The 57,671-nt window shown below is 59.2% G+C and carries 54 protein-coding genes (1 of these 54 running past the window's edge); 13 read left to right on the top strand and 41 right to left on the bottom strand.

Annotated elements, in window-relative coordinates; genetic code table 11:
* On the bottom strand, positions 1-605 hold the 5' portion of the coding sequence (gene erdR / locus CGA21_RS17105; protein WP_020796006.1) for a response regulator transcription factor ErdR. It extends 46 nt beyond the left edge of the window; 605 of the gene's 651 nt are visible here — the first part of the coding sequence; the start codon lies at positions 603-605; its stop codon lies beyond the left edge, outside the window.
* 218 nt (positions 606-823) lie between these two features.
* Entirely contained in the window at positions 824-1,567 is a 744-nt protein-coding gene (locus CGA21_RS17100) for a tRNA-uridine aminocarboxypropyltransferase (protein ID WP_110748737.1), read from the bottom strand.
* 187 nt (positions 1,568-1,754) lie between these two features.
* Between CGA21_RS17100 and CGA21_RS17095 the strand changes: the two genes are divergently transcribed.
* Positions 1,755-2,177: a PA3611 family quorum-sensing-regulated virulence factor gene (locus CGA21_RS17095; protein WP_110748735.1), complete on the top strand. Its 423-nt coding sequence runs from the start codon at positions 1,755-1,757 to the stop codon at positions 2,175-2,177.
* Between the two features lies 1 nt (position 2,178).
* Here CGA21_RS17095 and CGA21_RS17090 read toward each other — a convergent pair whose 3' ends face one another.
* Complete coding sequence (locus CGA21_RS17090; RefSeq protein WP_110748733.1) at positions 2,179-2,373, bottom strand: hypothetical protein; 195 nt, start codon at positions 2,371-2,373, stop codon at positions 2,179-2,181.
* A gap of 474 nt (positions 2,374-2,847) precedes the next feature.
* Here CGA21_RS17090 and CGA21_RS17085 point away from each other — a divergent pair, with 474 nt between their 5' ends.
* Positions 2,848-3,966, top strand: a complete 1,119-nt coding sequence (locus CGA21_RS17085) for a TIGR00730 family Rossman fold protein (RefSeq protein WP_110748731.1) — start codon at positions 2,848-2,850, stop codon at positions 3,964-3,966.
* Between the two features lie 43 nt (positions 3,967-4,009).
* Here CGA21_RS17085 and recX read toward each other — a convergent pair whose 3' ends face one another.
* From recX to CGA21_RS17055, 6 genes are all read right to left on the bottom strand, one after another.
* Positions 4,010-4,477: a recombination regulator RecX gene (gene recX, locus CGA21_RS17080; protein WP_110748729.1), complete on the bottom strand. Its 468-nt coding sequence runs from the start codon at positions 4,475-4,477 to the stop codon at positions 4,010-4,012.
* A gap of 8 nt (positions 4,478-4,485) precedes the next feature.
* A complete protein-coding gene (gene recA / locus CGA21_RS17075) occupies positions 4,486-5,544 on the bottom strand; it encodes a recombinase RecA (protein WP_008060630.1) in 1,059 nt (352 codons plus the stop codon).
* Positions 5,545-5,627: 83 nt separating this feature from the next.
* The gene (locus CGA21_RS17070) at positions 5,628-6,128 is read right to left on the bottom strand and encodes a CinA family protein (RefSeq protein WP_188264667.1); all 501 of its coding nucleotides are present in this window, start codon (positions 6,126-6,128) and stop codon (positions 5,628-5,630) included.
* Positions 6,129-6,218: 90 nt separating this feature from the next.
* On the bottom strand, positions 6,219-6,785 hold the full coding sequence (locus CGA21_RS17065) for a glycoside hydrolase family 19 protein (protein WP_188264666.1): 567 nt from the start codon (positions 6,783-6,785) through the stop codon (positions 6,219-6,221).
* 178 nt (positions 6,786-6,963) lie between these two features.
* A complete protein-coding gene (locus tag CGA21_RS17060) occupies positions 6,964-7,311 on the bottom strand; it encodes a phage holin family protein (RefSeq protein WP_110748726.1) in 348 nt (115 codons plus the stop codon).
* Between the two features lie 209 nt (positions 7,312-7,520).
* A complete protein-coding gene (locus CGA21_RS17055) occupies positions 7,521-8,255 on the bottom strand; it encodes a helix-turn-helix transcriptional regulator (RefSeq protein ID WP_110749052.1) in 735 nt (244 codons plus the stop codon).
* A 202-nt stretch (positions 8,256-8,457) separates the two neighbouring features.
* On the opposite strand from CGA21_RS17055, the gene mutS reads away from it, so the two are divergent.
* The gene (mutS, locus tag CGA21_RS17050) at positions 8,458-11,037 is read left to right on the top strand and encodes a DNA mismatch repair protein MutS (RefSeq protein ID WP_110748724.1); all 2,580 of its coding nucleotides are present in this window, start codon (positions 8,458-8,460) and stop codon (positions 11,035-11,037) included.
* 142 nt (positions 11,038-11,179) lie between these two features.
* Positions 11,180-11,503 carry a ferredoxin FdxA gene (gene fdxA, locus CGA21_RS17045; RefSeq protein ID WP_110748722.1) on the top strand — a complete coding sequence of 108 codons (324 nt, stop codon included), beginning with the start codon at positions 11,180-11,182 and terminating at the stop codon, positions 11,501-11,503.
* 517 nt (positions 11,504-12,020) lie between these two features.
* Here the strand turns inward: fdxA and rpoS are convergent.
* The 8 genes from rpoS to CGA21_RS17005 form a co-directional block, all read right to left on the bottom strand.
* Positions 12,021-13,028 (bottom strand): RNA polymerase sigma factor RpoS, encoded by a 1,008-nt coding sequence (rpoS, locus tag CGA21_RS17040; RefSeq protein ID WP_020795994.1) that lies wholly within the window; start codon positions 13,026-13,028, stop codon positions 12,021-12,023.
* Between the two features lie 105 nt (positions 13,029-13,133).
* Positions 13,134-13,991: a peptidoglycan DD-metalloendopeptidase family protein gene (locus tag CGA21_RS17035; RefSeq protein WP_110748721.1), complete on the bottom strand. Its 858-nt coding sequence runs from the start codon at positions 13,989-13,991 to the stop codon at positions 13,134-13,136.
* 211 nt (positions 13,992-14,202) lie between these two features.
* Positions 14,203-14,838: a protein-L-isoaspartate(D-aspartate) O-methyltransferase gene (locus CGA21_RS17030; RefSeq protein ID WP_188264698.1), complete on the bottom strand. Its 636-nt coding sequence runs from the start codon at positions 14,836-14,838 to the stop codon at positions 14,203-14,205.
* Between the two features lie 38 nt (positions 14,839-14,876).
* Positions 14,877-15,629 (bottom strand): 5'/3'-nucleotidase SurE, encoded by a 753-nt coding sequence (gene surE, locus CGA21_RS17025; protein WP_110748719.1) that lies wholly within the window; start codon positions 15,627-15,629, stop codon positions 14,877-14,879.
* Complete coding sequence (gene truD, locus CGA21_RS17020; protein WP_110748717.1) at positions 15,617-16,675, bottom strand: tRNA pseudouridine(13) synthase TruD; 1,059 nt, start codon at positions 16,673-16,675, stop codon at positions 15,617-15,619. The genes surE and truD overlap by 13 nt, the downstream gene beginning before the upstream one ends.
* Positions 16,672-17,145, bottom strand: coding sequence for a 2-C-methyl-D-erythritol 2,4-cyclodiphosphate synthase (ispF, locus tag CGA21_RS17015; protein ID WP_020795989.1), 474 nt, complete (start codon positions 17,143-17,145; stop codon positions 16,672-16,674). Before ispF ends, truD begins: the two co-directional genes overlap by 4 nt.
* A gap of 43 nt (positions 17,146-17,188) precedes the next feature.
* Positions 17,189-18,034 (bottom strand): S-formylglutathione hydrolase, encoded by an 846-nt coding sequence (gene fghA / locus CGA21_RS17010; protein WP_020795988.1) that lies wholly within the window; start codon positions 18,032-18,034, stop codon positions 17,189-17,191.
* 8 nt (positions 18,035-18,042) lie between these two features.
* A complete protein-coding gene (locus CGA21_RS17005; protein WP_110748715.1) occupies positions 18,043-19,155 on the bottom strand; it encodes an S-(hydroxymethyl)glutathione dehydrogenase/class III alcohol dehydrogenase in 1,113 nt (370 codons plus the stop codon).
* A gap of 107 nt (positions 19,156-19,262) precedes the next feature.
* Here CGA21_RS17005 and CGA21_RS17000 point away from each other — a divergent pair, with 107 nt between their 5' ends.
* Positions 19,263-20,159 carry a LysR substrate-binding domain-containing protein gene (locus tag CGA21_RS17000; RefSeq protein WP_188264665.1) on the top strand — a complete coding sequence of 299 codons (897 nt, stop codon included), beginning with the start codon at positions 19,263-19,265 and terminating at the stop codon, positions 20,157-20,159.
* A gap of 77 nt (positions 20,160-20,236) precedes the next feature.
* Here the strand turns inward: CGA21_RS17000 and ispD are convergent, their stop codons facing one another.
* The 23 genes from ispD to rpsB all read right to left on the bottom strand — a co-directional run bounded on the left by ispD (position 20,237) and on the right by rpsB (position 46,339).
* Complete coding sequence (ispD, locus tag CGA21_RS16995) at positions 20,237-20,944, bottom strand: 2-C-methyl-D-erythritol 4-phosphate cytidylyltransferase (protein WP_188264664.1); 708 nt, start codon at positions 20,942-20,944, stop codon at positions 20,237-20,239.
* Positions 20,941-21,219, bottom strand: a complete 279-nt coding sequence (gene ftsB, locus CGA21_RS16990) for a cell division protein FtsB (protein ID WP_008057335.1) — start codon at positions 21,217-21,219, stop codon at positions 20,941-20,943. The genes ispD and ftsB overlap by 4 nt, the downstream gene beginning before the upstream one ends.
* Before the next feature lie 171 nt (positions 21,220-21,390).
* On the bottom strand, positions 21,391-22,680 hold the full coding sequence (gene eno, locus CGA21_RS16985) for a phosphopyruvate hydratase (protein ID WP_008057334.1): 1,290 nt from the start codon (positions 22,678-22,680) through the stop codon (positions 21,391-21,393).
* A gap of 162 nt (positions 22,681-22,842) precedes the next feature.
* Entirely contained in the window at positions 22,843-23,688 is an 846-nt protein-coding gene (kdsA, locus tag CGA21_RS16980; RefSeq protein ID WP_020795984.1) for a 3-deoxy-8-phosphooctulonate synthase, read from the bottom strand.
* A 5-nt stretch (positions 23,689-23,693) separates the two neighbouring features.
* On the bottom strand, positions 23,694-25,325 hold the full coding sequence (locus CGA21_RS16975; RefSeq protein WP_020795983.1) for a CTP synthase: 1,632 nt from the start codon (positions 25,323-25,325) through the stop codon (positions 23,694-23,696).
* A gap of 274 nt (positions 25,326-25,599) precedes the next feature.
* On the bottom strand, positions 25,600-26,928 hold the full coding sequence (tilS, locus tag CGA21_RS16970; protein WP_188264663.1) for a tRNA lysidine(34) synthetase TilS: 1,329 nt from the start codon (positions 26,926-26,928) through the stop codon (positions 25,600-25,602).
* Between the two features lie 124 nt (positions 26,929-27,052).
* Positions 27,053-28,000, bottom strand: coding sequence for an acetyl-CoA carboxylase carboxyltransferase subunit alpha (locus tag CGA21_RS16965; RefSeq protein ID WP_008057327.1), 948 nt, complete (start codon positions 27,998-28,000; stop codon positions 27,053-27,055).
* 141 nt (positions 28,001-28,141) lie between these two features.
* Positions 28,142-31,663, bottom strand: a complete 3,522-nt coding sequence (gene dnaE / locus CGA21_RS16960) for a DNA polymerase III subunit alpha (RefSeq protein ID WP_188264662.1) — start codon at positions 31,661-31,663, stop codon at positions 28,142-28,144.
* Positions 31,664-31,728: 65 nt separating this feature from the next.
* Positions 31,729-32,367 (bottom strand): ribonuclease HII, encoded by a 639-nt coding sequence (gene rnhB / locus CGA21_RS16955; protein WP_188264697.1) that lies wholly within the window; start codon positions 32,365-32,367, stop codon positions 31,729-31,731.
* A gap of 11 nt (positions 32,368-32,378) precedes the next feature.
* Positions 32,379-33,509, bottom strand: a complete 1,131-nt coding sequence (gene lpxB / locus CGA21_RS16950; protein WP_110748705.1) for a lipid-A-disaccharide synthase — start codon at positions 33,507-33,509, stop codon at positions 32,379-32,381.
* Between the two features lie 2 nt (positions 33,510-33,511).
* Complete coding sequence (lpxA, locus tag CGA21_RS16945) at positions 33,512-34,288, bottom strand: acyl-ACP--UDP-N-acetylglucosamine O-acyltransferase (RefSeq protein ID WP_110748703.1); 777 nt, start codon at positions 34,286-34,288, stop codon at positions 33,512-33,514.
* On the bottom strand, positions 34,285-34,725 hold the full coding sequence (fabZ, locus tag CGA21_RS16940) for a 3-hydroxyacyl-ACP dehydratase FabZ (RefSeq protein ID WP_007940511.1): 441 nt from the start codon (positions 34,723-34,725) through the stop codon (positions 34,285-34,287). Before fabZ ends, lpxA begins: the two co-directional genes overlap by 4 nt.
* A gap of 108 nt (positions 34,726-34,833) precedes the next feature.
* Positions 34,834-35,889, bottom strand: a complete 1,056-nt coding sequence (lpxD, locus tag CGA21_RS16935) for a UDP-3-O-(3-hydroxymyristoyl)glucosamine N-acyltransferase (protein ID WP_188264661.1) — start codon at positions 35,887-35,889, stop codon at positions 34,834-34,836.
* A gap of 3 nt (positions 35,890-35,892) precedes the next feature.
* On the bottom strand, positions 35,893-36,396 hold the full coding sequence (locus CGA21_RS16930) for an OmpH family outer membrane protein (protein WP_008057318.1): 504 nt from the start codon (positions 36,394-36,396) through the stop codon (positions 35,893-35,895).
* 45 nt (positions 36,397-36,441) lie between these two features.
* Positions 36,442-38,817, bottom strand: coding sequence for an outer membrane protein assembly factor BamA (bamA, locus tag CGA21_RS16925; RefSeq protein WP_110748699.1), 2,376 nt, complete (start codon positions 38,815-38,817; stop codon positions 36,442-36,444).
* Positions 38,818-38,889: 72 nt separating this feature from the next.
* Entirely contained in the window at positions 38,890-40,242 is a 1,353-nt protein-coding gene (gene rseP / locus CGA21_RS16920) for a sigma E protease regulator RseP (protein ID WP_110748697.1), read from the bottom strand.
* Positions 40,243-40,277: 35 nt separating this feature from the next.
* Entirely contained in the window at positions 40,278-41,468 is a 1,191-nt protein-coding gene (gene ispC / locus CGA21_RS16915) for a 1-deoxy-D-xylulose-5-phosphate reductoisomerase (RefSeq protein WP_188264660.1), read from the bottom strand.
* Positions 41,465-42,271, bottom strand: coding sequence for a phosphatidate cytidylyltransferase (locus CGA21_RS16910; RefSeq protein WP_110748693.1), 807 nt, complete (start codon positions 42,269-42,271; stop codon positions 41,465-41,467). The genes ispC and CGA21_RS16910 overlap by 4 nt, the downstream gene beginning before the upstream one ends.
* Positions 42,271-43,026, bottom strand: coding sequence for a polyprenyl diphosphate synthase (gene uppS, locus CGA21_RS16905; RefSeq protein WP_020799865.1), 756 nt, complete (start codon positions 43,024-43,026; stop codon positions 42,271-42,273). Before uppS ends, CGA21_RS16910 begins: the two co-directional genes overlap by 1 nt.
* Positions 43,027-43,039: 13 nt before the next feature.
* Positions 43,040-43,597: a ribosome recycling factor gene (gene frr, locus CGA21_RS16900; protein ID WP_008057309.1), complete on the bottom strand. Its 558-nt coding sequence runs from the start codon at positions 43,595-43,597 to the stop codon at positions 43,040-43,042.
* Entirely contained in the window at positions 43,594-44,337 is a 744-nt protein-coding gene (gene pyrH / locus CGA21_RS16895) for a UMP kinase (protein ID WP_003222124.1), read from the bottom strand. Before pyrH ends, frr begins: the two co-directional genes overlap by 4 nt.
* Before the next feature lie 210 nt (positions 44,338-44,547).
* Positions 44,548-45,411, bottom strand: coding sequence for a translation elongation factor Ts (tsf, locus tag CGA21_RS16890; protein ID WP_008019553.1), 864 nt, complete (start codon positions 45,409-45,411; stop codon positions 44,548-44,550).
* A 190-nt stretch (positions 45,412-45,601) separates the two neighbouring features.
* Positions 45,602-46,339 (bottom strand): 30S ribosomal protein S2, encoded by a 738-nt coding sequence (gene rpsB, locus CGA21_RS16885; RefSeq protein WP_008057307.1) that lies wholly within the window; start codon positions 46,337-46,339, stop codon positions 45,602-45,604.
* Positions 46,340-46,711: 372 nt separating this feature from the next.
* Between rpsB and map the strand changes: the two genes are divergently transcribed.
* The 4 genes from map (at position 46,712) to CGA21_RS16865 (ending at position 52,487) form a co-directional block, all read left to right on the top strand.
* Entirely contained in the window at positions 46,712-47,494 is a 783-nt protein-coding gene (gene map / locus CGA21_RS16880) for a type I methionyl aminopeptidase (protein ID WP_020799866.1), read from the top strand.
* 40 nt (positions 47,495-47,534) lie between these two features.
* Positions 47,535-50,237, top strand: coding sequence for a [protein-PII] uridylyltransferase (locus CGA21_RS16875; protein ID WP_188264659.1), 2,703 nt, complete (start codon positions 47,535-47,537; stop codon positions 50,235-50,237).
* Positions 50,238-50,375: 138 nt separating this feature from the next.
* Complete coding sequence (gene dapC / locus CGA21_RS16870) at positions 50,376-51,578, top strand: succinyldiaminopimelate transaminase (RefSeq protein ID WP_188264658.1); 1,203 nt, start codon at positions 50,376-50,378, stop codon at positions 51,576-51,578.
* Positions 51,579-51,734: 156 nt separating this feature from the next.
* Complete coding sequence (locus CGA21_RS16865; RefSeq protein WP_188264657.1) at positions 51,735-52,487, top strand: M12 family metallopeptidase; 753 nt, start codon at positions 51,735-51,737, stop codon at positions 52,485-52,487.
* Positions 52,488-52,512: 25 nt separating this feature from the next.
* Here CGA21_RS16865 and CGA21_RS16860 read toward each other — a convergent pair whose 3' ends face one another.
* Positions 52,513-54,144, bottom strand: coding sequence for a Na+/H+ antiporter (locus tag CGA21_RS16860; protein WP_188264656.1), 1,632 nt, complete (start codon positions 54,142-54,144; stop codon positions 52,513-52,515).
* A 202-nt stretch (positions 54,145-54,346) separates the two neighbouring features.
* Here CGA21_RS16860 and CGA21_RS16855 point away from each other — a divergent pair, with 202 nt between their 5' ends.
* The 4 genes from CGA21_RS16855 (at position 54,347) to CGA21_RS16840 (ending at position 57,524) form a co-directional block, all read left to right on the top strand.
* Positions 54,347-54,709 carry an ArsC family reductase gene (locus CGA21_RS16855; RefSeq protein ID WP_110748684.1) on the top strand — a complete coding sequence of 121 codons (363 nt, stop codon included), beginning with the start codon at positions 54,347-54,349 and terminating at the stop codon, positions 54,707-54,709.
* 32 nt (positions 54,710-54,741) lie between these two features.
* Complete coding sequence (gene dapD, locus CGA21_RS16850; protein ID WP_110748682.1) at positions 54,742-55,776, top strand: 2,3,4,5-tetrahydropyridine-2,6-dicarboxylate N-succinyltransferase; 1,035 nt, start codon at positions 54,742-54,744, stop codon at positions 55,774-55,776.
* A gap of 141 nt (positions 55,777-55,917) precedes the next feature.
* Positions 55,918-57,123, top strand: a complete 1,206-nt coding sequence (locus CGA21_RS16845; RefSeq protein ID WP_188264655.1) for an aminotransferase class V-fold PLP-dependent enzyme — start codon at positions 55,918-55,920, stop codon at positions 57,121-57,123.
* The gene (locus CGA21_RS16840; RefSeq protein ID WP_110748678.1) at positions 57,120-57,524 is read left to right on the top strand and encodes a SufE family protein; all 405 of its coding nucleotides are present in this window, start codon (positions 57,120-57,122) and stop codon (positions 57,522-57,524) included. Before CGA21_RS16845 ends, CGA21_RS16840 begins: the two co-directional genes overlap by 4 nt.
* The last annotated feature ends 147 nt before the right edge of the window (positions 57,525-57,671 follow it).

The raw sequence follows: 57,671 nt of genomic DNA, 5'->3' as shown, positions 1-57,671 counted from the left end.
TGGGTGCGGGTCCGCACATTCAGTTTACGAAAAATCGCGGTGACGTGGGCCTTGATGGTCGCTTCGGAAACGCTCAGCTCGTAGGCAATCTGCTTGTTCAGCAAGCCTTCGCAGACCATGGTCAGCACCCGGAACTGTTGCGGAGTCAAGCTCGCAAGGCCTTCACTGGCCGCCTTGGCCTCATCGGAAACGCTGACGGCTTCGAATGCTTGCGGTGGCCAGAAAACATCGCCATCGAGCACCGCGCGCACGGCTTTCTGGATAACACTCAGGTCGCTGGACTTGGGTATGAAACCGCTTGCACCAAATTCCCGGGACTTGACCATGATCGTCGCTTCTTCCTGGGCCGAGACCATGACCACAGGAATTTGTGGATACTGGCCGCGCAACAGCACCAACCCGGAAAAACCATACGCGCCCGGCATGTTCAGATCCAGCAGCACCAGATCCCAGTCAGCCTTTTCGCTCAGGCGAGCTTCCAGCTCGGCAATGCTCGCCACTTCCACCAAGCGGACATCCGGGCCCAGGCCCAGGGTCAGCGCTTGATGCAGGGCGGAACGAAAAAGAGGGTGGTCATCGGCAATCAGGATTTCGTATGTGGCCATTTTTCAAATGATCCTGTTTTTCATGGGATGCCCGATGCATTCGGGTATCGCCAAACAACTCGAGGTAACAGCCACGCAGCCGCACCAACGGGGCACGTTCAACGCAAAAAACGGCGTTTCAAACTCTGGCCGCACCCTAATGGGCGCCAAGCATGCCCAGCGAAACCGGGGTGGTCAAGCGACATGGCCGGTACACTTTATTGCAGCATCGGCGACAATCAGACCGTCACTGCCACTGCTGGTTGAAGATAGGCCATCAACTCGGTGTGCGCCGGGGTCGAAACATCCATTTCCAGCTGACGCTTGGCATCGAGGTAATGCTGGCTGAACACATCGAAATAAGCGTCGAGCGCCGAGGCCGCCTCTACATCGCCTGCAAGATCGAGACATAACGCCGCGACTTCCGCAGTACACAAGTGTTCGCTACGGGTGGAGCGGCGCAATTGATAGCGTGAAAGCTTCTCGGGCAACAAACTGAGGATCGGAAGCGCGTCAAAATAGGGGCTTTTACGGAAAATCTTCCGGGCTTCGGTCCACGTTGCGTCGAGCAAGATGAACAGCGGCCTCCTGCCTTGATCGACCACCACGCTATGAGTCACCCGCTCGGGCGCGACATATTCACCCGGGAACACCAGATAAGGCTGCCATTGCGGGTCGGACAGCAAGGCCAGCAACTGCTGATCGACTTCGGTCCGCGACCAGATGAAGGCATGGTTGTCACGCACCACATCGGCAATCAACCAACCGGTATTGCTGGGCTTGAACACTTCCTTGCCAGTCATGATCAGGCATACCCCGGAGCGAGTCTGAACCTGCGGACGCCAGGCGCACAGGCAGTGACTCTCGATCACGCGGCAAGCGCGGCAGCGTGTTGCCCGCCATCCACGGGCCTGAATCGGCTTGATACCTTCCTCTTCGCGCTGGTCGCGCAAACGGGCTACGGCGTTGGGGGCATGGTTCATCGCAGGCCACGCCGGCAGACAAAAGAGATCGACACGAAAAGCACTCGGCTGGGTGAAAGTGCCGGCAGTTTACCAGACCCGCTGGTGCAAACCTGTACCGTGCAGGCCTGCTCCCCTATAATTCGCCGCCACTGAACGCACAGTCATGTGATGGGTCAAACACCCATCACTGCCCCAGGAGAGTTTCATGCTGCGCCTTATCGTTCCCACCGCTGCCATTCTGCTGGCGTCGTCCTTCAACGCTCAGGCTGCGTCCTTGAGTGAGCAGAATTTGAACAGAGAGCTGCGAAACGTCGCCACACAAAGCAGCGTCGGCACGCCACGGGCGATCAATGAAGACATTCTCGATCAGGGCTACACGGTCGAAGGCAATGTGCTGATCAACCACCTGAGTGTGCAAAGCAGCCACGCCAACAAGATGCGTGCCGACCCCAAGGCCGTGTACTTCCAGCTTGGCGCCTCGGTATGCAACAACCCATCCTTCCGTAAGCTGATGGCCAAAGGGGCGGTCATGCGTTATGACTTCACCGAGGTAAAGACCAACCGCGCGGTCGGTTCTGCAAGCTACCAGGAATCGGATTGCCCGAAAGCGACCCAGAAGAAAAAGTAAGTCAGTGGGATTTTGCGCGCCGCTGCTCATCCTCGGCGCGCAATTCCGCCACCAGCGCCTGCAAATAGCGGGAACGCTGATGCGGGTCCATAAGACGCCGGCAGCACTCCTCCTCGAGACTCAAATGATTGATCTCGGCTGATGATTTCAGCAATCGATACAGTTGCGTATCGATCTCCAGAATGACCCTGGCCATGGTTTTCCGGCTCCCTGCACCTCACTCGTGATGAGCGGCAAATCCTTGAACCGCTTGTACCCTGCGCCCTGCCCTTGACGCCAAGTTGTCGTGTAATACCTGTAACTAAGTAAATCAGAGTACTGAACACTCGGGGCGGGTTCGGACGGGCGGTGAAATCACCTTGCAAATCGTCAATAACCGGTTGCCAGGAAAGACTTTGCGGCGCAATGATCAAGGCAACAATCATCGCGACGGTCTAGATTTCAGGTATCTACGTTCATTGTGTCAGGACTGGAAAGGCGCCGCCCGTTTCGTCTTGCGCTGTGCGAACGTTTCTTTCATCCAAGGGAAAAACAGAGCCGGTATGGTGACCCGACCAGGGTCAAGTGAATCGCCCAGGCATGGGCCTGGGCAAACAGCGATACATGAAGTGTCGTGGCGCCGACGCGTCAATGGTCGAAGCCGACGGCTCTGTCCAGAAGGAGAAGCTGAATGCCTTACCAACCGAATGACCTCCTAAGCCGCCATTTTGAACAAAGCGGCCATGACCTCATCAGCAAGGTCGAAGAGCAACTCAACCTGGTTTCACCCAACAGCCCGAATACCCCGATCTACCGCGACATGATCCTGACCGTGCTGCGCATGGCACAGGAAGACCACAACCGCTGGAATGCCAAGATAACCCTGCAAACCCTGCGCGAACTGGAGCACGCTTTCCGAGTGCTGGAGCAGTTCAAGGGGCGACGCAAAGTCACAGTCTTCGGCTCCGCGCGCACGCCAGTGGAACACCCCTTGTATGGTCTCGCCCGGGAACTCGGCGCCGCCCTGGCTCGCTCCGACATGATGGTCATCACGGGTGCGGGCGGCGGCATCATGGCTGCAGCCCACGAAGGTGCAGGTCTGGAACACAGCCTGGGATTCAACATCACCCTGCCCTTCGAGCAACATGCCAACCCCACCGTTCAGGGGACGACCAACCTGCTGCCCTTCCATTTTTTCTTCACGCGCAAGCTGTTCTTCGTCAAGGAAGCGGATGCACTGGTGTTGTGCCCAGGCGGTTTCGGCACCCTGGACGAAGCGCTGGAAGTACTGACGTTGATCCAGACGGGCAAAAGCCCATTGGTGCCCGTAGTGCTGCTGGACGCGCCGGGCGGCAAATTCTGGCAGGGCGCATTGGACTTCATCCACCATCAACTGGAGGAGAATCGTTACATCCTGCCTACCGACATGAAGCTGGTGAAACTGGTTTACAGCGCCGAAGAAGCGGTGGAGCAGATCAACCATTTCTACAGCAATTACCACTCCAGCCGCTGGCTCAAACATCAGTTCGTGATTCGCATGAACCACAAGCTCAGTGACAGGGCACTCGAACAGATGCAGGAGTTATTCGCAGACCTGTGCCTGAGCGATCGATTTCATCAACATGCCTATAACGGCGAGGAGCAGGACGAAGCACGGTTCAGCCACCTGGCGCGGCTGGCCTTCAACTTTACCGCCCGTGACCACGGCCGGCTTCGCGAGTTGGTGGATTACATCAACCTGGCGGAAAACTGGGCTCAAACCCAGCCACCGGCACAGCAGCGTACGCGAGAGCCATTAAAGGTTACGTGAGGCAAAAAAAACGGCCCGCTATCGAAATAGCGAGCCGTTTCAGTCAATCGTCCATTCCTCGGCCGCTGAACAAGCGGTTGATCATTTCCATGGAGAATCCCCGATACGCCAGGAACCTGCCTTGTTTGGCGCGCTCCCGGGCATCTATCGGTAATTGCCCGGAAAACTTGCGTCGCCAGGTGTCCTTCAATTGTTCCTGCCAGTCGATACCGCTCTCGCGCAGAGCGAGCTCGATATCACTACGCTGCAGGCCACGCTGACTTAACTCTTCACGAATGCGTAAAGGGCCATAGCCGCTGCGGGCACGATAGGAAACGAAGCTTTCAAGGTAGCGGGATTCGGACAACAAGCCCTCTTCCGTCAATCGGTCGAGTGCTGTTTCAATCATTTCGGGGAGAGCCCCGCGCTGACGCAGTTTACGCGTCAGCTCGACTCGACCATGCTCGCGTCGCGCGAGCAGGTCCATTGCGGTTCGCCGCACCGCGACGAGGGTATCGAGTACAGCGGTCATCGGATCAATCAGATATCAGCATCAGCCAGATCGTCTTCGGTCTCTTTGACCGCAGAAGCCTTGGCATCCGCTACCGAAGCCGGAGACAGCAGTTTGTCACGCAGTTGCTTCTCAAGCGTTGCGGCAATATCCGGGTTATCCGCCAGGTACTTGGCCGAGTTGGCTTTACCCTGACCGATCTTGGTGCCGTTATAGGCATACCAGGCACCGGACTTCTCGACGAAACCGTGCAGAACACCCAGGTCGATCATCTCGCCGTTGAGGTAGATGCCCTTGCCATAAAGAATCTGGAACTCGGCCTGACGGAACGGCGAGGCCACCTTGTTCTTCACAACCTTGACGCGGGTCTCGCTACCGACGACTTCATCACCTTCTTTCACCGCACCTGTGCGGCGGATATCCAGGCGAACCGACGCGTAGAACTTCAGCGCGTTACCACCGGTAGTGGTTTCCGGGCTGCCGAACATCACACCGATTTTCATGCGGATCTGGTTGATGAAGATCACCAGGCAGTTGGCGTTCTTGATGTTACCGGTGATTTTACGCAGCGCCTGGGACATCAGGCGGGCTTGCAGGCCCACGTGCATGTCACCCATTTCGCCTTCGATTTCAGCTTTCGGCACCAGCGCTGCCACGGAGTCGACGATGATCACGTCGACCGCATTGGAACGCACCAGCATGTCGGTGATTTCCAGGGCTTGCTCACCGGTATCAGGCTGGGACACCAGCAGGTCGTCGACGTTGACGCCCAGCTTGCCGGCGTACTCAGGGTCCAGGGCGTGTTCGGCATCGACGAACGCGCAGGTCGCGCCGGCTTTCTGAGCCTGGGCGATCACGGACAATGTCAGTGTGGTTTTACCGGAAGATTCAGGACCGTAGATTTCAACAATGCGGCCTTTTGGCAGACCGCCAATGCCCAAAGCGATGTCCAGACCCAGAGAGCCAGTGGAGATGGCCGGGATCGCCTGACGGTCCTGATCGCCCATACGCATTACGGCACCCTTGCCGAATTGACGTTCGATCTGACCCAGGGCCGCAGCCAAGGCTTTCTTCTTGTTGTCGTCCATTAAAGTCCTCACGTAATCAATAAGGCCTGACGGCCAACACCTGTATAAGTAGACAGTATTATTCCACAGCGTGTGCGGATCGCCTACCCCTGATTTGAGATTTCTCCCGCGGTATGGCGCAGCAGCCCCTCTAGCGCGGCCTTCACCGTTTGTCGGCGGACCTCGTCGCGGTTGCCGGCAAAATGCTGCACCTCGCTGAACACCTGGTCGTCGACGCCCCACGCCAGCCACACGGTGCCCACCGGCTTACTGGGCGAACCGCCGTCCGGCCCTGCGACACCACTGACCGCCACGGCAAAACGCGCGCGGCTTTTTTCCTGTGCGCCATGCACCATGGCCTCGACCACTTCGCGACTGACTGCGCCCACGGTTGAAAACAGCTCGGCCGGGACATTCAGTTGCAAGGTCTTCTGTCGATTGGAATAGGTGACATAACCGGCCTCGAACCATGCCGAGCTACCCGGAATCCGGGTAATCGCCTCGCTGATACCGCCGCCCGTACAGGATTCGGCGGCGGTGACATGGGCATTGAGAACCTGCAGGCGCCTGCCGAGTTCAGCGGCCAGCTGTGTGATTTCTTTCACGGTCATCTCCTGATCGAACGGAATGAGGCTTAACGTACACGAGCGAATGGTGCTTGCAAGTTACAGGGACGAGCCGCCCCGACACACATCTCACGGACTCGCAGGTGGGAGCAACACCGTCTTTGCCTGCTTCCAAAGCAGCAATCGTTCCTGCAGCCCGTTCAAACCGCCATTGATACGTCGAGTAATACTGTTGAACTCATCGACGTCGGCCAGTTCATTAAGGCCGTTTCGCTCCCAGAACCAGGCCGCGGATTCAGCAGCCCATTGTGGCAGCTCCAACAGTTCGGGTTGCTGCAACAAACGCTCATCACCAAAAAGTGCCCGACTGCACTGCAGATAATTACTGCGACCGGTGATCTGGATCAGCCCACGACCCCGATAGCGTTGACCGTCGCCGTCGGCTTCAGGGGAGTTGCCCAGGCGCATGGCCAGGTCCCCGGTATCGTATTTTTCGAAATACTTCTCGCCGCCCAACTCTCGCACATATTGCAGTTGCCCCGACTCGTGGCCGATTTGCGCCAGGAAGGCGGCGATACGCCCGGGAGAATTGATGTTACGACGTGCCATGGCGTTATTAAGGGCAAGCAAGAACAGACCCGACCGAGTGCGGGCACCTGGAAAAATCATGAGTAACTGCTGCTCAGTGAGGCGCATCGCTCGTTCCTTTGATTGATGCATGAAATTCGCAAGATGGCGCCGGGAGAAATACGCCGGCAGCGTATTGAACGCCGCATCCCGAACGCCAGACTACACACCTCTCCCACGCAAGCCCCGCCGGTAATTGTTGCACCGTTTGTGTTGCCAGCGCAGCACGCAGAGCGCCACCCATTCACTATGGGTCGGGGCGAGAATCGCGCGGCGGTGCATCATCGATACCGATACGCCTGGCCACCCAGCGCCCGTACAATCCTACGGCCATGTCAGCCCCGGCTATCGCGGTGAGACAACCGAAGGCGCCGGCGGCCCAGATCGACATCCCGGCGGCGTACAGCAACATCATCGCCGAGACGCCGCATACCATGCACGCTCCGGAACGCAAGGCCAGGCGTCGCAGCAATGACCAGCCACGGGCGCCCTCCTTGTCGGCGCGCCACATTTCCCCGGACACCCCACTGACCACTGCAAGCGCGACGACGAGCCAGATAGGCAGGTCCAGCAACAGTTGCTGCTCGTTTGTCATGTCGGGCCTCCAGGGTGCCTGGCTTGCGATGCTAGCGGTTAAGCGCAAGATTATGCATGTACGCATATACAGTCAATGCATTAATGCATTTATTTGCCGTGAAGATAGTCAGCTTCGTACGGGCGAAGAGCGATAACGCCGTATTGTAGGTACACACCGGTATCTGGCTCGCCAGCAAGCCTGGCTCCCGCGAGGCGGCAAACCGAAGGTCAACGAGCGTACATGCCCCACCAGAACACATGACCCAGGATCAGGATCTGTTCCTCCTGCATTTCCAGGAAGGTGTAGTCCTCGTCAGGATGCTCATCGCGGTTGAAGCTACGCAGGCGAATCCCTGTCGGCAGCCGATACAGCTGTTTCACTCGCAACTGGCCGTTATGATTGATGGCATAGAGATCGCCATCGACGATATCGCCAATCCCACACTTGCCGGCGTTGACGCCCACCGTGGCACCGTCGCGCAACACCGGCAGCATGCTGTTGCCGCGCACCGTCACGCATTTGGCCTGGTCGAACTGCACGCCGTTATGGCGCAAGCTACGCTTGCCGAAGCGCAGGCTGGCGCGCTCGCTCTCTTCGATGACGAATCTTCCTGATCCTGCAGCCAATTCAACCTCGCGAAGAAAGGGTACCGAGACCTCGTCATCATCAATAGGGGTATCGTCGTCCCACAGACTGATGTCGGTGAGTTGCGAGTGCGCGGCTTCACGCCGGGTACCCAACGCCTGCGCGATGAGCACCCGACCACGCAATTGATCGGTACTGACGGCGAAGTATTCGGCGATCTTCGAAATGTGTTTATCCGAAGGGTCGACAATCTTCCCGCCGAGGATGCGCGAAAGTGTGGATTGAGGCACGCCGGTGCGACGGTGAAGCTCCGTGGGGGAGATACCGTGCTGATCGAGCAGCGCTCTTAAAACGGTCGAAACGTTGCGTTTTTGCATAATGCGCATAATGCTCGAAGTTTTTTGCCACGACAAATGCTTAATTGCATAACCGATGCATGATTGATCTAGAAAGAGGTCACCCGGCCGTGATGCCTGCGTCGACCAGACTGCCCATGGTAACCTTGCGCCCATCGCGGAAAAGCCGTGCCCATGCCCGCTTTTGCCCCACACCTTTTGAATGAGTTTTCCTGGCAATCCGATGAATAAAGCCCTCTCCGACCTGTCCTCGCACACGCCGATGATGCAGCAATACTGGCGGCTGAAGAACCAGCACCCTGACCAGCTTATGTTTTACCGCATGGGCGACTTCTACGAGATCTTCTATGAAGACGCGAAGAAGGCCGCCAAGCTCCTCGACATCACCCTGACCGCTCGCGGGCAGTCAGCCGGGCAGGCGATTCCGATGTGCGGCATCCCTTACCATGCGGCGGAAGGTTACCTGGCGAAACTGGTGAAGCTCGGCGAGTCCGTAGTGATCTGCGAGCAGGTCGGTGACCCGGCCACCAGCAAAGGCCCGGTGGATCGCCAGGTAGTACGCATCATTACCCCGGGCACGGTGAGCGACGAAGCGCTGCTCGATGAGCGCCGGGACAACCTGATCGCCGCCGTCCTGGGCGACGAGCGCCTGTTCGGCCTGGCGGTGCTGGATATCACCAGCGGCAACTTCAGCGTGCTGGAAATCAAGGGCTGGGAAAACCTGCTGGCGGAACTGGAGCGCGTCAATCCAGTGGAATTGCTGATCCCGGATGACTGGCCCAAGGATCTGCCTGCCGAGAAACGTCGTGGCGTTCGTCGCCGTGCGCCGTGGGATTTCGAGCGTGATTCGGCTTTCAAGAGTCTTTGCCAGCAATTCTCGACCCAGGACCTCAAGGGTTTCGGTTGTGAAAACCTGACCCTGGCCATCGGCGCCGCCGGTTGCCTGCTGGCCTACGCGAAAGAAACCCAGCGCACCGCCCTGCCGCACTTGCGCAGCCTGCGCCACGAACGCCTGGACGATACCGTAGTGCTGGATGGGGCGAGTCGCCGCAACCTGGAACTGGACACCAACCTGGCCGGCGGTCGTGACAACACCCTGCAGTCGGTGGTCGATCGTTGCCAGACCGCCATGGGTAGCCGCCTGCTGACTCGCTGGCTGAACCGCCCGCTGCGTGACCTGAGCGTGTTGCTGGCGCGCCAGACCTCGATCACCTGCCTGCTTGACGGCTATCGTTTCGAAAAGCTGCAGCCGCAGCTCAAGGAAATCGGCGACATCGAGCGCATTCTCGCCCGGATTGGCCTGCGCAATGCCCGTCCGCGGGACCTCGCGCGCCTGCGTGATGCCCTCGGCGCGCTGCCGCAACTGCAAGTGGCGATGACCGAACTTGAAGCGCCGCACCTCAACCAACTGGCGATCACCACCAGCACTTACCCGGAACTGGCGGCCTTGCTGGAAAAAGCCATCATCGACAACCCGCCCGCGGTAATCCGTGACGGCGGGGTGTTGAAAACCGGTTACGACAGCGAACTCGATGAACTGCAATCGCTCAGCGAAAACGCCGGGCAATTCCTGATCGACCTCGAAGCCCGCGAAAAAGCCCGCACCGGCCTGTCTCACCTGAAAGTCGGCTACAACCGCATCCACGGCTATTTCATCGAACTGCCGAGCAAGCAGGCCGAGTCCGCACCCGCCGACTATATTCGCCGCCAGACCCTCAAAGGCGCCGAGCGCTTTATTACGCCGGAACTGAAGGCCTTCGAAGACAAGGCTCTGTCTGCCAAGAGCCGTGCCCTGGCGCGGGAAAAGATGCTCTACGAAGCGCTGCTCGAAGACCTGATCGCCCAGCTGCCACCGCTGCAGGATACTGCGGCTGCACTGGCTGAGCTGGACGTGCTGAGCAACCTGGCCGAGCGCGCGCTGAACCTGGATCTCAACTGCCCACGTTTCGTCAGCGAGCCGTGCATGCGGATCACCCAGGGTCGTCACCCTGTGGTGGAACAAGTATTGACCACGCCTTTCGTGGCCAACGACCTGAGCCTCGACGACAACACCCGCATGCTGGTGATCACCGGCCCGAACATGGGCGGTAAATCCACCTATATGCGGCAGACGGCGCTGATCGTGCTGCTGGCGCATATTGGCAGTTTCGTCCCGGCAGCCAGCTGCGAGCTGTCCCTGGTCGACCGCATTTTCACTCGGATCGGCTCCAGCGATGACTTGGCCGGCGGCCGCTCGACCTTCATGGTCGAAATGAGCGAAACCGCGAACATCCTGCACAACGCCACCGAACGCAGCCTGGTGCTGATGGACGAAGTCGGCCGCGGCACCAGCACCTTCGACGGCCTGTCGCTGGCGTGGGCGGCAGCGGAACGCCTGGCGCACCTGCGGGCCTACACGTTGTTCGCCACCCACTACTTTGAGTTGACGGTATTGCCGGAAGCCCAGCCATTGGTGGCCAACGTGCACCTCAATGCCACGGAGCACAACGAACGCATCGTGTTCCTGCACCATGTACTGCCAGGGCCGGCCAGCCAGAGCTATGGCCTGGCAGTCGCGCAGCTGGCTGGTGTTCCGAACGAAGTGATCGTACGTGCCCGTGAGCACTTGAGCCGGCTCGAAGACACCGCCCTGCCCCACGAGGCGCCTGCGCCAGCCAAAGGCAAACCGGCCACGCCGCAGCAGAGCGACATGTTCGCGAGCCTGCCGCATCCGGTGCTGGATGAACTGGCCAAACTTGATCTGGACAACATGACACCACGTCGCGCACTCGAAATGCTCTATACACTAAAGACACGGGTCTAACGCATAGGCTTGCAAGCTGTTAGAATCTCGCGCGGTTTGGGATGCTGCGGGCTATTAGCCTGGCTTGCAGACTATCGCTCCCAAACCTTGCGACCCCTACGTGAAGGGGCGCTGCGAGCCGCGCCTGAGGAGAAAATTAGAAATGACCTTCGTCGTCACCGACAACTGCATCAAGTGCAAGTACACCGACTGCGTAGAAGTCTGTCCGGTGGACTGCTTTTACGAAGGCCCGAATTTCCTGGTGATTCACCCGGATGAGTGCATCGACTGCGCACTGTGCGAACCTGAATGCCCTGCAGTGGCCATCTTCTCCGAAGATGAAGTCCCTGCCGGCATGGAAAACTTTATCGCGCTGAACCTCGAATTAGCCGAGGTCTGGCCGAACGTTACCGAACGCAAGGATCCGTTGCCCGATGCCGCTGATTGGGATGGCAAGCCAGGCAAGATCGAATACCTCGAACGCTGATTATCCCCGCGTTCCTGAAAAAGGCCCCACAAGGGCCTTTTTTTTGATCAAAAGATCGCAGCCTTCGGCAGCTCCTACAGGTGCAGGCAAAAAAAAGGGGCGGTATGACCCGCCCACATTTTTCCCTATTCCCTGTGTTCCTTTTCATCATCCTGATGAATCGCTTCCTGCGATGTCCTTTCCCCTCATCCTTGAAGGGCGTGTCTATCCGTTGACACAACACCGATACTAGAGTTTTTACCGTCAAGAGCAATCACCCGATCAGGCCCGGATGGCTTGTCACATCCCGTTCATGTTCGAAAACCTGCTTGTTTATCAGTAGGATAAAAAAGACCTGCGAAAAATATGGTCGACTGCCAACCTGTAAAAATAGTGAACACTTACGTAAAGAGTAAGCGAAGACTTACACCCTGACGCTACAAAGCCGCGCTCGCGTCCCCGAGATCAAAACCGGAAATATAGATAGCAAAAAGCCCCGAACCAGTCGGGGCTTCCTGTTATTCAGCCAACGAACGGCTTATTGAAATAGCGACTCGCTCGATAGCCCGTTTTTCTCCAGGATCTCCCGCAGACGCTTCAGACCTTCTACCTGAATCTGTCTGACCCGCTCACGGGTCAGGCCAATTTCCAGGCCCACATCTTCAAGGGTGCTGCTCTCGTGACCGCGCAGGCCGAAGCGGCGTACAACCACCTCGCGCTGCTTGTCGGTCAACTCCGAGAGCCACTGGTCGATGCTTTGAGACAGGTCGTCATCCTGCAGCAGCTCGCATGGATCGGTTGGGCGATCGTCGGTAAGGGTGTCCAACAGGGTTTTATCCGAATCCGGACCCAGCGAGACGTCGACCGAAGAAACCCGCTCGTTGAGGCCCAGCATGCGCTTGACCTCCGCTACCGGTTTTTCCAGCAGGTTGGCGATCTCTTCGGGTGAGGGTTCATGATCGAGTTTTTGCGTCAGCTCCCGTGCAGCCCGCAGGTACACGTTGAGCTCCTTGACCACATGGATCGGCAACCGGATGGTCCGGGTCTGATTCATGATCGCGCGCTCGATGGTTTGACGAATCCACCAGGTTGCGTAGGTCGAGAAGCGGAAACCGCGCTCAGGGTCGAATTTCTCCACCGCCCTGATCAATCCGAGGTTGCCCTCTTCGATCAGATCGAGCAGCGAAAGGCCCCGATTGACGTAGCGTCGGGCGATTTTCACCACCAGCCGCAGGTTACTTTCGATCATGCGTTTGCGCCCGGCCGGATCACCACTTTGCGACAAGCGCGCAAAATGCACTTCTTCTTCGGGGGACAGTAGAGGGGAAAAGCCGATTTCATTGAGGTACAGCTGCGTGGCATCGAGTGCCCGCGTGTAATCGATGTACTTGTGTTGCTTCAATGTCGCGGAGTGTTTGGATTTGGCACGAACGGAAGGTGGAGCCGCCCCTTCATCATTCGACATCGAATCCGTGCCGACGTCGGCCTCCATCAGGAGAACCTCATCGTCGATGTCAAACTCCGGCACTTCTTTACTGAGAGCCATTGTTATAGTCCTTTGGTGAGTTCGACCTCAAGCTCAAGCGGCGCCTTTATCCCTGGCAACGCTGGAGCCTGTCCCCTCTACGTGACGGAACAGGCTGGAAAGCGATCAACGCCGCGGCAGGAATTGCAGCGGATCTACAGGTTTACCTTGGCGGCGAATCTCAAAATGCAGTTTCACCCGGTCTGTACCCGTTGACCCCATTTCGGCAATTGTCTGTCCGACCTTGACCTGCTGCCCCTCCCGAACCAACAGCCTGCGGTTATGTCCGTAGGCACTGACGTAGGTTTCACTGTGCTTGATGATGACTAATTCGCCGTAGCCCCTTAAGCCACTCCCGGCGTATACCACCGTCCCATCAGACGCAGCTAAAACAGGCTGTCCCAAATCCCCTGCGATATCAATTCCTTTATTCAAACTACCGTTTGAGGAGAATTTGCCGATTAAAATGCCATTAGATGGCCACCCCCAGCCGGTCGGGGCTGGACCCGGTGGAGGCAGTGGAGCGGGTGCCGGCTTGTTGGCGACGGACGGTACAGCCGCCGGCGTGGTCGTGGTCGTACCGTCCGCAGAGCGACGGATGACCGTGGTTTTACTTGAGGATGAAGGCGAGGAACTGGAGGAACTGACCACGGTTGTCGGCGTTGAACCGCTGCGACCATCGAAGCGAATCGTCTGACCCGGATGGATGGTGTACGGCGGCGCTATGTTGTTGCGCGCCGCCAGTGCCTTGTAGTCCCAGCCGTAGCGAAAGGCGATGGAAAACAGCGTGTCCTTGGGGCGAACGACGTACTGCCCGGTGGTCACGGCCGGACGCTGGGCGGCGGCATTGTTGCGGTCGACAACGCGTACGTCGCTGGATTTGTTACTGGAGCAACCGACCAGCAAGGTGCTCATGACAAGGCCAGTCACCAGGCGCTGAAAGCTCGTTGTACCCATACGCTGCGCTATGACTGTGAGACTCACCCGCCGCTCCCTTTGTGGTGGCTGAAAATGTGGTTTGCCGTGTTCCGGCACGAAGTGTCGCAAGTATAACGGGCCGTGCCGGCTTTACCCTTAATGAAGCGAAATGGCTTGGCGCACACGTTTGCTGTCCGCCGAAACAACCCGTTTAACCAATCGACCCCGCTGTAAGACAGAGGCAATTGAAGAGAATTCAGCGCGTTTAAATAAATGCTCAGGCCAGTGGACCATTGAGTAACGGGACGAAGCGCACCGACCCCAGGACACGCCTGGAAAAGCCATTTTCTTCCCGGATGATCAGCATCAATTGTTGCACCTCACCGGACCCCACCGGGATCACCAGGCGCCCACCCGGGGCCAGTTGATCGAGCAGCGCCTGAGGAACGTCTGTTGCCACCGCCGTAACGATAATGCCGTTGTAGGGCGCCAGTGCCGGCCAGCCCTCCCAGCCATCGCCCCAGCGAAATACCACGTTACGCAAGTTCAGCTCGACCAGGCGTTCCTTGGCCCGGTCTTGCAGCACCTTGATACGTTCCACGGAAAAGACCCGTTCGACCAGTTGCGACAGCACCGCCGTCTGATACCCCGACCCCGTACCGATTTCCATGACCTTGTCCAATGGCCCGGCTTCGAGCAGCAACTCGCTCATGCGAGCCACCATGTAGGGCTGGGAGATGGTCTGGTTATGGCCGATGGGTAGCGCCGTGTCTTCGTAGGCTCGGTGTGCCAGAGCCTCGTCGACGAACAGGTGACGCGGTGTACGCCGAATGACTTCCAACACCTTGGCGTTGCAAATCCCCTCCTCGTACAGGCGCTGGATCAGGCGCTCGCGGGTCCGTTGCGAGGTCATGCCGATGCCGCGACGCATCATGTCGTCTTGTCCCCGCGTCATGGTCGCAGGCCCTCCAACCAGCCGTCGAGGCTCCTGAAGGCATCATTGAAGGTGCGATCAAGCTGCAAAGGGGTGATGGAAACATAGCCTTGCATCACGGCATGGAAATCGGTGCCGGGTCCGCCATCCTCAGCGTCCCCCGCCGCAGCGATCCAGTACCCGGACTTGCCTCGCGGGTCGACCACCTTCATCGGCGCTGCCGCGCGGGCGCGATGCCCGAGGCGGGTCAACTGGATACCGCGGATGTGCTCCAGCGGCAAATTGGGAATGTTCACGTTCAGTACCGTACGCGGTGGCAGTTCGAGATCCGCATGGGCCTCGACCAGTTTGCGCGCAAAGTAGGCCGCCGTGGCCAGGTTGTCGACCTGTCGCGAGACCAGCGAAAAGGCAAACGCAGGCCGCGTCAGGAATCGTCCTTCGAGCGCCGCCGCAACCGTACCCGAGTAGAGCACGTCGTCCCCCAGGTTGGCGCCCAGGTTGATGCCGGACACCACCATGTCCGCTTCACGCTCCAACAAGCCGTTGAGGCCCAGGTGCACGCAATCGGTCGGCGTGCCATTGACGCTGATAAAGCCGTTGGCCAGCGTGTGCGGATGTAACGGACGGTCCAGCGTGAGCGAACTGCTCGCACCGCTTTTGTCCTGGTCCGGGGCAATCACCACGCACTCGGTGTAATCCGCCAGCGCAGCATGAAGCGCGGCGAGTCCGGGTGCAAATACCCCGTCGTCGTTAGAAATCAGAATACGCATGGGCTGTCCGTCTGCCCCACCGGCACCAGATCGACAAGCTCGCGCACCAATACGGTGGCGAAGCATCCGGCCGGCAGGACGAATTCCAGTTGCAGAATGTCAGGCGAGGGATAATGCCACGTCAACCCGGCAATGGGCAGCCGCAGGATGCGACGTTCATGGCTCATTCCGGCGTTGACCAACCAATCGCGAAGTTCCACTTCGCGCGCGGCTATCGCCTGCTCCAGTTCATGGACAGCGCCCATGGCCGGCGAGTCACCTTCGCCCCACTGTGGACCGGTCGGGTGCAGATCGAGAATCGCCAGTCGCGGATCACTGCATTCAGCTTCGCCGGCCGCAAAGAAGCTGCGGCTGTCGGTGAATGCCAACAGATCGCCGACCTGCGCGTGCTGCCAGGTGCCGTCGGCGACACGCGCCGCCAACACCTGGTTGAACAGAAAACTGCGAGCCGTGGAAAGCAGGCGCGAACGCACGTTGCGCTGCTCTGGCAAGGCCTTGCGCGCAGCCCAGGCACGGGCGTCGACCACGTTGCCGCCGTCATGCCCGAAGCGCTGGGCGCCGAAATAATTGGGGATGCCTTGCTTGGCAATCAGTTGCAGTCGCTCTTCGATGGCAGCCTTGTCTCCAGCGAACTGTGTCAGGCGCAAGGTGAAGCCGTTGGCCGAGTGGGCACCGCGTTGCAGCTTGCGTTTATGCCGGCTGGTCTTGAGGATTCTAAGCGTGTCGTTTTCTGCCGCGGACAGATCCGGATCGGCTTTGCCCGGCAGTTGTACGCTGAACCACTGGCGCGTCAGCGCCTGGCGATCCTTGAGCCCGGCGTAGCTGACAGTGCGCAATGACACTCCGGCTGCCTTGGCGATTCGACGTGCCGCCTCTTCAGTATTCAGGCCGCGTTTTTCCACCCAGATCCACAGGTGTTCGCCATCACCGCTCAAGGGAATATCAAGGACTTCATCGACCTGGAAATCTTCCGCGATGGCTTTCAGTACGGCGCTGCCGAGCGGTTCCCCATAGGCCCGCGGGCCGAGTAATTGCAGTTCGTTCATGCGCGCAGCAACAAGGCAACGGAATGCACGGCAATGCCCTCTTCGCGACCGACAAAGCCGAGCTTCTCGGTGGTGGTAGCTTTCACATTCACTTGATCCAACTCAACTTGAAGATCCGCAGCAATCAGCGCGCGCATCGATTCGATATGTGGGGCCATTTTCGGCGCCTGGGCAACGATGGTGTTATCGACGTTACCGACCTTCCAGCCTTTGGCGTGGATCAATGCGACGACATGACGCAACAGCGCTCGGCTGTCGGCGCCTTTGAATTGCGGGTCGGTGTCCGGGAAATGCTTGCCGATGTCACCCAGCGCGGCAGCGCCGAGCAAGGCATCGCTCAAGGCGTGCAGCAGGACGTCACCGTCGGAGTGAGCGAGCAGCCCGAAGCCGTGTGCAATGCGCACGCCGCCCAGAGTGATGAAATCGCCTTCAGCGAAACGGTGCACATCATAGCCGTGGCCAATACGCATAAAAAAACGCCCCGAATTTTGTCAGGGCGTGATTCTACCTGCATTAGGCACCTAGAGCATGCGCGTGATGCCGCAAGTGTTCATCGATGAAACTGGCGATGAAGAAATAGCTGTGGTCATAGCCCGGTTGCAGGCGCAACGTCAGCGGGTGACCGGCCAGTTTGGCCGCCTGTTGCAAGGCTTCAGGCTTCAGTTGATTGGCGAGGAAATCGTCGCGATCGCCTTGGTCAACCAACAGCGGCAGCTTTTCATCGGCCTCGGCGATTAATGCACAGGCATCCCATTCACGCCATTTCGAACGGTCTTCTCCCAGATAGCGGGAAAAGGCTTTCTGTCCCCACGGGCAATCCATTGGATTGTTGATTGGCGAGAACGCCGATACCGACAGATAACGCCCCGGATTGCGCAAGGCACAGACCAGCGCACCGTGGCCACCCATGGAGTGACCGCTGATGCCGCGCTTGTCCGACGCCGGGAAATGCGCTTCGACCAAGGCCGGCAACTCCTGCACGACATAGTCATGCATCCGGTAGTGGCGCGACCAGGGTTCCTGGGTGGCGTTCAGATAAAACCCGGCGCCAAGGCCGAAGTCCCAGGCACCGTCCGGATCGCCCGGCACGTCGGGACCTCGGGGGCTGGTGTCTGGCGCGACGATGATCAGCCCAAGCTCGGCGGCCATGCGCATGGCGCCAGCCTTCTGCATGAAGTTCTCGTCGGTGCAGGTCAGGCCGGACAACCAGTACAGCACCGGCAGCTTGCCGCCCTGCTCCGCTTGCGGCGGCAGGTACACGGCAAACACCATGTCGCAACCGAGCGTTTCCGAGCGATGGCGATAACGCTTGTGCCAACCACCGAAGCTTTTCTGGCAGGAGATATTTTCCAGGCTCATGACTGACCTCAGAAATGAATGACGGAACGGATGCTCTTGCCTTCATGCATCAGGTCAAACGCCTTGTTGATATCTTCCAGGCCCATGGTGTGGGTGATGAAGGTATCCAGCGGGATTTCACCGGTCTCGGCCATTTCCACGTAGCTTGGCAATTCAGTACGGCCGCGCACGCCGCCGAACGCCGAACCGCGCCAGACGCGACCGGTGACCAGCTGGAACGGACGGGTGGAAATTTCCTGGCCAGCACCGGCTACACCGATGATTACCGACTCGCCCCAACCCTTGTGGCAGCACTCGAGGGCGGCACGCATCAGTTGCACGTTGCCGATGCACTCGAAGGAGAAGTCGACGCCGCCATCGGTCATGTCGACGATGACTTCCTGGATTGGACGGTCGAAATCTTTCGGGTTTACACAGTCGGTTGCACCCAGCTGCTTGGCGATCTCGAATTTGGCCGGGTTGATGTCGATGGCGATGATCCGACCGGCCTTGGCTTTTACCGCGCCGATGATGGCCGAAAGCCCGATGCCGCCAAGGCCGAAAATGGCCACGGTATCACCGGGTTTCACCTTGGCGGTATTGAGCACCGCACCGATGCCGGTGGTGACACCGCAGCCCAGCAGGCAGACTTTTTCCAGTGGCGCTTCCTTGGCAATTTTCGCCACGGAAATTTCCGGCAGCACGGTGTATTCGGAGAAAGTCGAAGTCCCCATGTAGTGGAAAATCGGCTGCCCGTTGTAGGAAAAACGAGTTGTGCCATCCGGCATCAGGCCTTTGCCCTGGGTTGCGCGAATCGCCTGGCAAAGGTTGGTCTTGCCCGACAGGCAGAATTTGCACTGACGGCATTCCGGGGTATACAGCGGGATCACATGATCGCCCACCGCCACCGAGGTCACGCCTTCGCCGATGGCTTCGACGATCGCCCCGCCTTCGTGACCGAGGATCGACGGGAAAATGCCTTCCGGGTCGGCGCCCGAGAGGGTGTAGGCATCGGTATGGCAGACACCGGAAGCCACCACACGCACCAACACTTCACCGGGCTTGGGCATGGCGACATCGACTTCAACGATCTCGAGGGGTTTCTTGGCCTCGAAGGCAACAGCAGCGCGCGACTTGATCATGGTGATTCTCCAGCGAATAAAACGAGACAGGAAGTGTAATGCACGGCCATACAGTGAATAATCCGGGCAAAAGCAAAACATTATTGCCACACAGGGATAATCATTGGATGCCTGACAGTCGCTGGGAAGGTATAGACGAATTCGTTGCCGTCGCTGAATGCAGCCAGTTCACCGCCGCCGCTGAACGCCTGGGTGTTTCTTCATCCCATATCAGTCGACAGATTGTACGCCTGGAAGAGCGCCTGCAAACCCGTCTTCTCTATCGCAGTACTCGCCGTGTCACGCTGACCGAGGCCGGGCATACCTTCCTGCAGCATTGTCAGCGTTTGCAGGATGGCCGCGAGGAAGCGTTGCGAGCGGTGGGCGACCTGACCAGCGAACCCAAGGGCATGCTGCGCATGACCTGTGCCGTGGCTTACGGCGAACGCTTCATCGTGCCGCTGGTGACCCGTTTCATGGGGCTGTATCCACAACTGCGGATCGACATCGAACTGAGCAATCGCCAACTCGACCTGGTGCATGAAGGCCTGGACCTGGCGATCCGCCTGGGGCGCTTGCAGGACTCGCGACTGGTCGCCACCCGCCTCGCTCCGCGGCGCATGTTCCTCTGCGCGTCGCCTTCCTACCTGGAACGTTATGGTCGGCCCCACAGCTTGTCGGAATTGAGCCGGCACAATTGTCTGGTGGGCAGTTCGGACCTCTGGCAGCTGGAAGAGAACGGTCGGGAGTTTTCCCAGAGAGTCCAGGGAAACTGGCGCTGCAACAGTGGGCAAGCGGTGCTGGATGCGGCGCTGCAGGGCGTGGGGTTGTGTCAGTTGCCGGATTATTACGTGCTGGAGCATCTGAAAAGCGGCGAGTTGGTTTCGCTGCTGGAGGCGCATCAACCACCGAACACGGCCGTTTGGGCGCTGTATCCGCAACAGCGGCATTTATCGCCGAAGGTGCGCAAGCTGGTGGATTACTTGAAGGAGGGGTTGGCCGAGAGGCCGGAGTATCGAACCTAAGATCAAAAGATCGCAGCCTGCGGCAGCTCCTACATTGAATGCGGTCTACTGTAGGAGCTGCCGCAGGCTGCGATCTTTTAGCGGCGGTTGGCCCAACGTTGTCTCAACCACTCGAGGTCTTCAGGACGAGTAACCTTGAGATTGTCCGACCGCCCTTCAATCAAGCGCGGTGCCAACCCCGCCCACTCCATGGCGGAAGCTTCATCGGTTATCACGGCATCAGCCACCAGGCTGTCCGCCAATGCCCGATGCAATGCTCCAAGGCGAAACATCTGCGGCGTATAGGCCTGCCAGATCACACTGCGGTCCACGGTTTCGACCACACGACCGTGCTTGTCGACCCGCTTGAGCGTATCGCGCGCCGGAACCGCCAGCAGTCCACCGACAGGATCATCCGTCAGCTCCGCCAGCAGCTTGTCCAGATCGTTACGGCTGAGGTTTGGCCGTGCCGCATCGTGAACCAACACCCAATCCTCATCATCGGCACCTTGGGCATGCAAATGCAGCAACGCATTGAGCACCGACCCGGAACGCTCGGCGCCACCCTCGACCCGTGTTATACGCGGATCGCCGGCAAGCGTCAGGTTCGGCCAATAAGGATCATCAACAGCAAGACTGACCACCAGGCCCTTGAGGCCAGGATGATCGAGGAAACAGCCGAGGCTGTGTTCGAGAATAGTGCGCCCGCCCAGTTGCAAGTATTGCTTGGGACGGTCCGCGGCCATACGGGCACCGACGCCCGCGGCAGGAATCACGGCCCAGAAGGCCGGCAGAGACAGGTTCATTGGGCCAACTGGTAAAGGGTTTCACCGTCCTTGACCATGCCCAACTCATGGCGAGCCCGCTCTTCAACGGTCTCCATGCCCTTTTTCAACTCACTGACTTCCGCGTCCATCACCCGATTACGTTCCAGCAATGTCTGGTTCTCGGCCTGCTGATCCGCAATCTGCTGGGTCAGCTCAGCCACTTGCGCCAGACTGCCATTACCCACCCAAAGGCGGTATTGCAGGCCAGCCAGCAACAGGAGCAAGACGAGAAACAACCAATTGGGACTGCGCATCGAATATCAGGTATCCAGTGAAAAAAGACAGCCATACCAAAACATGAAGCTACTGATAGCACGAAGCCTGGAAAAACCCAGGCTTGTGCTTTCAAGGCATCAGATTAGTGGCAAAAGCGTCGCTGTTGCGATTTTTCCGACACAATCCGGTGTTTTTTTACCAGCTAACGCTCAACCGCGGAATTCGCTGCGGCCGTTGTACTTGGCTTTACCGTTCAACTGCTCTTCGATACGCAGCAGTTGGTTGTACTTGGAAACGCGGTCGGAACGGCACAGGGAGCCCGTCTTGATCTGGCCAGCCGAAGTGCCCACGGCCAGGTCGGCAATGGTCGAATCTTCGGTTTCGCCCGAACGGTGCGAGATCACGGCGGTGTAACCGGCGGCCTTGGCCATCTGGATGGCTTCCAGGGTTTCGGTCAGGGTGCCGATCTGGTTGAACTTGATCAGGATCGAGTTGGCGATCTTCTTGTCGATGCCTTCTTTCAGGATCTTGGTGTTGGTTACGAACAGGTCGTCGCCTACCAGCTGGGTCTTCTCGCCGATCTTGTCGGTGAGGATTTTCCAGCCAGCCCAGTCGGACTCGTCCAGGCCGTCTTCGATGGAGATGATCGGGTAACGCTCGGTCAGGCCTTTCAGGTAGTCGGCGAAACCTTCAGCGGTGAACACCTGGCCTTCGCCGGACAGGTTGTACTTGCCGTCTTCGTAGAATTCGCTGGCTGCACAGTCCAGGGCCAGGGTCACGTCGGTGCCCAAGGTGTAACCGGCGTTGGCCACGGCTTCGGAGATAACTTTCAAAGCGTCTTCGTTGGAAGCCAGGTTAGGTGCGAAACCACCTTCGTCGCCCACCGCAGTGCTCAGGCCACGGGCCTTCAGAACAGCCTTGAGGTGATGGAAAATCTCGGTGCCCATGCGCAGGCCTTCCGAGAAAGACTTGGCGCCAACCGGCTGCACCATGAATTCCTGGATATCGACGTTGTTATCGGCGTGCTCGCCACCGTTGATGATGTTCATCATCGGAACCGGCATCGAGTAAACACCCGGGGTACCGTTCAAGTTGGCGATGTGCGCGTACAGCGGCAGGTCCTGGTCCTGTGCTGCTGCCTTGGCCGCGGCCAGGGAAACGGCGAGGATCGCGTTGGCGCCCAGGGAACCTTTGTTTTCAGTACCGTCGAGCTTGATCATCGCCAGGTCGAGGGCTTTCTGGTCGCTTGGGTCCATGCCTTTCAACAGGTCTTTGATTGGACCGTTGATGTTGGCCACGGCCTTGAGTACGCCCTTGCCCAGGTAACGGCTCTTGTCGCCATCACGCAGCTCGAGCGCTTCACGCGAGCCAGTGGAAGCACCGGACGGCGCGCAAGCGCTGCCGATGATGCCGTTATCGAGAAGCACATCCGCTTCCACGGTGGGATTGCCACGGGAGTCGAGAACTTCACGACCTTTGATGTCGACGATTTTAGCCATTGTTGTAAACACTCCAAAGTTGACGAAACGCTGCAGGAACAGGACTTTCAGGCGATGGTGCCCTCAAGGACGCCATCGCTGGCAAGCCATGCTCCTACAAGAGCAGTGCGGCCAGCGGGCCAGAGCGATAAATCGAGCGGTAATTTACAGGAGAATTGAGGATTACGCGGTTTCTACCGTCGGAAAACTCTTCACCAGTTCGTCCAGGGCTTTGAGCTGGGCCAGGAATGGCTCCAGTTTGTCCAGGCGCAAGGCGCATGGACCGTCGCACTTGGCGTTGTCCGGATCCGGGTGGGCTTCGAGGAACAGGCCCGCCAGGGACTGGCTCATGCCGGCCTTGGCCAGGTCGGTGACCTGGGCGCGACGACCACCGGCGGAGTCGGAACGACCGCCAGGCATTTGCAGCGCGTGGGTCACGTCGAAGAACACCGGGTATTCGAACTGCTTCATGATGCCGAAGCCGAGCATGTCGACGACCAGGTTGTTGTAGCCGAAGCTCGAACCACGCTCGCAGAGGATCAACTGATCGTTACCCGCTTCCACGCACTTGCTCAGGATGTGTTTCATTTCATGAGGTGCGAGGAACTGGGCTTTCTTGATGTTGATCACCGCGCCAGTCTTGGCCATCGCGACCACGAGGTCGGTCTGGCGAGACAGGAAGGCCGGCAGCTGAATGATCTCACAGACTTCAGCGACGACCGCGGCCTGCTCCGGCTCGTGGACGTCGGTGATGATCGGCACGCCGAAGGCTTGCTTGATGTCCTGGAAAATCCGCATGCCCTCTTCCAGGCCGGGACCACGGTAAGAGGTCACGGAGGAACGGTTGGCCTTGTCGAAGCTGGCCTTGAACACGTAAGGGATACCCAGTTTCTGGGTAACCTTCACGTACTCTTCACAGACCTGCATCGCCATGTCGCGGCTTTCCAGCACGTTCATGCCACCGAACAAAACCATTGGCTTGTCGTTGGCAATCTCGATATCGCCTACGCGGATGATCTTCTGCGCCATGGGGTTCAAGCCTTCTTCTGGTGTTGAGCCAAAGCTGCTTTGACGAAACCGCTGAACAACGGGTGGCCGTCGCGTGGCGTCGAGGTGAACTCAGGGTGGAACTGGCAAGCGACGAACCATGGATGATCCGGGGCTTCAACCACTTCAACCAGAGCGCCATCGCCGGAACGGCCGGAGATTTTCAGGCCGGCTTCGATGATCTGCGGCAGCAGGTTGTTGTTCACTTCGTAGCGATGACGGTGACGCTCAACGATCACGTCCTTGCCGTAGCAGTCATGAACCAGGGAACCCGGCTCCAGCAGGCAATCCTGGGCGCCCAGGCGCATGGTGCCGCCCAGGTCCGAGGCTTCGGTACGGGTTTCAACGGCGCCGGTGGCATCTTCCCACTCGGTGATCAGGCCCACGACCGGGTGACCGCTGGCACGATCGAACTCGGTGGAGTTGGCGTCTTTCCAGCCCAGCACGTTACGAGCGAACTCGATCACGGCCACCTGCATGCCCAGGCAGATGCCCAGGTATGGAACCTTGTTTTCGCGAGCGTACTGGACGGCAGTGATCTTGCCTTCCACGCCACGCAGGCCGAAGCCGCCAGGTACCAGGATCGCGTCCACGCCTTCGAGCAGCGCGGTGCCCTGGTTCTCGATGTCTTCGGAATCGATGTAGCGCAGGTTGACCTTGGTGCGGTTGCTGATACCGGCGTGGCTCATCGCTTCGATCAGCGATTTGTACGCATCCAGCAGTTCCATGTACTTGCCGACCATGGCGATGGTGACTTCATGCTCAGGGTTGAGCTTGGCGTCGACCACGGCTTCCCATTCGGACAGGTCGGCACCGCCGCATTGCAGGCCGAAACGCTCGACGACGAAATCGTCCAGACCCTGGGAGTGCAGGATGCCCGGGATCTTGTAGATGGTGTCGGCGTCTTCAAGCGCGATCACCGCACGTTCTTCAACGTTGGTGAACTGCGCGATCTTGCGACGGGAAGAAACATCGATCGGGTGATCGGAGCGGCATACCAGCACGTCTGGTTGCAGGCCGATGGAGCGCAGCTCCTTGACCGAGTGCTGGGTTGGCTTGGTTTTTGTTTCGCCGGCAGTGGCGATGTACGGCACCAGCGTCAGGTGCATCAGCATCGCGCGCTTGGCGCCGACTTCGAAGCGCAACTGGCGGATGGCTTCGAGGAACGGTTGCGACTCGATGTCACCCACGGTGCCACCGATCTCGACCATCGCCACGTCGGCATCGCCGGCGCCCTTGATGATGCGGCGCTTGATTTCGTCGGTGATGTGCGGGATCACCTGGATGGTCGCACCCAGGTAGTCACCACGACGCTCCTTGCGCAGCACGTGTTCGTAGACACGGCCGGTGGTGAAGTTGTTGTTCTGGGTCATGGTCGTGCGGATGAACCGCTCGTAGTGGCCCAGGTCCAGGTCGGTCTCGGCGCCGTCGTGGGTGACGAACACTTCACCGTGCTGGAACGGGCTCATGGTGCCCGGGTCGACGTTGATGTACGGGTCCAGCTTCAGCATGGTGACCTTAAGTCCCCGCGCCTCCAGGATGGCCGCCAATGATGCCGATGCAATGCCTTTCCCCAATGAAGAAACAACACCGCCCGTGACGAATATGTAGCGCGTCATGAAAAACCCTAGAAGTCTGCGTTAAAGCGGTCCGAGCCGCCGGGGAAAGCGAAGGAAGGCCGAAGCCCCCGATCACCTGCATTAATCACAGTGCACCTTTCAAAAAAACCGCCGCGTTGGGACAGACCGGGAAATGAAACACCGGTTCGTTGCTCGCTACACATTTTTTGGAATCGCCCAGCAAAGACTGCTTGGTAATCGGCAACTCCTGCAATTCAGGCGAATCCACAGAAGTTGTATCAAGAAGGGAGCGTAGTCTACCGGAAAGCCCCTTTCAGCTCAAACCTTGATCTTCGCCTGGTGGTTGCCAATGTAAATGCCAGTCACCCTGGGCGTTGCCGTCCAACCCCGGCAGGTTCGCCACCGCCAGCAATTGCTCGCCCTTGTACAGCAGCGGCAATCTGCCGCGCACGAACTGCGGCACCGCGGTTTCATTGAGCAAACGCTTGAGATCGCGATGCCCACGCCCCGGCAGAGCCATCACCTCGCCCCCCTCACGATAGTGGATCTGCAGTATGCCTGCGGGGATTTGTCCACTGAGCGTGAGCACGCCATTATCGGGCAACACCAGCGGCTGCGCGGGTTCAAGCCATGCTCCAGGCGCGGGCACCGCGCGCAACCAGGCACCGGATAACCACCAGATACGCCCACCCGCCCGATGCAGTTGGCCATCGGCGAGGCGCCAGATCGGCCGGGCGTCGCCGGTGGCATCGCGTAAATCGACCCAACCCGACCAATGGTCACTGTCCGGCAGTCGGGTCAGGGGCTCAAGCCAGTGGCTGAGCGCATTGCGCTGGCGAGCGGCGGAGAGTTTTTCCAGGGGGGCGAGTTCCAGCGACGGCAGACCCAGCCAATCGAAATCACTTGGCGTGTTCGCCTGGCTCAAGTCGATTTGCGCAAGATCATCGAGCAATCCCTGCGCCTCACTCAGATGCGCAGCGCTGCGAGCCATGGTCGCCAGTGCCTGTGGCCACCGCGCAGTCACTGCCGGGAACACCTGATGACGCAGGTAATTGCGTGAGAACTGCCGGTCTTGATTGGAAGGATCCTCGATCCAGCTCAGCTTGTGTGCCGATGCATAGGCCTCCAGCTCAGCGCGCGTAACATCGAGCAAAGGCCGCAGTAGATGCCCTTTTCCCAAAGGACGCTGGCGTGGCATTCCCGACAGGCCCCTTACCCCGGCTCCGCGAAACAAGCGAAACAGCAAGGTTTCCGCCTGATCGTCACGGTGCTGGGCCGTCAGCAGCACTTCATCGGCTTGAGTGACCTCACTGAACGCCGCATAACGCGCATCGCGGGCGGCTCGCTCGAGGCTGGCGCCGGGTTGCACTTGCACGCGGACGACGTGCAGCGGCACGCCCAACGCACTACAGACCGACTGACAGTGATCCGGCCATGCGTCGGCCACAGCCTGAAGGCCGTGATGGACATGGATGGCACCGAGCGCAGGCAGGGACTGGGTTTTCGCGAGGTGTGCGAGAAGGTGCAGGAGGACGGTGGAATCGAGACCACCGGAGAAGGCGATGCGCCAGGTTGTGGCGTTGCGCCACGGCTTTAGATTCAGCAGGAGCCTGGCAGATAGATCGATATTTGAAGGATTCATAGAGATCGATCACTTCACTAGATCCCTGTAGGAGCTGCCGCAGGCTGCGATCTTTTGATCTTGCTTTTTTTAAATCAAAAGATCGCAGCCTGCGGCAGCTCCTACAAGGGTGCCGCGAGGTCTGTTACAGACCGTAGCTCATCAGACGCTCGTAACGACGGTCCAGCAGCGCCTTGTGGTCGAGCTTCTTGAGCATCGCCAGTTGCGTGCTCAGCTCGGCGCGGATCGAGGCAGCCGCAGCCGCCGGATCACGGTGAGCGCCACCCAGGGGTTCGCCGATCACTTTATCCACGATACCCAGGCCTTTGAGGCGCTCAGCGGTAATGCCCATGGCTTCAGCGGCGTCCGGGGCTTTTTCGGCGGTTTTCCACAGGATCGATGCGCAACCTTCCGGCGAGATCACCGCGTAGGTCGAGTACTGCAGCATGTTCAACTGATCGCAAACACCGATCGCCAGCGCACCACCAGAACCACCCTCACCGATCACGGTGGCGATGATTGGGGTTTTCAGGCGCGCCATCACGCGCAGGTTCCAGGCAATCGCTTCGCTCTGGTTGCGCTCTTCGGCGTCGATGCCCGGGTAGGCGCCCGGGGTGTCGATGAAGGTCAGGATCGGCATCTTGAAACGCTCGGCCATTTCCATCAGGCGGCAAGCCTTGCGGTAGCCTTCCGGACGCGGCATGCCGAAGTTACGGCGAACTTTTTCACGTACTTCGCGGCCTTTCTGGTGACCGATGACCATCACAGGCTGGTCCTCCAGACGGGCAATACCACCGACGATGGCGGCGTCGTCGGAGAAGTGGCGGTCGCCGTGCAGCTCATCGAACTCGGTGAAGATGTGTTCGATGTAGTCCAGAGTATATGGACGCTTCGGGTGACGCGCCAGACGCGCGATCTGCCAACTGGTCAGCTTGCCGAAGATGTCTTCGGTCAACGTGCTGCTCTTGTCTTGCAGGCGGGAGATCTCATCGCCGATATTCAGCGAATTGTCATTACCGACCAAGCGCAACTCTTCGATCTTGGCTTGCAGGTCGGCGATCGGCTGTTCGAAATCCAGAAAATTCGGGTTCATAGGCGTCCGTCTTGGGTCGGCGTCCAAGGGAGCTTGGGCCGGCCGGTTGTCTATTCGCGCCCTACCATAAGGGAGAGGCGCGCTAAGGTCGAGATTAAAAAATTCTGTTCAAGTCCAGGGCTAGGTAATGTCACCCTGACCTTAACGGTATTGGAGGAAGACGTTGTCTCGCCCGAACTGGTCACGCAGGGCTTGAATCAACGCATCCGCCGGGTCGATTCGCCAGCCTTCGCCGAACTGCAGCAAGGCTTTCGCATCGGGACTGGTGTAGTCCATGGTAATCGGGCACGCACCGCGGTGACGCTTCAACAGCTCACCCAGCCAGCGTAGCTGATCGCCCTTGAGATCCTTGGCATGCAGCTTCAGGCGCAGGCTTTCGGCCAGGTTGGTGCGCGCGTCTTCCATGCTCATCACCCGCTTGACCCGTAACCGCAGGCCGCCGGAGAAGTCGTCGTTGCTGACTTCGCCTTCGACCACCACCATCGCATCGGTCTGCAACAGCGATTGCGCGGAATGGAACGCATCGGCGAACAGCGATGCTTCAATCCTCCCCGAACGGTCGTCGAGGGTGATGAAGCCCATCTTGTCGCCCTTTTTGTTCTTCATCACCCGCAGGGCGATGATCATGCCGGCAACGGTCTGGGTATCGCGCGCCGGCTTGAGGTCGATGATGCGCTGGCGGGCGAAACGGCGGATTTCGCCTTCGTATTCGTCGATCGGGTGACCGGTCAGATACAGGCCCAGGGTGTCTTTCTCGCCCTTGAGACGTTCCTTTAGGGTCAGTTCCTTGGCTTTGCGATGGTTGGCGTAGACGTCAGCGTCTTCTTCCACGAACAGCCCGCCAAACAGGTCGGCATGGCCGCTGTCATGGGTCCGGGCGGTTTGCTCGGCGGCCTTGATCGCCTCTTCCATCGCGGCCAGCAAGACCGCGCGGTTACGGTCGATATTGGCCTGGTAGGCTTTGGCTTCGTCATGGAAGTACGGCCCCAGGCGATCCAGCGCACCGCTGCGGATCAAGCCGTCGAGGGTCCGTTTGTTGATACGCTTGAGGTCAACCCGGGCGCAAAAATCGAACAGGTCCTTGAAGGGACCGTCCAGCCGCGCCTCGGTGATCGCCTCTACCGGGCCCTCGCCCACCCCCTTGATTGCGCCCAGGCCATAGATGATCCGACCTTCGTCGTTCACCGTGAACTTGAACTCGGATGTGTTCACGTCCGGCGCGTCGAGACGCAGCTTCATCGTGCGCACTTCTTCGATCAAGGTCACGACCTTGTCGGTGTTGTGCATATCCGCCGAGAGCACTGCGGCCATGAACGGAGCCGGGTAGTGCGCTTTCAGCCACGCAGTCTGGTATGACACCAGGCCATAGGCCGCGGAGTGGGATTTGTTGAAGCCATAACCGGCGAATTTTTCTACCAGGTCGAAAATGTTACCGGCAAGGTCCGCATCGATGTTGTTGGTGGCACAACCTTCAATGAAACCGCCGCGCTGCTTGGCCATTTCCTCGGGCTTTTTCTTACCCATCGCCCGACGCAGCATATCCGCACCGCCGAGGGTGTAGCCGGCCATGACCTGGGCAATCTGCATCACCTGTTCCTGATACAGGATGATGCCGTAGGTCGGGGCCAATACGGGCTTGAGACCTTCGTACTGATAGTCCGAGTGCGGGTACGCCAGCTCGGCGCGACCGTGCTTACGGTTGATGAAGTCGTCCACCATGCCCGATTGCAGCGGGCCCGGACGGAACAGGGCCACCAATGCGATAAGGTCTTCGAGGCAGTCGGGCTTGAGCTTTTTGATCAGCTCCTTCATACCGCGCGATTCAAGCTGGAACACCGCGGTGGTTTCAGCTTTTTGCAGCAGCTGATAGGTCGGTTTGTCGTCCAGCGGGATGAACGCGATGTCCAGCGGCGGTTCGTTGACCTTGGCGCGGTCGCGGTTAATCGTTTTCAGCGCCCAGTCGATGATCGTCAGGGTTCGCAGGCCGAGGAAGTCGAACTTCACCAGGCCAGCCGCCTCCACGTCGTCCTTGTCGAACTGGGTTACCAGCCCATCGCCGGCTTCGTCGCAATAGATCGGCGAGAAGTCAGTCAGCTTGGTCGGCGCGATCACCACGCCACCGGCGTGCTTGCCGACGTTTCGCACAACGCCCTCAAGCTTGCGGGCCATCTCCCAGATTTCCGCGGCTTCTTCATCGACCTTGATGAAGTCACGCAGGATCTCTTCCTGCTCGTAGGCCTTTTCCAGGGTCATGCCAACTTCGAACGGGATCATCTTCGACAGGCGATCCGCCAGGCCGTAGGACTTGCCCTGCACCCGCGCCACGTCACGGACCACCGCTTTCGCCGCCATGGAACCGAAGGTGATGATCTGGCTTACGGCGTTACGGCCGTATTTTTCAGCCACGTAGTCGATCACCCGGTCGCGACCGTCCATGCAGAAGTCGACGTCGAAGTCGGGCATGGAGACCCGTTCCGGGTTGAGGAAACGTTCGAACAGCAGGTCATATTCCAGCGGGTCGAGGTCGGTGATCTTCTGCACGTAGGCCACCAGCGAGCCGGCACCCGACCCCCGGCCAGGGCCGACCGGCACGCCGTTGTTCTTGGCCCACTGGATAAAGTCCATCACGATCAGGAAGTAACCGGGGAAGCCCATCTGGATGATGATATCCAGCTCGAAATTCAGCCGGTCGACATAGACCTGGCGCTTGGCCTCATAGTCTTCGGTGGTGTCCTTGGGCAGCAGGACGGAGAGCCGCTCTTCCAGGCCATCGAACGAAACTTTGCGGAAATACTCATCGATGGTCATGCCATCGGGGATCGGGAAGTTGGGCAGGAAGTGCGTGCCCAGCTTGACTTCGATGTTACAGCGCTTGGCGATCTCGACGGTGTTTTCCAGCGCCTCGGGAATGTCGCTGAACAGCTCGGCCATTTCCTCGGCGCTTTTGAGATACTGCTGATCGCTGTAGTTCTTCGACCGTCGCGGGTCGTCGAGGGCCCGGCCCTCGCCGATACACACGCGGGTTTCGTGGGCGGCGAAATCTTCCTGCTTGAGGAAACGCACGTCGTTGGTCGCGACCAGCGGTGCGCCGATTTTCTCGGCCAACGCCACCGCGCCATGCAGTTGTTCTTCATCGTTGGGGCGGTTGGTGCGCTGGATTTCCAGATAGAAGCGATCCGGAAACACGGCCATCCATTCACGCGCCAGGTTTTCCGCTTCTTGCGGGTTACCGCTGAGCATGGCCTGGCCGATCTCGCCCTCCTTGGCCGCAGACAGCATGATCAGGCCGTCGCTGGCCTCGGCCACCCATTCGCGCTCGATGATGATCGAGCCATTGCGCTGACCCTCGATGAACCCGCGAGAAATCAATTCGGTGAGATTGCGATAACCCGCGGCGTTCATCACCAGCAGGCTGATCCGGCTCAGGGGGTTGTCCGGATCCTTGTTCGACAGCCACAGGTCGGCGCCGCAGATCGGCTTGATCCCGGCACCCATGGCGTTTTTGTAGAATTTGACCAGGGAACACATGTTGTTCTGGTCAGTGACCGCTACGGCAGGCATGTTCATGCCGACCAGGGTCTTGACCAGCGGTTTGATCCGCACCAGACCGTCGACCAGGGAATATTCAGTGTGCAGGCGTAGGTGAACGAATGAAGCCGGCATAGTGATCCTGCGTTAAGTCATGAAAACAACAAGGCCCGGATTGTACCGGGCCTTGGTAGAAAAAATCAGCCTGGCGACTCACTCAAGATGAGTCCTTCCCGCGCTTCGTAAGCAAGCCGTACCGGAGCAAACGAGCGCCGGTGAATCGGCGTCGGGCCCAAGCGTGCCAGGGCTTCCAGATGAACGGGCGTCGGGTAGCCTTTGTGTCCGCCGATGCCGTAACCGGGATAGATCAATTCGAAAGCCGCCATTTCACGGTCACGACTGACCTTGGCCAGGATCGACGCCGCCGCAATGGCCGGAACCTTGCCATCGCCCTGGACCACGGCTTCGGCGCGCATCGGCAATTTCGGGCAACGGTTACCGTCGATCATTGCCAGTTTCGGCTGGATGTGCAGCCCGGCAACCGCGCGCTGCATGGCCAGCATGGTGGCGTGAAGGATGTTCAGCTCGTCGATCTCTTCGACTTCGGCGCGGGCAATGCACCAGCTCAGAGCTTTTTCGCAGATTTCGTCGAAGAGCTTCTCGCGGCGGGCCTCGGTGAGCTTCTTCGAGTCGTTGAGCCCGAGGATCGGACGACTCGGATCAAGGATCACCGCCGCCGTCACCACCGCGCCACAGAGCGGCCCACGACCGACTTCATCGACTCCGGCTACCAATTCTTCAACCTCCGCGACCAAGGTGAAATCCAGCCCCATCTGCATACTTTCTTTACTCATTTTACCGGGTCGATCAGGTTCAGCACTGCATCCGCTGCCTGGTTGGAAGCATCCAGACGAAGGGTCCGGTGAATTTCATCAAAACCGCGGGTTTGCTCTTCACCACCTTCGATCAGTGGCGACAAGGTTTGGGCCAGCGCTTCAACTGTCGCATCGTCCTGCAACAACTCAGGCACCAACAGGCGTTGGGCCAGCAGGTTCGGCAAGGACACGTAGGGGCTTTTCACCATGCGCTTTAGAATCCAGAACGTCAGCGGTGCCAGGCGATAGGCAACGACCATCGGTCGCTTGTACAACAACGCTTCAAGGGTTGCTGTACCGGAGGCAATCAGCACCGCGTTACACGCCGCCAGCGCCAGATGGGACTTGCCGTCGAGCAAGGTCAGCGGCAAATCGCGACCGGCCAACAGCTCTTCAAGCTGTGCCCGGCGTTGCGGATTGGCACAAGGCACGACAAACCGCACACCGGGGCGCAGGGCCCGCAGGCGTTGGGCCGTGTCGAGAAACAAGGCACCGAGACGGCCGACTTCGCCGCCACGACTACCGGGCATGAGCGCCACCAACGGCCCGTCAGGCAATCCCAGTTCGGCCCGCGCAGCGGCGCGGTCGGCTTCCAGCGGAATGGCATCGGCCAAGGTATGGCCGACAAACCGCACGGGCACGCCTTTCTCTTCGTAGAATTTCGCTTCGAACGGGAACAGCGTGAGCATCAGGTCGCAACCTTCGCGAATCTTCAGCACGCGCTTCTGGCGCCACGCCCAGACGGACGGGCTGACGTAATGCACGGTCTTGATCCCGGCCTGACGCAGCTTGAGTTCGATATTGAGGTTGAAGTCCGGGGCGTCGATACCGATGAAGACGTCCGGCTTCGCGGCGATCAGGTCGGCTACCAGTTTTTTGCGGCGCTTGAGTAATTCACGTAACCGACCCAGCACTTCGACCAGGCCCATGACCGACAGGCGTTCCATGGGAAAATAAGATGTCAGGCCTTCTGCCTGCATCAATGGGCCGCCGACACCGATGAATTCGACCGCCGGATGGCGCGCCTTGAGCGCACGCATCAGACCCGCACCCAGAATGTCGCCGGAAGCCTCGCCCGCCACCAGCGCAATACGCAGATTGGCCATGATTAGCGGGTGATGCCGCGGGTCGAGGACTGTATGGAATCGCGGAACACCGCCACTTCCGGGAACTGGTCAGAGGATTCGGCCAACTCGGCGAGCGCTTGCTCAACCGTCAGCCCCTGGCGATAGACCACCTTGTAGGCACGACGCAGGGCGTGGATCGCGTCTTCGCTGAAACCGCGACGGCGCATGCCTTCAAAGTTCATGCTACGGGCTTCGGCGGGGTTGCCGAACACCGTGACATAGGCCGGGACGTCCTTGCCAATGGCGGTCCCCATGCCGGAAAAGCTGTGGGCGCCGATGTGGCAATACTGGTGAACCAGGGTGAAACCGGACAGGATCGCCCAGTCATCCACGTGCACATGGCCGGCCAGCGCGGTGTTGTTGACCAGGATGCAGTGGTTGCCGATAACACTGTCGTGACCGATGTGCGCATAGGCCATGATCAGGTTGTGATCGCCCAGGGTCGTTTCCGAACGATCCTGGATGGTTCCACGGTGAATCGTCACGCCTTCGCGGATGACGTTGTGGTCACCGATCACCAGGCGGGTTTCCTCGCCTTTGTATTTCAGATCGGGCGTGTCCTCACCTACCGAGGAAAACTGGTAAATACGGTTGTGCTTACCGATTCGGGTCGGGCCTTTGAGAATAACGTGTGGCCCGATTACCGTTCCCTCGCCGATTTCCACACCTGCGCCGACGATCGACCACGGGCCGACCTCGACACCGTCAGCCAGGATGGCTGTCGGATCGATGATTGCGCGAGGGTCGATCAAACTCATAGTTTGCGTTCCGCACAGATGATTTCAGCGGAGCAGACCGGCTTGCCATCGACCGAAGCCTGGCACTCGAACTTCCAGATCTGACGCTTGCAGCTGATGAACTTGGCCTCAAGGATCAACTGATCGCCCGGCAATACCGGCTGGCGGAAGCGCAGCTTGTCAGAGCCGACGAAGTAGTAAAGGGTGCCATCGGCCGGTTTCACGTCGAGCATTTTGAAACCAAGGATCCCGGCAGCCTGAGCCATCGCTTCGATGATCAGAACGCCCGGCATGATTGGATGCGCGGGGAAGTGACCATTGAAGAACGGTTCGTTGATGCTGACATTCTTGTAGGCGCGAATGCGCTTGCCTTCCACATCCAGATCCACGACCCGGTCCACCAGCAGGAACGGGTAACGGTGAGGCAGGTATTCGCGAATCTCGTTGATGTCCATCATTTCGGGGGGAAGCCTATGTAAAGATTGGGAGCGCGCGACTGACGCACACTCCGCTAGCAAATCAAGGACGCAGTCTAGCGGCTGTGCACACTTGATATGGAAATGGTATCAGCCATCTGATGAAGCATTACCGCCAGGGGTCACTTCCCCTGTTTGCTTTTCCAGCTGTCGCAGACGTCGCGCGATGTCATCGAGCTGACGAATACGTGCCGCGCTTTTGCGCCATTCGGCGGCTGGCTGCATCGCCGTACCGGAGGAATAGGCACCCGGCTCGGTAATCGAGTGGGTCACCATGGTCATCCCGGTGATGAAAACGTTGTCGCAAATATCGATATGCCCCACCAGCCCTACGCCACCGGCAAGCATGCAGTGCTTGCCGATCTTGGTGCTGCCGGAAATCCCCACGCACGCCGCCATGGCGGTGTGATCACCTACCTGGACGTTGTGGGCAATCTGAATCTGGTTGTCGAGCTTCACGCCGTTACCGATGACGGTATCAGCCAGCGCACCACGGTCGATGGCGGTGTTAACGCCAATTTCCACGTCATCGCCGACCAGCACACCACCAATCTGGGCGATTTTTTGCCAAATGCCTTTCTCGTTGGCAAAGCCAAAGCCTTCACCACCAAGCACCGCACCGGACTGAATCACCACCCGCTTGCCGACGCGCACGTCGTGATACAGCGTGACACGCGGGGCAAGCCAGCCTCCCTCGCCAATAACGCTACGGGCACCGATGAAGCAGTGCGCCCCCACGCTCGTACCGGCAGCAATATGCGCCCCGCTTTCGATGACCGCAAATGCACCGATACTCGCCGTCGGATCGACCACCGCATCCGCCGCAATCACCGCCGTCGGATGAATTCCGGCTGCCGCCTTGGGCTTGGGATCGAACAGGTGGGAAATACGCGCGTACGCTGCGTAAGGATCAGGCACCACCAATACATCACCGGTAAAACCTTCGGCATCAGCGGTCTTGAGCAACAACGCTGCTGCCTGACTGCCTGCCAGGTATTTGCGGTATTGGGGATTTGCGAGAAAGCTCAACTGAGTTGGGCCAGCCTCCTGCAAGGTGGCTAGCCCAGTAATTGCTTTCTCCGGGTCGCCACGTAGCGTGGCGCCGAGGAACTCGGCCAGCTGGCCGAGCTTAATGGTCGCGGTCATGGATTACTTCAGCTGATTCATGCGCTCGATAACCTGGCGCGTGATGTCGTACTGAGGCTTGACATCAATCACTGCACCACGCTCGAAGACCAGGTCAAAAGCACCTTTCTTGATGACTTCTTCCACAGCACTGTCCAGTTTCGGCTTGAGCTGCTTCAGCATTTCACGGTCGGCAACGGCTTTGGCTTCGTTCAGTTCCTTGGACTGGAACTGGAAGTCACGCGCCTTTTGCTTGAACTCAAGTTCCAGACGCTCACGCTCGCCTTGCTGCATTTTGTCGCCACCGGCCATCAGGCGATCCTGGATGCCCTTGGCGCTGCTTTCCAGCGTCTTGAGCTTGCTCAGCTGAGGGCCGAATTTCTTCTCGGCATCCACGGCGTATTTCTTGGCCGCATCCGACTCCAGCAGGGCCATCTGATAGTTCAGAACAGCGATTTTCATGTCGGCAAATGCCGGGCCTGCAACCAGTACGGAAGCCAGGAGAACCAATTGAGTCAACTTACGCACGATGCACTCCTACAAAATCCATTGTCGTTATCTTGGGGCAGACGCTTAGAACGTCTGGCCGAGGGAGAATTGGAACACTTGAGTTTCAGCGTCATCCGGTTTCTTGACTGGCATGGCCAGCGCAAAACTCAGAGGACCCAGTGCGGTGACCCAGGTCACACCCACACCGACGGAACTGGCCATATTGCTCAGACTGATGTCGTTGCACTTGGTGTTGGACTTCGTGCCATCAGCGTTGGTGGTATCAGAGCACGACGAATCGAATACGTTACCCACATCCCAGAATACCGAAGTGCGCAGGGAACGCTGGTCCTTGACGAACGGTAGCGGGAACAGAACTTCCACACCACCCTGGATCAACACGTTACCACCGAACGGCAGCGGATCCTGGTCCGGGTCGAATGCAGTGCCAGGGTTCTTGCCGGTACTTGGCGTACTGCGAGGACCCAAGGTGCTGTCCTTGAAGCCACGAACCGAGTTGAAACCACCAGCATAGTAGTTTTCATAGAATGGCAAGCCATCGGTCGAACCGTAGCCATCGCCATAACCCAATTCGGTGTGCAGGCGCATGGTGTAGTTGTCGCTCAACGGCTGGAACAGCTGGCCACGGTAGTCGAGCTTGAAGAACGACAGGTCGCTGCCCGGCGTGGTGGTTTCCAGCACGAGGCTCTGGGAATGTCCACGGGTCGCCAGTACGCCCTTGTTCAAGGTGGACTCGGACCAACCGGCCGAAGCCTTGAAGTTCAGGTACTTGTCGCCTTCCTTGTTAACGAAGTCGAAAATCTCGTCAACGGTATACACACCGGTCTTGATCTCGTCCTGCTGGGCCGTCAGGCCGAAGGTCAGGCGCGAAGTCTCGCTGATCGGGTAGCCGACGCTTACGCCTGCACCCAGGCTGTCTACGGCATAGCTGGCTACATCGACGTCGAGGTCTTTGTAGTCGGTGGTGCGGTAGAAGGCGTTATAACCCAGGCTCACGCCATCGGCAGTCCAGTAGGGGTCGACATAACCGAAGTTGTAGCGGCTCTGGTATTCACTGCGGGTCAGGCCGATGCTGACCTTGTTACCGGTACCCAGGAAGTTGTTCTGGGTGATCGAACCACCGAGGATCAGGCCCGCGCTCTGGGCGAAACCGACGCTGGCGGTGATCGAACCGGATGCCTGCTCTTCAACGCTGTAGTTGACGTCAACCTGGTCATCGACACCCGGTACGGCCGGGGTTTCAACGTTGACTTCCTTGAAGAAGCCCAGGCGCTCCAGACGGGTCTTGGATTGGTCGATCAGGTAAGTCGACGCCCAGCCACCTTCCATCTGGCGCATTTCACGGCGCAGTACTTCGTCTTCCGACTTGGTGTTGCCACGGAAGTTGATGCGGTTCACGTAGGCACGCTTGCCCGGATCGACAGCGAAGGTGATGTCTACCGTGTGGTCGTCATCGTGGGGCTGAGGCACCCCGTTGACGTTGGCAAAGGTGTAGCCCTCGTTACCCAGGCGACGGGTGATCAGCTCGGACGTGGTGGTCATCAGCTTGCGCGAGAACACCTGGCCTTTCTGCACCAGCAGCAGGGACTTGACCTGGTCTTCAGGGACTTTCAGGTCACCACTGAGTTTCACGTCACGAACGGTGTACTTGTCGCCTTCGTTGATGTTGACGGTGATGTAGACGTGCTTCTTGTCCGGGGTAATGGACACCTGGGTCGAAGCGATATCCATGTTGATGTAGCCACGGTCCAGGTAGTAGGAACGCAGGCGCTCCAGGTCACCGGAGAGTTTTTCACGGGCGTACTTGTCATCGTTCTTGAAGAACGACAGCCAGTTGGTGGTCTTGAGTTCGAACAGGTCGATCAGGTCTTCATCAGGGAAGACCGTGTTGCCTACCACGTTGATGTGCTGGATAGCTGCAACGGTGCCTTCGTTGATATTGACCTTCAAACCAACGCGGTTGCGCGGCTGCGGCACCACTTCGGTGTCGACGGTAGCGGAGTAGCGGCCCTGGGCGACGTACTGGCGCTGCAGTTCGTTACGTACGCCTTCGAGGGTGGCGCGCTGGAAGATCTCGCCTTCGGCCAGACCGGATTGCTTGAGGCCTTTCATCAGGTCTTCGGTGGAGATCGCCTTGTTGCCCTCGATCTCGATACTGGCAACCGACGGACGTTCGACTACCGTGATGACCAGGACGTTGCCATCGCGGCCCAGCTGGATATCTTGAAAGAACCCGGTTTTGAACAGCGCACGAGTGGATTCCACCAGGCGTCGATCATCCGCCTGTTCACCGACGTTCAACGGCAAAGCACCAAAGACGCTACCCGCGGAGACCCGCTGGAGGCCATTGACGCGAATATCAGAGATAGTGAAGGACTCGGCGTGAACTTCGGCGATCATCAATACGGTGAGAACCGCAGTTAGCAGCAGACGTTTCATGAAGTCCTTTCTTATTCCAACTGGCAATAAACAAACTGCCGCAAAATGCGGCAGATTCGCAATTCAGCGACGTTACAGACGACCCAGATCATTAACCAGAGCGAGCAACATCACTCCGATCACCAAACTGATGCCAATCTGTATCCCCCAACCTTGCACCCGATCCGACAAGGGACGACCACGCGCCCACTCGATCAGATAAAACAACAAATGCCCCCCATCCAGCACAGGAATGGGCAGCAAATTCAGAACCCCCAGGCTAATACTCAGATAAGCAAGGAAATTCAGGAAATCAGCGACGCCCGACTGGGCCGAAGCGCCCGCCACTTTAGCAATGGTTATCGGTCCACTCAAGTTTTTTACCGAGAGCTCACCGAACAACATTTTCTTCAGCGAATCCAGGGTCAGCAGGCTCATCGTCCAAGTGCGTCGAGCCCCCTCCCCCACGGCTGCCAACGGCCCGTAACTGACTTCGCGAATCATCTCTGGTGGCCAATCGACCGCTTTCACCCCCGCCCCAAGGTAACCGGTGGGTGCCTTGCTTTCGCCACGGGCAGCCAACATCACGGGGATGTCGATTTGAGCACCGTCACGCTCGACCCGCAGCATGATTTTGGTATCAGGATGCATACGGACCGTATCGACGACCTGTTGCCAGTCATCTACCGCCTTGCCATCCACTGCCAACAGTCGGTCACCGGTCTTCAGGCCAGCAGCCTGGGCCGGACCTTTGGAATCCAGCTCAGCCAGTACCGGCGGCAATGCCGGGCGCCATGGACGAATACCCAGCGAACGAATCGGGTCCGGCTCGTCAGCACCCTTGAGCCACTTGTCCAACACCAGCTCACGGGGCGAATCCACGGTGGATCCCTGCTCACGAACCAGCAGTTGCAGGGAGCCGCTTTCACCCAGGCGACGGACCAGTTGCAGATTGACTGCAGCCCAGCCTGAAGTGGGCTCGCCGTCGATGGCTATGATTTCCTGGCCTGCGCCCAGGCCCGCCTTGGCAGCAAGGCTACCGGATTCGACAGCACCGATGACCGGGCGAACCTGCTCGGTACCGAGCATCGCCAACGCCCAGAAAAACACCATCGCCAACAAAAAGTTGGCAATCGGCCCTGCCGCCACGATCGCGATGCGCTGGCGCACCGATTTACGGTTGAAGGATTGATCGAGCTGATCGGCCGGCACTTCACCCTCACGCTCGTCGAGCATTTTCACGTAGCCGCCCAGCGGAATGGCAGCCACCACGAATTCAGTGCCCTGCTTGTCGTGCCAGCGCAGCAGCGGCATGCCGAAGCCTACGGAGAAACGCAGCACCTTGACCCCACAGCGTCGCGCGACCCAGAAATGGCCGAACTCGTGGAAGGTGACCAGCACGCCCAAAGCTACCAGGGTGCCGACAATCATATAGAGCGCGCTCATCTATTTTCTCCGCATTCCTATCCAGGCCTGCAATTTTACCGCCCGTGACGACTCAACCATTGTTCGGCCAGCACACGCGCCTTGGCGTCCGCCGTGAACACCGCATCAAGATCATTCACTACAACCACCGGCTCGAGATTGAGTACTTCCTCGATGATACTCGCGATTTCCAGGTAACGAACCCGTCCGTCGAGAAAGGCCGCGACAGCGACTTCATTTGCCGCATTCAACATCGCCGGAGCGCTGTTGCCCGCCTCGGCTGCCTGACGGGCCAGGCGCAGGCACGGGAATCGATCTTCGTCAGGCGCCTGGAAGTCCAGGCGCGCGACGGCAAACAGGTCCAGCGGCGGCACGCCTGAGTCAATTCGCTCAGGCCATGCCAGCGCATTGGCGATCGGGGTTCGCATGTCCGGATTACCCAACTGGGCCAATACCGAACCATCGATGTAGTCGACCAGCGAATGAATCACACTTTGGGGGTGAATCACCACTTCAACCTGGGACGGCTTGGCATCGAACAGCCAGCAGGCCTCGATCAATTCAAGCCCTTTATTCATCATGCTGGCCGAATCGACCGAGATCTTGCGCCCCATGGACCAATTAGGGTGCGCACAGGCCTGCTCGGGCGAAACATGCGCCAGCTCAGCCATGGGTGTCTGCCGGAACGGACCACCAGAGGCGGTCAGCAGGATGCGCCGCACGCCGACCGCATCCAGGCCACGGGCAATATCCCGGGGCATGCACTGGAAAATCGCGTTGTGCTCACTGTCGATCGGCAGCAATACCGATCCACTCTTGCGCACAGCCTGCATAAACAACGCGCCGGACATGACCAGCGCTTCCTTGTTGGCCAGGAGGATCTTCTTGCCAGCCTCAACGGCCGCCAGGGTCGGGCGCAAGCCCGCCGCGCCGACGATGGCCGCCATGACCGCATCGACTTCAGGGGCGGCAGCAACCTGACACAACCCCTCCTCCCCCACCAGAACCCGAGTGGACAGGCCCGCGGCGTGCAGATCATCCTGCAAACGGCGGGCAGCCGCAGCTTCAGGCACCACGGCAAACTGCGGGGCGTGACGCACACACAGCGCCAGCAGCTCGCTCAGGCGGCTGAAACCGCTCAAGGCGAAGACTTGATAGCGCCCAGGGTGGCGGGCGATGACATCCAGGGTGCTCAAGCCGATCGAGCCCGTGGCCCCCAGGACGGTAATCTGTTGAAGACGGCTCACGGCGCAGCCATCCACAACAGCACCGCGAACACCGGGATCGCCGCGGTCAGGCTGTCGATGCGGTCCAGCACGCCGCCGTGCCCGGGCAACAGATTACTGCTGTCCTTGATCCCGGACTGGCGCTTGAACATGCTTTCGGTGAGATCGCCCACCACCGAGACGAACACGATCAGCGCAGCGCCGATCAAGCCCTTGAACAATTGCGCCACTGTCCAGTCACGCACCAGGGCAACCAGGGTAGTGATCACCAGGCTCAGGGCCAGGCCACCATATACACCCTCCCAGCTCTTACCCGGGCTGACCTGCGGTGCCAGCTTGCGCTTGCCGAAAGCACGTCCCGAGAAGTAAGCACCGATATCGGCACCCCAGACCAGCACCATCACCGCCATGATCAGCCAGTTACCCAACGGGTATTGCTTGATGTGTACCAGGCCTTGCCAGGCCGGCAACAGGATCAACAGGCCGATCACCAGCTTGCAGGCAGCGCTCGCCCAATGTTCGCTGGAGCGCGGGTAGGTCAGCACCAGATAGGTCGCCACCGCCCACCAGAGCACCGAAGCACCCAACACCCATGGCGCGAGGCCAGGGAGGATGTACATGACAAACAGCATCAATGCGACCACGGCGGCATAGCCGGCACGAAACGCTTGAGCAGTGAAACCGGCCAGGCGCGCCCATTCCCAGGCACCCAGGGTCACGACCAGGCCGATGAACAGCGCAAAAGCGGAACCTTCCAGCAGAAAAAAACCACAGAGGGCAATCGGCAACAGGATCAGCGCGGTGATGATTCGTTGTTTAAGCATTAAACCCGGGCTCCAGCCTCGACCTGCTCGCTCGTTTTACCGAAGCGGCGCTGGCGAGATGCGAAATCGGCCAGCGCATTGCGCATGGCATCGTGTTTGAAGTCCGGCCAGAACAGGTCGGAAAAGTACAACTCGGCGTAGGCCAGTTGCCACAGCAGGAAGTTACTGATGCGATGTTCGCCACCGGTACGGATGCACAAGTCCGGCAACGGCAGGTCGCCTGTGGCCAGACAGGTTTGCAGCAGCTGCGGCGTGATGTCTTCCGGCCGCAGGTGCCCGGCCTGAACCTCACGCGCCAGGCGCTGTGCGGCTTGTGCGATATCCCACTGACCGCCGTAATTGGCGGCGATCTGCAGGACGAAGCGATTGGCGCCGGCCGTCATGGCCTCTGCTTCACGCATGGCAGCCTGGAGTTCCGGGTGGAAGCGCGAACGGTCGCCAATGATGCGCAAGCTGATGTTGTTGTCGTTGAGGCGCTTGGCCTCGCGACGCAATGCCTTGAAGAACAGATCCATCAAGGCACTGACTTCATCGGCTGGACGCTGCCAGTTCTCACTGGAGAAGGCGAACAAGGTCAACACCTCGACCCCCGCCTCGGCACACACCTCGATGACCGCGCGCACCGCATCCACACCCGCTTTATGCCCGGCGACACCCGGCATAAAGCGTTTTTTCGCCCAGCGATTATTACCATCCATGATGATCGCGACATGGCGCGGCACCGTGGACGGTGCAACCTGCTTGGTCTTTTCCATGAAAGCGCGAACCTTATACGGCCATCAGGTCTTTTTCTTTCTGCGCCAGGTTCGCGTCGATTTGAGCCACGTACTTCTTGGTCAGGTCATCGATTTCGCCAGTTGCGCGACGTTCTTCGTCTTCGCTGATTTCCTTTTCCTTGACCAGATCCTTGAGCTGGCTGTTGGCGTCGCGACGGATGTTGCGCACGGCAACCCGGGCATCCTCAGCCACGTCACGCGCCTGCTTGGTGAAGCCCTTGCGGGTTTCCTCGGTCAGGGCTGGCATGGAGATCAGCAGTAACTCACCCAGGTTGGTCGGGTTGAGGTTCAGGCCGGCACTGCCGATGGCCTTGTCGACGGCGCCCAGCATGTTGCGCTCAAAGGCAACGACTTGCAGGGTACGCGCGTCCTTGACGGTGATGTTCGCCACTTGCTTGATCGGGGTATCGGCACCGTAGTACGGAACCATCACACCTTCCAGGATGCTTGGATGCGCCTGGCCGGTACGGATACGACCGAAGTTGTGCGCCAGCGATTCCACCGACTTCTGCATGCGCTCTTGAGCGTCTTTCTTGATTTCGTTGATCATTGTTGGCCTTCCTCGATCAGGGTCCCTTCAGCGCCACCATGCACGATATTCAGCAGGGCGCCGGGCTTGTTCATATTAAATACGCGCAACGGCATCTTGTGGTCGCGGCACAGGCAAATGGCCGTCAGATCCATCACGCCCAGCTTGCGATCCAGTACTTCATCGTAGGTCAGATGATCGAACTTCTCGGCATGCGGGTCTTTGAATGGGTCAGCGGTGTAGACGCCATCGACCTTGGTTGCCTTGAGCACGACATCGGCGTCGATTTCAATTGCACGCAGGCAGGCAGCCGAATCCGTGGTGAAGAACGGGTTGCCGGTGCCGGCCGCGAAAATCACCACATCCTTGGAATTCAAGTGGCGCATGGCCTTGCGGCGATCGTAGTGATCGGTCACGCCAACCATGGAGATGGCCGACATCACGATGGCCGAGATATTGGCACGTTCCAGCGCGTCGCGCATGGCCAAGGCGTTCATCACAGTGGCCAGCATGCCCATGTGGTCGCCCGTGACCCGGTCCATGCCCGCCTTGCTCAGCGCTTCGCCGCGGAACAGGTTGCCGCCGCCGATCACCAGGCCAACCTGGACACCGATGCCGACCAGCTGGCCGACTTCCAGCGCCATGCGATCCAGAACTTTCGGATCGATCCCGAACTCTTCCGAGCCCATCAGGGCCTCGCCGCTAAGCTTGAGTAGAATGCGTTTATAGCGAGCCTGATAACCACTGCCCTGCTGAGCCATTGCGAATCTCTCCTGCGGCGTATTTTAAAAAATTCTTTGCGAGCTGTTTTCAGCTGGCGTTCACTCTAGCGTGGCGCTGCTTCAGCGCCATCGGAACATGGCTTTGTAAGCCAGTTCCAAACGGAAACCAATAAAAATTGGTTACCCATCTGAAAAGAGGCTGCGCGCGTGAGCGGGCAGCCTCTTCAGGGCGACAGTTAAAAAACTGTCTTATTGCTTGGCGGCAGCCAGCTGTGCGGCAACTTCTTCAGCGAAGTTGTCCACTGGCTTCTCGATGCCTTCGCCGACTTTGAAGTAGGTGAAGGAAACGATTTCAGCGCCAGCTTTCTTGGCCAGGGCACCCACGGTGAGCTCTGGGTTCATTACGAAAGCTTGCTCGACCAGGCTGGCTTCAGCCAGGAACTTGGTGATACGGCCAGCAATCATCTTCTCGACGATTTCAGCAGGCTTGCCTTTCATCTTGTCTTCGTTCAGCTGCAGGAATACAGCTTTCTCGCGCTCGATGGCTTCGGCAGAAACCTGCGATGGCAGCAGGAATTCAGGGTTGCTTGCCGCCACGTGCATGGCGATCTCTTTGGCCAGCTGAACATCGCCGCCCTTGAGAACAACAGCAACACCGATCTTGTTACCGTGCAGGTAAGTACCCACCACGTCACCTTCAACGCGAACCAGGCGACGGATGTTGACGTTTTCGCCAACTTTGGCCACCAGGGCTTCACGAGCCGATTCCTGAGCGGCGATCAGCGGAGCTGCGTCGGTCAGTTTTTCAGCGAAGGCTTTTTCTACGCTGGCAGCCACGAAGTTCTTGAAGTCGTCTTGCAGGGCCAGGAAGTCGGTCTGCGAGTTCACTTCCAGCAGTACGGCGGACTTGTCGTCGGCCTTGATGGCGATTGCGCCTTCAGCGGCAACGTTGCCCGCTTTCTTGGCAGCCTTGATGGCGCCCGAAGCACGCATGTCATCAATGGCTTTCTCGATGTCGCCGCCGGCCTTGGTCAAGGCCTTTTTGCAATCCATCATGCCTTCGCCGGTACGCTCGCGCAGTTCTTTGACCAACGCTGCAGTAATCTCTGCCATTTCAAAATTCCTCTTGGATAGGTTATCAACCATTCCACCCGATCGAACGGGCGTTCAATTCTTCCCGAACCACCCTTGTTAGCTGCCGCACGTTACAGATAGAACAGTGGGCGCCGACAAACGGTTTTCGAGGTGGCAAAAAGGGGGCCAAGCCCCCTTTTTGCTTACTGAGTCAACGCCAGGGCGTCAATTACTCAGCTGCAGCTGCCGGAGCTTCTTCAACGAAAACTTCGGTGCCGCCAGCAACGTTGTTGCGACCACGGATAACAGCGTCAGCCATCGAACCCATGTACAGCTGGATAGCGCGGATTGCGTCATCGTTGCCTGGGATGATGTAGTCAACGCCTTCCGGGCTGCTGTTGGTATCGACTACGCCGATAACCGGGATGCCCAGCTTGTTGGCTTCGGTGATCGCGATGCGCTCGTGATCAACGTCGATAACGAACAGAGCGTCTGGCAGACCGCCCATGTCCTTGATACCACCCAGGGAACGATCCAGCTTTTCCAGGTCACGGGAGCGCATCAGCGCTTCTTTCTTGGTCAGCTTGGCGAAAGTACCGTCTTCGGCTTGTACTTCAAGGTCACGCAGACGCTTGATGGAAGCACGGATGGTTTTGAAGTTGGTCAGCATGCCGCCCAACCAGCGGTGATCGACGTACGGCGAACCGCAACGTGCTGCTTCTTCAGCAACGATCTTGCCAGCGGAACGCTTGGTGCCGACGAACAGAATCTTGTTTTTGCCCTGGGCCAGACGCTCTACGAAAGTCAGAGCTTCGTTGAACATTGGCAGGGTTTTTTCAAGGTTGATAATGTGGATCTTGTTACGCGCGCCGAAAATGTATTTACCCATTTTCGGGTTCCAGTAACGGGTCTGGTGACCGAAGTGCACACCGGCCTTCAGCATATCGCGCATGTTGACTTGGGACATGATAGTTCCTTAATAAGTCGGGTTTGGCCTCCACGTATCCCAATGACCAACCACCAGCATTTCGCTTGCGGCACCCAGGTCATCGTGTCGACACGTGTGTGGATTTAAGCTTTTCGGGGCATCCCCGGAAAGCGGCGCATTTTATATCACAAGGCAGGAAAAAACGGAACCCGGATTCTGAAATCGAGGCGAATGCACAACACCATCCCTTGGAATCGGCCCAGAATGCACCATTCTATAGAGAGAAGCGATCTACAGAGCCGCGGATTCGCGTTGATCGTCTGTTAGAATCGCGTTTTTCAGGGCTGCGAAGATCGATCGCGCAACGCCCTTTTCGTCTGGAAAGCGCCATCGAGCGTAGAGAGAGCCTGTATGACCGTCACCCTCAAAACCCCAGAGGACATCGCTGGCATGCGTGTCGCCGGCAAACTGGCCGCCGACGTGCTGGAAATGATTGCCGAATATGTCAAACCGGGCGTCACCACCGATCAACTGAACCAGATCTGTCACGACTATATCGTCAACGAGCAGAAGGCCATCCCTGCCCCGCTGAACTACAAGGGCTACCCGAAGTCGATCTGCACCTCGATCAACCATGTGGTCTGCCACGGCATCCCGAACGACAAGCCGCTCAAGGATGGCGACACCCTGAACATCGACGTCACGGTCATCAAGGACGGCTACCACGGCGACACCAGCCGTATGTTCCACGTCGGCAACGTGCCGGTCTGGGCTGAGCGCCTGTCGCAAGTGACCCAGGAATGCATGTACAAGGCGATTGAAATCGTCAAGCCAGGGTGCCGCCTGGGCGACATCGGTGAAATCATCCAGAAGCACGCCGAGAAAAACGGCTTTTCGGTGGTTCGTGAGTTCTGCGGCCACGGCATCGGCAAGGTGTTCCATGAAGAGCCGCAGATCCTGCACTACGGCCGTGCCGGTACCGGCATGGAACTGAAGGCTGGCATGACCTTCACCATCGAGCCAATGATCAACCAGGGCCGCGCCGACACCAAGGTGCTGGGCGATGGCTGGACCGCGATCACCAAGGACCGCAAGCTGTCGGCACAGTGGGAACACACCTTGCTGGTAACCGAAACCGGCTACGAGATCTTCACCCTGCGCAGCGATGACACCATCCCTCGCGTTTCGGCCTGATCCCGTCACCGTATCCAGCCTATAGAAAGGAAAGCAATCGATGCCACAGGTGGATCCAGAACTCTTCGATCGCGGCCAGTTCCAGGCTGAACTGGCCCTGAAGGCCAGCCCGATCCCGGCCTTCAAGAAGGCGATCCGCCAGGCTCGCGAGGTGCTCGACGGGCGCTTTCGCAGTGGCCGGGAGATTCGCCGCTTGATCGAGGACCGTGCCTGGTTCGTCGATAACATCCTGCAAAAGGCCTGGGAGCAATTCAGCTGGAGCGAAGACGCCGACATCGCGCTGGTCGCGGTCGGCGGCTACGGTCGTGGCGAATTGCATCCTTATTCCGATATCGACCTGCTGATCCTGCTGGACAGTGCGGACCACGAAGTTTTCCGCGAGCCCATCGAGCGCTTCCTGACCCTGCTGTGGGACATTGGCCTGGAAGTCGGCCAGAGCGTGCGCTCGGTTGACGAGTGCGCCGTCGAGGCCCGCGCTGACCTCACGGTTGTCACCAACCTGATGGAAAGCCGCACCATCTGCGGTCCCGAACACCTGCGCCAGCGCATGCTGGACGTCACCAGCACCGCACACATGTGGCCGAGCAAGGAGTTTTTCCTGGCCAAGCGCGCCGAGCAGAAAGCCCGTCACCACAAGTACAACGACACCGAGTACAACCTGGAACCCAACGTCAAGGGCTCCCCCGGCGGACTGCGGGATATCCAGACGATTCTCTGGGTGGCCCGTCGCGAGTACGGCACCCTGAACCTGCGGGCACTGGCCGGCGAAGGTTTTCTGGTCGAAAGCGAAAACGCCCTGCTGGCCTCCTCCCAGGAGTTCCTGTGGAAGGTGCGTTATGCCCTGCACATGCTCGCCGGACGCTCCGAAGACCGCCTGCTGTTCGATCACCAACGCACCATTGCCGGGCTGCTGGGATTTGAAGGGGACGACGCCAAGCAAGCCGTCGAGAACTTCATGCAGCAGTATTTCCGCGTGGTCATGAGCATTGCCCAGCTCAGCGACCTGATCATCCAGCACTTCGAGGAAGTCATCCTCGCCCCGGAGGATGCGGCACCGCCACAACCGGTCAACTCACGATTCCAGTTGCACGACGGCTACATCGAGGCGCGTAACGACAATGTGTTCCGCCGCACCCCGTTCGCCATGCTCGAAATCTTCGTGCTGATGGCCCAGCAACCGGAAATCAAGGGCGTGCGCGCCGATACCATTCGCCTGCTACGCGAGAATCGGCACCTGATCAACGACGACTTCCGCAACGACATACGCAACACCAGCCTGTTCATCGAGCTGTTCAAATGCAAGATCGGCATCCACCGCAACCTGCGCCGGATGAACCGCTACGGCATTCTCGGACGTTATCTGCCGGAATTCGGTTTCATCGTCGGCCAGATGCAGCACGACCTGTTCCACATCTATACGGTTGACGCCCACACCCTGAACCTGATCAAGCACCTGCGTAAATTGCAGTACACCCAGGTTTCGGAAAAATTCCCGTTGGCCAGCAAGCTCATGGCCAAGCTGCCCAAGCCTGAACTGATCTACCTCGCCGGTCTGTACCACGACATCGGCAAGGGCCGGCATGGCGATCACTCGGACATCGGCGCGGTGGACGCCGAGGCCTTCTGCCAGCGCCATCAGCTGCCGGTGTGGGACAGCCGCCTGATCGTCTGGCTGGTGCAAAACCATCTGATGATGTCGACCACGGCCCAGCGCAAGGATTTGTCCGATCCACAGGTGATCCATGATTTCGCCCAGACAGTGGGCGATGAAACACGCCTCGACTACCTGTACGTGCTGACGGTCGCCGACATCAACGCCACCAACCCGACCCTGTGGAACTCCTGGCGGGCCAGCCTGCTGCGCCAGCTCTACACCGAAACCAAGCGCGCCCTGCGTCGCGGCCTGGAAAACCCCGTGGACCGCGAAGAACAGATCCGCCAGACCCAGAGCGCCGCCCTGGACATCCTGGTGCGCGGCGGTACCGACCCGGACGACGTCGAGCAGTTGTGGGCGCAACTGGGGGACGACTATTTCCTGCGCCACACCGCCAGCGACGTCGCCTGGCACAGCGATGCGATCCTCCAGCAGCCGGCCGACGGCGGGCCGCTGGTACTGATCAAGGAAACCACTCAACGCGAGTTCGAGGGCGGCACGCAAATCTTCATCTACGCACCGGACCAGCACGATTTCTTCGCCGTGACCGTGGCCGCGATGGACCAGCTCAACCTGAACATCCATGACGCCCGGGTCATCACCTCCAGCAGCCAGTTCACCCTCGACACCTATATAGTGCTCGATACCGATGGCGACTCGATCGGTGATAATCCGGCACGGGTCAAGCAGATCCGTGACGGCCTGACCGAAGCCCTGCGCAATCCGGACAATTACCCGACCATCATCCAGCGCCGAGTGCCGCGCCAGCTCAAGCATTTTGCCTTCGCACCACAGGTGACGATCCACAACGACGCCCAGCGCCCGGTGACCGTACTGGAACTGACTGCCCCTGATCGCCCTGGCCTGCTGGCACGGGTCGGCACGATCTTCCTGGAGTTCGACCTGTCGCTGCAGAACGCCAAGATCGCCACCCTCGGGGAGCGTGTGGAAGACGTGTTCTTCATCACCGACGCGAACAACCAACCGTTGTCCGACCCGTTGCTGTGCAGTCGCTTGCAGGATGCAATCGTCGAACAGTTGAGCGTCAACCAGGAACCCGATATCAAACTGTCGCGCATCAGCATTTGAATTAAGTATCTCCCCTCTGTAGGAGCCGGCTTGCTGGCGATGGCATCACCTCGGTATGCCAGCTGAATCGCGGTGATGCCATCGCCAGCAAGCCGGTTCCTACGTAGTGCAGGTCTTCACATTGAACGAGATCCATCGATGAACAACGCTCTGACCCAGCTCCAGCCCTACCCGTTCGAGAAGCTCCGCGCCCTGCTCGGCAGCGTCACGCCAAACCCGGACAAACGCCCTATCGCGCTGTCGATCGGCGAACCGAAACACCGCTCGCCAAGCTTTGTCGCCGAAGCCCTGGCCAGCAACCTGGATCAGATGGCCGTGTACCCGACCACCCTCGGCATCCCGGCCCTGCGTGAAGCCATCGCCGCCTGGTGCGAGCGCCGCTTCAACGTACCGAGCGGCTGGATCGACCCGGCGCGCAACGTGCTGCCGGTCAACGGCACCCGTGAAGCGCTGTTCGCCTTCACTCAGACCGTGGTCAACCGTTGCGACGACGCGCTGGTGGTCAGCCCAAATCCGTTCTATCAGATCTACGAAGGCGCCGCGTTCCTCGCCGGGGCCAAGCCGCACTACCTGCCGTGCCTGGACGAAAATGGCTTCAACCCGGATTTCGATGCCGTTTCGCCGGACATCTGGCAACGCTGCCAGATCCTGTTCCTGTGCTCGCCGGGTAACCCGACAGGCGCGCTGATCCCGGTCGAGACCTTGAAAAAGCTGATCGCCCTGGCTGACGAATACGACTTCGTGATCGCCGCGGACGAGTGCTACAGCGAGCTGTATTTCGACGAACAGACGCCGCCACCTGGCCTGCTCAGCGCTTGCGTGGAACTGGGCCGCAAGGATTTCAAGCGCTGCGTGGTATTCCACAGCCTGTCCAAGCGCTCCAACCTGCCAGGCCTGCGTTCGGGCTTCGTGGCCGGTGACGCTGACGTCCTCAAGGGCTTTCTGCTCTATCGCACCTATCACGGCTGCGCGATGCCGGTTCAAACCCAACTGGCCAGCGTTGCCGCGTGGAACGACGAAGTGCATGTGCGCGCCAACCGTGCGCTGTATCGCGAGAAGTACGACGCGGTGCTGAAAATCCTCAGCCCGGTGATGGACGTGCAACGCCCGGACGGTGGTTTTTACCTTTGGCCGAATGTGGCCGGTGACGACGCGGCCTTCTGCCGCGACCTGTTCGAGCAGGAGCATGTGACCGTGGTGCCAGGTTCATATCTGTCCCGCGAGGTGGATGGCGTCAATCCGGGTGCCGGGCGTGTGCGCATGGCGTTGGTTGCGCCGTTGGCCGAGTGTGTAGAAGCCGCGGAGCGAATTCGAAACTTCATTGACGCACGCAGAAGCTGACAATGAGCTTTCCCTGTACCGTGCAACGCGGTGCAGGGAACTTAAACACTGTGCACTCAATAATACGCGCAACAAACTGAACAACTACCCACCTCGACAACCACCTGCCAACCTTTTACTTTGAGGACTCATTAACAAACAACTAAGTGCAACCACATGAATCAACTTAAATACTGTAAACCCATCACAGCTCCCGACCCCCTCGAATCTTATCAGGCGGCCATTAATGAAAACCCCAGTAATGGAGCAAGTCCGGGCAATCGCAAAAAACGCAGCATCAGCGAGCACACTAAATATTGGCTACCCGGCAGAACCCTGAAGATTCTGGTTTTCGAATATAACGAGCATTCTTTTGCCGCCGTAAAAAATGGCGCAAGCAAATGGCTACCGTATATCAATCTCAAATTCGAATTCATTGAAATGGATGAGCAGGATATTTTTGCCTCGGATGAACGCCTGGGTGATATCCGTGTCGATTTTCAACACTCGTTCGACAATAGCGGAAGTTCAAGACTCGGCACCGACGCCCTTACCGGTGCCCACGACCTTCCGTCCATGACACTCGGCACCAACTTTGACTCACCCTACTTCGAATCCACGGTCATACATGAGTTTGGGCATGCACTCGGCCTGCACCATGAACATCAACATCCAGATGCCGGAATACCCTGGGACCGAGAAAAAACATATATTCACATGGCTCACAACCATAAACTTTCAAGGGCTGAAGTTGATGCCAACGTTTTCCCCTTGGAGCGCAGCGCCTTTCGGACTTACACACCCTATGACCGCCAATCAGTGATGCATTATCACGTACTCAACGAACTTACCGTGGGCGACTGGCATCAACCTGCAAACTTGAATATCAGCGAAGGCGACATCGCAGCCGTGCGCAGGATTTACCCATAACCGCGCCGGCTGCGACAATACAACCTTACTTTACCACGCCAAGCTGAGCCTCACTCAAGTCCAACTCACCCAATACTTCCCGCAATACGTCATCGGCGATCTGGTGATGACGACTGAGGCTATACAACTCCAAGCGCTGCGCTCGCAGCGCCTTTAATCGCAGGCGCCGTTCCAGCAAGTCCATCTGCAAGGCCAGAGCCTGTGCTTCTGCCGAATCGTTGAATATCTCCAGTTGCTGGCGGTACTCGGCCATGATCCGCGCCTTGAGCTCTGCGGCCAGCGCTGCCTGCGCCGCATCCTGGGGGCTGGCCTCTTCAGTTTCCAAGGCATGAATGGCCGCCTCGGCAGTTTTACGCCAGGCATCGCGCACTTCATTGCGACGTTTGTCGTCGGAGCTTTTCTCAATACCGCGCAGTAACAATGGCAAAGCGATGCAGGCGGCGATCAGCGACAACAGGATCACTCCGGCGGCGATGAAAATCAGCAGATCGCGCTCCGGGAACGCCACCGCTCCCATCAGCAGCGGCACCGACATCACACCCGCCAGCGTCACTGCTCCGCGTACGCCACCGACAGTGAGCAACCAGCAGGACCGCGTGATCGGTACCTGGGTCATTTCGCCCTTGCCGCGCAGGCGCCGCAGAACGATCGACGCCCGCCAGATGCTCTGCACCCAGACGAAACGCAATGCCAACAGCACCAGGAAAATCGCCACGACATCGAAGCAGCGATACAGCAAGGTCGGCCACAGCGAGGTTTCCTGGCTGGCCACCGCCTTGACGATGTCCGGCAGTTGCAAGCCCAGCAGCAGAAAGATCAGCCCATTGAAGGCGAACTCCAGCAACGACCAGACGCTGCGATTGAGCAGGCGCGTATTGGTCTGGCGCGGCAGCAGATCGAGCCAGCTCTGCATCATTCCCGCCGCCACCGCCGACAGAATGCCCGACGCACCCACGCGCTCGGCGAGCACGTACGCGGCAAACGGCAGCAACAACATGAAGACGACGTGGGTGGCCGGGTCATCCCAGCCACGGGCAATCATCCATGCCCGCAAACGCCCCACCAACCAACTCAAGGCCACACCGACAGCCAGGCCACCGAGGGCGACCATCACGAACGTCAGGCTGGCAGTGGCCAGGGAGAATGCGCCAGTCACCGCCGCCACCAGGGCAAACTTGAATGTCACCAGGCCCGAGGCATCGTTCATCAGCGCCTCGCCCTGCAGCATGTGCATCAAGGGCGTCGGCAAACGGTTCTGCGAGATCGCCGAGACCGCCACGGCGTCGGTCGGCGACAGCACTGCCGCCAGCGCAAACGCGACTGGCAACGGTATGCTCGGTAGCAGCCAGTGGATGAAATAACCCGCACCGACCACGGTAAACAACACCAACCCCACGGCCAGGGTCAGGATCGGTCCACGCAGATGCCACAATGCACGCTTGGGCATGCGCCAACCGTCGGAAAACAGCAACGGTGGCAGGAACAGGAACAGAAACAATTCAGGGTCCAATGCCACATGCAGGCCCAGGGTCGGCCAGGCGAGCAAGGCACCCGCGGCAATTTGCACCAGTGGCAGCGGCAGCGGGATCACCCGCCCGAGCAAGCGCGAAACGCCCACCAGCATCAACAGGATCAGGACGGTGTAGGCGGTTTGCATAAAACGTGGTTCCCGGACAATCGACAGCATCGAAGTGCCATATTAGCCGCTTAGACTGTGCACTGCCCCTTGCACCAACGTCGCACGCGGTCGGCCCAGGCACCGTTTCCCCTGTCGGAGCGAGCCTGCACCCACAGGATTGGCGCATCCATGGCATAATCCCAGACCTTTTATTTCCGGCACCTGTAAAGGGGGCGATTCCTTGACCGTTTCAAGTAAAACGTTGCACCTTTTCGGCATCAAGGCGTGCGACACCATGAAAAAGGCGCGCACCTGGCTTGATGAACACGCTGTCAGCTATGACTTCCATGATTACAAAGCGATCGGTATCGATCGTGAACACCTGACCCAATGGTGCAACGAGCACGGCTGGGAAGTGGTGTTAAACCGTGCAGGCACGACCTTTCGCAAGCTCGACGACGAACGCAAAGCCGATCTCGACCAGTCGAAAGCCATCGAACTGATGCTCGCACAACCTTCGATGATCAAGCGCCCGGTGCTCGATCTCGGTGACCGAACCCTGATTGGCTTCAAGCCAGATATCTACGCGGCCGCGCTCAAGTAAGCAGCCCGTTTCAATTTGCTAGAGGTATCAACATGTCCACTACCCTGTTCAGCCTGGCCTTTGGTGTCGGCACTCAAAACCGTCAAGGCGCCTGGCTGGAAGTGTTCTACGCACAGCCATTGCTCAACCCGTCTGCAGAACTGGTCGCTGCCATTGCGCCGATCCTGGGCTACACCGAAGGCAACCAGGCCATCACCTTCACCACCGCGCAAGCTTCGCAACTGGCTGAAGCCGTGAAAGGGGTCGACGCTGCCCAGGCCGCCCTGCTGACCCGCCTGGCCGAGAGCCACAAGCCGCTGGTCGCCACTGTCCTGGCCGAAGACGCACAACTGACCTCCACGCCTGAGGCCTACCTCAAGCTGCACCTGCTGTCCCATCGCCTGGTCAAGCCACACGGCCTGAACCTGGCTGGCGTGTTCCCGCTGCTGCCAAACGTAGCCTGGACCAGCCAGGGCGCCATCGACCTGTCCGAACTGGCCGAGCATCAACTCGAAGCCCGCCTGCGCGGCGAGCTGCTGGAAGTGTTCTCGGTGGACAAGTTCCCGAAAATGACCGACTACGTCGTACCGGCCGGCGTGCGTATCGCTGACGCCGCGCGCCTGCGCCTGGGCGCCTACGTGGGCGAAGGCACCACCGTCATGCACGAAGGCTTCATCAACTTCAACGCCGGCACCGAAGGCCCGGGCATGATCGAAGGCCGCGTCTCCGCTGGCGTATTCGTCGGCAAGGGTTCGGACCTGGGCGGCGGCTGCTCGACCATGGGCACCCTCTCGGGCGGCGGCAACATCGTGATCAAGGTTGGCGAAGGCTGCCTGATCGGCGCCAACGCCGGTATCGGCATCCCGTTGGGCGATCGCAACACCGTTGAGTCTGGCCTTTACGTGACTGCCGGCACCAAGGTGGCGCTACTGGACGAGAACAACGAACTGGTGAAAGTTGTGAAGGCCCGTGAGCTGGCCGGCCAGACCGACCTGCTGTTCCGTCGCAATTCGCAAACCGGTGCCGTGGAGTGCAAAACCCACAAATCGGCGATCGAATTGAACGAAGCGCTGCACGCTCACAACTAAGCGTCAGTCGATCCCTGCAGGAGCGAGCATGCTCGCGATGAACGTCAACGATAACGCGGGGCACCCGACACCCCGTGTCGTCCAGGCGTCCATCGCGAGCATGCTCGCTCCTACAGGGGTCAGGCGTAAAGGCCGAACACCATGATGATTCTCTCCCCCTGGCGCGCCGACTTTCCGGCCATCGCCGCCCTTCACCGGCAAGGCCAGACCTATCTGGACAACGCCGCCACCACGCAAAAACCGCAAGCCCTGCTCGATGCGCTGGCACATTACTACACCAACGGCGCGGCCAACGTGCATCGGGCACAACACTTGCCCGGCGCCCATGCGACCCAAGCGTTCGAGGACAGTCGGCGCAAAGCCGCGCAATGGCTCAATGCCGGCGACAGCGGGCAAATCATCTTCACGCATGGCGCGACGTCCGCGCTGAACCTCCTGGCCTATGGCCTGGAGCATCTTTTCAATCCAGGCGATGAGATTGTCATCAGCGCCCTGGAACATCACGCCAACCTGCTGCCGTGGCAGCAACTGGCACAGCGCCGCGAGCTGAACCTGGTGATCCTGCCACTGGACGCCGACGGTGTGATCGACCTTGACGCTGCCGGACGGTTGATCGGCCCACGCACGCGGCTGCTGGCTGTCAGCCAGTTGTCCAACGTCATCGGCGCCTGGCAACCCCTGCCCGCGCTGCTGGCGCTGGCCAAGGCGCAAAACGCCTTGACCGTGATCGACGGCGCCCAGGGCGTGGTCCATGGCCGGCATGACGTGCAAACGCTGGGGTGCGACTTCTATGTATTTTCCAGCCATAAGCTCTATGGCCCCGATGGCCTGGGCGTGTTGTTTGGGCGCCATGAAGCGCTGCAACAGCTACGCCCCTGGCAGTTCGGCGGCGAAATGGTCCTGGACGCCAACTATCACGACGCGCGCTTTCGCCCTGCGCCACTGGGATTCGAAGCCGGCACGCCGCCGATTTCCAGCGTCATTGGGCTGGGGGCAAGCCTGGATTACCTTGCCGGGCTCGATCAGCACGCCGTTTGCGCCCATGAATCGGCCCTGCATGACTATCTGCTCAATGGACTCGCTGCGCGTAACGGCATCCGCCTGTTGGGCAAGCCGCAAGTGGCACTGGCGAGCTTCACCATCGAAGGTGTACATAACTCGGATCTGGCGCACCTTCTGACCGAACAGGGCATTGCGGTCCGCGCCGGTCATCACTGCGCCATGCCGCTGCTCAAAAGCCTGCACCTGGCCGGAGCGATTCGGGTGTCGTTGGCGCTGTACAACGACTCCGAAGACCTGGAACGGTTCTTTGAAGCGCTGGATCAAGCACTGGAGTTATTGCGATGAGCCTTCCCGCTGAAGCCGTGGACGCGCTGCAAGCCTTTCAAGATCTGCCGGGCTGGGAACAACGGGCGCGCCTGCTGATGCAGTGGGGCGAGCGCCTGCCCGTACTGAGCGAAGTAGAAATGTGTGACACCAACCGGGTGCACGGCTGCGAAAGCCAGGTATGGCTGGTGGGCGAACTGAAGGATGGCCACTGGCTGTTCAGGGCCAACAGTGATGCACGGTTGATTCGCGGGTTGGTGGCGTTGCTGCTGGCGCGGGTCAACGGGTTGTCGGCGGCTGAGTTGCGCCAGGTGGATTTGGCGGACTGGTTCAATCAGCTGGGACTGGCTCGGCAGTTGTCGCAGTCCCGAAGCAATGGCTTGAATGCGGTTTTACAACGGATGCGTGAACTCGCCGCCTGACTGATCGTTCCCACGCTCTGCGTCACTAGTGTCCGGTAAACATGTTTCATAGCTGAAGGCTGCCTTGGGCAGCCTTCAGCTTTTCTCGCTCCTGCCTTCGTCGATCCCTCAGTTCTGGAGTAGCGGGCCGTTCGTGCAGGACGTGAG

It is taken from the genome of Pseudomonas sp. PSB11 (assembly GCF_014596605.1).
GTDB lineage: Bacteria > Pseudomonadota > Gammaproteobacteria > Pseudomonadales > Pseudomonadaceae > Aquipseudomonas > Aquipseudomonas umsongensis.
Note: the sequence above shows the minus strand (reverse complement) of the source record. Positions and strands in the feature narration are given on the sequence as shown.

Coding starts and splice junctions, on each gene's coding strand:
- CGA21_RS17030 (WP_188264698.1), bottom strand. CDS start 14,838: ATGACCTCGCAACGGACCCGCGAGCGCCTGATCCAGCGCCTGTACGAG.
- recA (WP_008060630.1), bottom strand. CDS start 5,544: ATGGACGACAACAAGAAGAAAGCCTTGGCTGCGGCCCTGGGTCAGATC.
- map (WP_020799866.1), top strand. CDS start 46,712: ATGACCGTCACCCTCAAAACCCCAGAGGACATCGCTGGCATGCGTGTC.
- recX (WP_110748729.1), bottom strand. CDS start 4,477: ATGACCGCTGTACTCGATACCCTCGTCGCGGTGCGGCGAACCGCAATG.
- fabZ (WP_007940511.1), bottom strand. CDS start 34,725: ATGATGGACATCAACGAGATTCGCGAATACCTGCCTCACCGTTACCCG.
- pyrH (WP_003222124.1), bottom strand. CDS start 44,337: ATGGCTCAGCAGGGCAGTGGTTATCAGGCTCGCTATAAACGCATTCTA.
- tilS (WP_188264663.1), bottom strand. CDS start 26,928: ATGAATCCTTCAAATATCGATCTATCTGCCAGGCTCCTGCTGAATCTA.
- CGA21_RS17065 (WP_188264666.1), bottom strand. CDS start 6,785: ATGCGCCTCACTGAGCAGCAGTTACTCATGATTTTTCCAGGTGCCCGC.
- fghA (WP_020795988.1), bottom strand. CDS start 18,034: ATGAGCCTGGAAAATATCTCCTGCCAGAAAAGCTTCGGTGGTTGGCAC.
- CGA21_RS17095 (WP_110748735.1), top strand. CDS start 1,755: ATGCTGCGCCTTATCGTTCCCACCGCTGCCATTCTGCTGGCGTCGTCC.
- CGA21_RS17005 (WP_110748715.1), bottom strand. CDS start 19,155: ATGATCAAGTCGCGCGCTGCTGTTGCCTTCGAGGCCAAGAAACCCCTC.
- CGA21_RS16860 (WP_188264656.1), bottom strand. CDS start 54,144: ATGCAAACCGCCTACACCGTCCTGATCCTGTTGATGCTGGTGGGCGTT.
- rpsB (WP_008057307.1), bottom strand. CDS start 46,339: ATGTCCCAAGTCAACATGCGCGATATGCTGAAGGCCGGTGTGCACTTC.
- CGA21_RS16975 (WP_020795983.1), bottom strand. CDS start 25,325: ATGACGCGCTACATATTCGTCACGGGCGGTGTTGTTTCTTCATTGGGG.
- rnhB (WP_188264697.1), bottom strand. CDS start 32,367: ATGCAGATGGGGCTGGATTTCACCTTGGTCGCGGAGGTTGAAGAATTG.
- ftsB (WP_008057335.1), bottom strand. CDS start 21,219: ATGCGCAGTCCCAATTGGTTGTTTCTCGTCTTGCTCCTGTTGCTGGCT.
- CGA21_RS16965 (WP_008057327.1), bottom strand. CDS start 28,000: ATGAACCCGAATTTTCTGGATTTCGAACAGCCGATCGCCGACCTGCAA.
- CGA21_RS17060 (WP_110748726.1), bottom strand. CDS start 7,311: ATGACAAACGAGCAGCAACTGTTGCTGGACCTGCCTATCTGGCTCGTC.
- dapD (WP_110748682.1), top strand. CDS start 54,742: ATGTCCACTACCCTGTTCAGCCTGGCCTTTGGTGTCGGCACTCAAAAC.
- rseP (WP_110748697.1), bottom strand. CDS start 40,242: ATGAGCGCGCTCTATATGATTGTCGGCACCCTGGTAGCTTTGGGCGTG.
- CGA21_RS17000 (WP_188264665.1), top strand. CDS start 19,263: ATGCCTGACAGTCGCTGGGAAGGTATAGACGAATTCGTTGCCGTCGCT.
- frr (WP_008057309.1), bottom strand. CDS start 43,597: ATGATCAACGAAATCAAGAAAGACGCTCAAGAGCGCATGCAGAAGTCG.
- dapC (WP_188264658.1), top strand. CDS start 50,376: ATGAACAACGCTCTGACCCAGCTCCAGCCCTACCCGTTCGAGAAGCTC.
- ispF (WP_020795989.1), bottom strand. CDS start 17,145: ATGCGTATTGGCCACGGCTATGATGTGCACCGTTTCGCTGAAGGCGAT.
- lpxB (WP_110748705.1), bottom strand. CDS start 33,509: ATGGCCAATCTGCGTATTGCGCTGGTGGCGGGCGAGGCTTCCGGCGAC.
- CGA21_RS16840 (WP_110748678.1), top strand. CDS start 57,120: ATGAGCCTTCCCGCTGAAGCCGTGGACGCGCTGCAAGCCTTTCAAGAT.
- CGA21_RS16875 (WP_188264659.1), top strand. CDS start 47,535: ATGCCACAGGTGGATCCAGAACTCTTCGATCGCGGCCAGTTCCAGGCT.
- kdsA (WP_020795984.1), bottom strand. CDS start 23,688: ATGGCGCAGAAGATCATCCGCGTAGGCGATATCGAGATTGCCAACGAC.
- eno (WP_008057334.1), bottom strand. CDS start 22,680: ATGGCTAAAATCGTCGACATCAAAGGTCGTGAAGTTCTCGACTCCCGT.
- lpxA (WP_110748703.1), bottom strand. CDS start 34,288: ATGAGTTTGATCGACCCTCGCGCAATCATCGATCCGACAGCCATCCTG.
- tsf (WP_008019553.1), bottom strand. CDS start 45,411: ATGGCAGAGATTACTGCAGCGTTGGTCAAAGAACTGCGCGAGCGTACC.
- lpxD (WP_188264661.1), bottom strand. CDS start 35,889: ATGACCGCGACCATTAAGCTCGGCCAGCTGGCCGAGTTCCTCGGCGCC.
- CGA21_RS17100 (WP_110748737.1), bottom strand. CDS start 1,567: ATGAACCATGCCCCCAACGCCGTAGCCCGTTTGCGCGACCAGCGCGAA.
- truD (WP_110748717.1), bottom strand. CDS start 16,675: ATGAACGAACTGCAATTACTCGGCCCGCGGGCCTATGGGGAACCGCTC.
- ispD (WP_188264664.1), bottom strand. CDS start 20,944: ATGAACCTGTCTCTGCCGGCCTTCTGGGCCGTGATTCCTGCCGCGGGC.
- rpoS (WP_020795994.1), bottom strand. CDS start 13,028: ATGGCTCTCAGTAAAGAAGTGCCGGAGTTTGACATCGACGATGAGGTT.
- surE (WP_110748719.1), bottom strand. CDS start 15,629: ATGCGTATTCTGATTTCTAACGACGACGGGGTATTTGCACCCGGACTC.
- CGA21_RS17055 (WP_110749052.1), bottom strand. CDS start 8,255: ATGCAAAAACGCAACGTTTCGACCGTTTTAAGAGCGCTGCTCGATCAG.
- mutS (WP_110748724.1), top strand. CDS start 8,458: ATGAATAAAGCCCTCTCCGACCTGTCCTCGCACACGCCGATGATGCAG.
- fdxA (WP_110748722.1), top strand. CDS start 11,180: ATGACCTTCGTCGTCACCGACAACTGCATCAAGTGCAAGTACACCGAC.
- bamA (WP_110748699.1), bottom strand. CDS start 38,817: ATGAAACGTCTGCTGCTAACTGCGGTTCTCACCGTATTGATGATCGCC.
- CGA21_RS16910 (WP_110748693.1), bottom strand. CDS start 42,271: ATGCTTAAACAACGAATCATCACCGCGCTGATCCTGTTGCCGATTGCC.
- uppS (WP_020799865.1), bottom strand. CDS start 43,026: ATGGAAAAGACCAAGCAGGTTGCACCGTCCACGGTGCCGCGCCATGTC.
- CGA21_RS16845 (WP_188264655.1), top strand. CDS start 55,918: ATGATGATTCTCTCCCCCTGGCGCGCCGACTTTCCGGCCATCGCCGCC.
- CGA21_RS16865 (WP_188264657.1), top strand. CDS start 51,735: ATGAATCAACTTAAATACTGTAAACCCATCACAGCTCCCGACCCCCTC.
- dnaE (WP_188264662.1), bottom strand. CDS start 31,663: ATGCCGGCTTCATTCGTTCACCTACGCCTGCACACTGAATATTCCCTG.
- CGA21_RS17085 (WP_110748731.1), top strand. CDS start 2,848: ATGCCTTACCAACCGAATGACCTCCTAAGCCGCCATTTTGAACAAAGC.
- CGA21_RS17090 (WP_110748733.1), bottom strand. CDS start 2,373: ATGGCCAGGGTCATTCTGGAGATCGATACGCAACTGTATCGATTGCTG.